The sequence below is a fragment of the Paenibacillus sp. Y930 genome (assembly GCF_056786375.1).
The window spans coordinates 230,687-273,324 of record NZ_JBXCIX010000002.1 but is presented as its reverse complement, the minus strand read 5'-3'; the positions used below and the strand labels follow the sequence as shown (position 1 = coordinate 273,324).

Annotated in this window: 37 protein-coding genes and 1 pseudogene; 14 read left to right on the top strand and 24 right to left on the bottom strand. The window is 38.7% G+C overall.

Annotated features, from left to right (window positions below; all coding sequences use genetic code 11):
* Positions 1–993: pseudogene (locus tag AC1TO5_RS06705) on the top strand (collagen-like protein); the annotation flags it as partial.
* 150 nt (positions 994–1,143) lie between these two features.
* On the opposite strand, the gene cysI reads toward AC1TO5_RS06705, so the two are convergent.
* From cysI to AC1TO5_RS06675, 6 genes are all read right to left on the bottom strand, one after another.
* Positions 1,144–2,883, bottom strand: coding sequence for an assimilatory sulfite reductase (NADPH) hemoprotein subunit (cysI, locus tag AC1TO5_RS06700; protein WP_482062029.1), 1,740 nt, complete (start codon positions 2,881–2,883; stop codon positions 1,144–1,146).
* 78 nt (positions 2,884–2,961) lie between these two features.
* The gene (locus tag AC1TO5_RS06695; protein ID WP_482062028.1) at positions 2,962–4,794 is read right to left on the bottom strand and encodes an assimilatory sulfite reductase (NADPH) flavoprotein subunit; all 1,833 of its coding nucleotides are present in this window, start codon (positions 4,792–4,794) and stop codon (positions 2,962–2,964) included.
* Positions 4,795–5,013: 219 nt separating this feature from the next.
* Positions 5,014–5,277 carry a hypothetical protein gene (locus tag AC1TO5_RS06690; RefSeq protein WP_482062027.1) on the bottom strand — a complete coding sequence of 88 codons (264 nt, stop codon included), beginning with the start codon at positions 5,275–5,277 and terminating at the stop codon, positions 5,014–5,016.
* 414 nt (positions 5,278–5,691) lie between these two features.
* Positions 5,692–6,363 carry an SOS response-associated peptidase gene (locus AC1TO5_RS06685; protein WP_482062026.1) on the bottom strand — a complete coding sequence of 224 codons (672 nt, stop codon included), beginning with the start codon at positions 6,361–6,363 and terminating at the stop codon, positions 5,692–5,694.
* Positions 6,364–6,503: 140 nt separating this feature from the next.
* Positions 6,504–7,232 carry a helix-turn-helix transcriptional regulator gene (locus AC1TO5_RS06680; protein ID WP_482062025.1) on the bottom strand — a complete coding sequence of 243 codons (729 nt, stop codon included), beginning with the start codon at positions 7,230–7,232 and terminating at the stop codon, positions 6,504–6,506.
* 272 nt (positions 7,233–7,504) lie between these two features.
* A complete protein-coding gene (locus AC1TO5_RS06675; protein WP_482062024.1) occupies positions 7,505–8,044 on the bottom strand; it encodes a hypothetical protein in 540 nt (179 codons plus the stop codon).
* Between the two features lie 94 nt (positions 8,045–8,138).
* Between AC1TO5_RS06675 and ilvA the strand changes: the two genes are divergently transcribed.
* The 5 genes from ilvA to AC1TO5_RS06650 all read left to right on the top strand — a co-directional run bounded on the left by ilvA (position 8,139) and on the right by AC1TO5_RS06650 (position 11,994).
* Positions 8,139–9,407, top strand: a complete 1,269-nt coding sequence (ilvA, locus tag AC1TO5_RS06670) for a threonine ammonia-lyase IlvA (RefSeq protein WP_482062023.1) — start codon at positions 8,139–8,141, stop codon at positions 9,405–9,407.
* Between the two features lie 48 nt (positions 9,408–9,455).
* Complete coding sequence (locus AC1TO5_RS06665; RefSeq protein WP_482062022.1) at positions 9,456–10,025, top strand: TVP38/TMEM64 family protein; 570 nt, start codon at positions 9,456–9,458, stop codon at positions 10,023–10,025.
* Between the two features lie 164 nt (positions 10,026–10,189).
* Positions 10,190–10,660, top strand: coding sequence for a large conductance mechanosensitive channel protein MscL (gene mscL, locus AC1TO5_RS06660; RefSeq protein ID WP_482062021.1), 471 nt, complete (start codon positions 10,190–10,192; stop codon positions 10,658–10,660).
* A 380-nt stretch (positions 10,661–11,040) separates the two neighbouring features.
* Positions 11,041–11,679 (top strand): TraX family protein, encoded by a 639-nt coding sequence (locus tag AC1TO5_RS06655; RefSeq protein WP_482062020.1) that lies wholly within the window; start codon positions 11,041–11,043, stop codon positions 11,677–11,679.
* A 96-nt stretch (positions 11,680–11,775) separates the two neighbouring features.
* Positions 11,776–11,994, top strand: coding sequence for a hypothetical protein (locus tag AC1TO5_RS06650; RefSeq protein WP_482062019.1), 219 nt, complete (start codon positions 11,776–11,778; stop codon positions 11,992–11,994).
* Between the two features lie 54 nt (positions 11,995–12,048).
* Here the strand turns inward: AC1TO5_RS06650 and AC1TO5_RS06645 are convergent, their stop codons facing one another.
* From AC1TO5_RS06645 to AC1TO5_RS06635, 3 genes are all read right to left on the bottom strand, one after another.
* A complete protein-coding gene (locus tag AC1TO5_RS06645) occupies positions 12,049–12,753 on the bottom strand; it encodes a response regulator transcription factor (RefSeq protein WP_482062018.1) in 705 nt (234 codons plus the stop codon).
* Positions 12,754–12,877: 124 nt separating this feature from the next.
* Entirely contained in the window at positions 12,878–16,714 is a 3,837-nt protein-coding gene (locus AC1TO5_RS06640) for a response regulator (protein WP_482062017.1), read from the bottom strand.
* 223 nt (positions 16,715–16,937) lie between these two features.
* Positions 16,938–18,374, bottom strand: coding sequence for an HD-GYP domain-containing protein (locus AC1TO5_RS06635; protein WP_482062016.1), 1,437 nt, complete (start codon positions 18,372–18,374; stop codon positions 16,938–16,940).
* A 198-nt stretch (positions 18,375–18,572) separates the two neighbouring features.
* Here AC1TO5_RS06635 and AC1TO5_RS06630 point away from each other — a divergent pair, with 198 nt between their 5' ends.
* The 4 genes from AC1TO5_RS06630 (at position 18,573) to AC1TO5_RS06615 (ending at position 23,473) form a co-directional block, all read left to right on the top strand.
* Positions 18,573–19,613 (top strand): peptidylprolyl isomerase, encoded by a 1,041-nt coding sequence (locus AC1TO5_RS06630; RefSeq protein ID WP_482062015.1) that lies wholly within the window; start codon positions 18,573–18,575, stop codon positions 19,611–19,613.
* 297 nt (positions 19,614–19,910) lie between these two features.
* Positions 19,911–20,894 carry a beta-ketoacyl-ACP synthase 3 gene (locus tag AC1TO5_RS06625; RefSeq protein ID WP_482062483.1) on the top strand — a complete coding sequence of 328 codons (984 nt, stop codon included), beginning with the start codon at positions 19,911–19,913 and terminating at the stop codon, positions 20,892–20,894.
* Between the two features lie 35 nt (positions 20,895–20,929).
* Complete coding sequence (locus tag AC1TO5_RS06620) at positions 20,930–21,961, top strand: peptidylprolyl isomerase (protein ID WP_482062014.1); 1,032 nt, start codon at positions 20,930–20,932, stop codon at positions 21,959–21,961.
* Between the two features lie 117 nt (positions 21,962–22,078).
* Positions 22,079–23,473 (top strand): MATE family efflux transporter, encoded by a 1,395-nt coding sequence (locus AC1TO5_RS06615; RefSeq protein ID WP_482062013.1) that lies wholly within the window; start codon positions 22,079–22,081, stop codon positions 23,471–23,473.
* Positions 23,474–23,806: 333 nt separating this feature from the next.
* On the opposite strand, the gene deoC is transcribed toward AC1TO5_RS06615, so the two are convergent.
* The 9 genes from deoC to AC1TO5_RS06570 form a co-directional block, all read right to left on the bottom strand.
* Positions 23,807–24,487, bottom strand: a complete 681-nt coding sequence (gene deoC / locus AC1TO5_RS06610) for a deoxyribose-phosphate aldolase (protein WP_482062482.1) — start codon at positions 24,485–24,487, stop codon at positions 23,807–23,809.
* 2 nt (positions 24,488–24,489) lie between these two features.
* On the bottom strand, positions 24,490–25,467 hold the full coding sequence (locus tag AC1TO5_RS06605; RefSeq protein WP_482062012.1) for a diaminopimelate dehydrogenase: 978 nt from the start codon (positions 25,465–25,467) through the stop codon (positions 24,490–24,492).
* Positions 25,468–25,817: 350 nt separating this feature from the next.
* The gene (locus AC1TO5_RS06600) at positions 25,818–27,077 is read right to left on the bottom strand and encodes a Glu/Leu/Phe/Val family dehydrogenase (protein WP_482062011.1); all 1,260 of its coding nucleotides are present in this window, start codon (positions 27,075–27,077) and stop codon (positions 25,818–25,820) included.
* A 583-nt stretch (positions 27,078–27,660) separates the two neighbouring features.
* Positions 27,661–28,734, bottom strand: coding sequence for an ABC transporter substrate-binding protein (locus tag AC1TO5_RS06595; protein WP_482062010.1), 1,074 nt, complete (start codon positions 28,732–28,734; stop codon positions 27,661–27,663).
* Entirely contained in the window at positions 28,731–29,534 is an 804-nt protein-coding gene (locus AC1TO5_RS06590) for an ABC transporter permease (RefSeq protein ID WP_482062009.1), read from the bottom strand. Before AC1TO5_RS06590 ends, AC1TO5_RS06595 begins: the two co-directional genes overlap by 4 nt.
* Positions 29,521–30,336, bottom strand: coding sequence for an ABC transporter permease (locus tag AC1TO5_RS06585; protein WP_482062008.1), 816 nt, complete (start codon positions 30,334–30,336; stop codon positions 29,521–29,523). The genes AC1TO5_RS06590 and AC1TO5_RS06585 overlap by 14 nt, the downstream gene beginning before the upstream one ends.
* A complete protein-coding gene (locus AC1TO5_RS06580) occupies positions 30,326–31,474 on the bottom strand; it encodes an ABC transporter ATP-binding protein (protein ID WP_482062007.1) in 1,149 nt (382 codons plus the stop codon). The genes AC1TO5_RS06585 and AC1TO5_RS06580 overlap by 11 nt, the downstream gene beginning before the upstream one ends.
* Positions 31,475–31,703: 229 nt before the next feature.
* Complete coding sequence (locus tag AC1TO5_RS06575) at positions 31,704–33,707, bottom strand: YhgE/Pip family protein (RefSeq protein WP_482062006.1); 2,004 nt, start codon at positions 33,705–33,707, stop codon at positions 31,704–31,706.
* A gap of 120 nt (positions 33,708–33,827) precedes the next feature.
* Entirely contained in the window at positions 33,828–34,403 is a 576-nt protein-coding gene (locus AC1TO5_RS06570) for a TetR/AcrR family transcriptional regulator (RefSeq protein ID WP_482062005.1), read from the bottom strand.
* 267 nt (positions 34,404–34,670) lie between these two features.
* On the opposite strand from AC1TO5_RS06570, the gene ytxJ reads away from it, so the two are divergent.
* Complete coding sequence (ytxJ, locus tag AC1TO5_RS06565; protein WP_482062004.1) at positions 34,671–35,009, top strand: bacillithiol system redox-active protein YtxJ; 339 nt, start codon at positions 34,671–34,673, stop codon at positions 35,007–35,009.
* Positions 35,010–35,095: 86 nt separating this feature from the next.
* On the opposite strand, the gene AC1TO5_RS06560 is transcribed toward ytxJ, so the two are convergent.
* On the bottom strand, positions 35,096–35,887 hold the full coding sequence (locus AC1TO5_RS06560) for a YheC/YheD family protein (RefSeq protein ID WP_482062003.1): 792 nt from the start codon (positions 35,885–35,887) through the stop codon (positions 35,096–35,098).
* A gap of 138 nt (positions 35,888–36,025) precedes the next feature.
* On the opposite strand from AC1TO5_RS06560, the gene AC1TO5_RS06555 reads away from it, so the two are divergent.
* On the top strand, positions 36,026–36,709 hold the full coding sequence (locus tag AC1TO5_RS06555; RefSeq protein ID WP_482062002.1) for a peptidylprolyl isomerase: 684 nt from the start codon (positions 36,026–36,028) through the stop codon (positions 36,707–36,709).
* A gap of 19 nt (positions 36,710–36,728) precedes the next feature.
* Positions 36,729–37,157 (top strand): DUF4395 domain-containing protein, encoded by a 429-nt coding sequence (locus AC1TO5_RS06550; protein WP_482062001.1) that lies wholly within the window; start codon positions 36,729–36,731, stop codon positions 37,155–37,157.
* 193 nt (positions 37,158–37,350) lie between these two features.
* On the opposite strand, the gene AC1TO5_RS06545 is transcribed toward AC1TO5_RS06550, so the two are convergent.
* The 4 genes from AC1TO5_RS06545 to modA form a co-directional block, all read right to left on the bottom strand.
* Positions 37,351–38,160 carry a protein-glutamine gamma-glutamyltransferase gene (locus AC1TO5_RS06545; RefSeq protein WP_482062000.1) on the bottom strand — a complete coding sequence of 270 codons (810 nt, stop codon included), beginning with the start codon at positions 38,158–38,160 and terminating at the stop codon, positions 37,351–37,353.
* 76 nt (positions 38,161–38,236) lie between these two features.
* The gene (locus AC1TO5_RS06540) at positions 38,237–39,016 is read right to left on the bottom strand and encodes a Cof-type HAD-IIB family hydrolase (RefSeq protein ID WP_482061999.1); all 780 of its coding nucleotides are present in this window, start codon (positions 39,014–39,016) and stop codon (positions 38,237–38,239) included.
* A gap of 158 nt (positions 39,017–39,174) precedes the next feature.
* Positions 39,175–39,846 carry a molybdate ABC transporter permease subunit gene (modB, locus tag AC1TO5_RS06535; RefSeq protein ID WP_482061998.1) on the bottom strand — a complete coding sequence of 224 codons (672 nt, stop codon included), beginning with the start codon at positions 39,844–39,846 and terminating at the stop codon, positions 39,175–39,177.
* 2 nt (positions 39,847–39,848) lie between these two features.
* The gene (modA, locus tag AC1TO5_RS06530; RefSeq protein WP_482061997.1) at positions 39,849–40,712 is read right to left on the bottom strand and encodes a molybdate ABC transporter substrate-binding protein; all 864 of its coding nucleotides are present in this window, start codon (positions 40,710–40,712) and stop codon (positions 39,849–39,851) included.
* Positions 40,713–40,874: 162 nt separating this feature from the next.
* Here modA and hflX point away from each other — a divergent pair, with 162 nt between their 5' ends.
* Complete coding sequence (gene hflX / locus AC1TO5_RS06525; protein ID WP_482062481.1) at positions 40,875–42,161, top strand: GTPase HflX; 1,287 nt, start codon at positions 40,875–40,877, stop codon at positions 42,159–42,161.
* A 107-nt stretch (positions 42,162–42,268) separates the two neighbouring features.
* Here hflX and AC1TO5_RS06520 read toward each other — a convergent pair whose 3' ends face one another.
* Positions 42,269–42,637 (bottom strand): iron chaperone, encoded by a 369-nt coding sequence (locus AC1TO5_RS06520; RefSeq protein ID WP_482061996.1) that lies wholly within the window; start codon positions 42,635–42,637, stop codon positions 42,269–42,271.
* Between the last annotated feature and the right edge of the window lies 1 nt (position 42,638).

The following is a 42,638-nucleotide window of genomic DNA, read 5'->3' as shown; positions in this document are numbered from 1 at the left end:
GGCGCGGATGGTGCGACTGGAGCAACTGGTGCGACTGGCGCGGATGGTGCGACTGGAGCAACTGGTGCGACTGGCGCGGATGGTGCGACTGGAGCAACTGGTGCGACTGGCGCGGATGGTGCGACTGGAGCAACTGGTGCGACTGGCGCGGATGGTGCGACTGGCGCTACTGGAGCTGACGGTGCGACTGGTGCGACTGGCGCTACTGGTGATGCTGGACCTACTGGTGCGACTGGCGCTACTGGTGATGCTGGACCTACTGGTGCAACTGGCGCGACTGGTGATGCTGGACCTACTGGTGCGACTGGCGCGACTGGTGATGCTGGACCTACTGGTGATGCTGGACCTACTGGTGCGACTGGCGCTACTGGTGATGCTGGACCTACTGGTGCGACTGGCGCTACTGGTGATGCTGGACCTACTGGTGATGCTGGACCTACTGGTGATGCTGGACCTACTGGTGATGCTGGACCTACTGGTGCGACAGGTGCCACTGGTGCTACTGGCACTGGGTTTATCGAAGGTTTCTCAGCCTTTAATAGTACTCTCGCTGTTGCCGGAACGACTCAAATTGACGACTGGAGTGTAGCTGCACCTTACTTCAACTCAGGAGCTTTTGACGCAACTACCGGAACCTTTACTGTACCTGCCACAGGAAGATACAACTTCGAAGCAACAATAAACTACTCAACAACTGCTGCGCTTACAATTTCTCTAGGTGCGGGCGTAGATCCTTACTTGGTCATTCGTCGAATAGCTCCTACTACTACAGATCTAATCAGTGGATTATTCCCTATATTAAACGTAAACGTCGCATTATTACTAACTTTAAGAGCAGTTCTAGGAAATGGTACTGTAACATTGGCAGGAGAAGTAGAATTAACTGCAGGAGAAACTGTTGGTTTATTCTATGAAGCTGACGGTCTAACAATTGGACTTGATTTGGGTGGAACTGGTAATGGTATTGTATGGTCTGCTCAACGCATAACTTAACTCATTTAGTCACATATAAAAATTAATTCTATGTAATTAATTTTTATAGTCTAGATGAAAATCTTATCTACAAAAAATAAAAAAGGTGTCTTGTAATTGGGGTTGGTTTAGTTTATCCAACTTTATACAAGGCACCTTTTTTCATTTTAATTATGCGCTATGGAAATTAGTTCCGTCTGTAGTAGCTTTAATATATTGTGTACGAATAACAAAGTCACCAAAGTTTTCATTCGGTTCACGATCTTTCGCATAATGCTCAATAATTGGCTTTAAGGTTGAAATAATCTCTTCTTCACCAATATTCTCTTTATACATTTTATTCAATCGTTCACCAGCAAATGCGGCACCCAAATACATATTGTATTTGCCTGCTGCTTTACCAATAAAGGAGATTTCGCCTAGCGCGGGACGTGCGCATCCGTTCGGGCAACCTGTCATACGAATATTGACCTCTTGATCTCGCAAACCATTTTCCTCAAATATCGGATCTAGTTTATCAAGTAATGATGGCAAATAGCGTTCTGCTTCAGCCATAGCTAATCCGCATGTTGGTAAAGATACGCAAGATAACGCATTGCGACGAATACCTGATAGCTCTTCTCCAACCGTAATACGATATTGCTTCAGTAGCTTCGCAATGGTTGCTTTTTGCTTTGCTGGTATATTACCAATCATAATATTCTGGTTGGCAGTTAATCGGAAATCACCCTTCAGTACTTTAGCAATTTCTCTAAGTCCAGTCATTAGCTCGTAATCTTCTGTATCAGCAATACGACCACTACGTACAAATAGAGTCACATTCCACGTTCCATCATAGTTTTTCGACCAACCATAGCGGTCACCACTACTTTCAAATTGGTATTCACGCGCTGGCTGTAAAGACCACCCCAGTCTCTCTTGTAACTCTTCAACAAACCAATCAAGACCATGGCGATCAATTGTATATTTGAAACGAGCATTTTTACGTACAGAACGATTTCCGTAATCACGTTGGATCGTAATAGTTTTCTCGGCAATCTCAAGCACTTGTTCGCGCGTAACAAAACCGATTACTTTACCCAGCTGTGGATACGTATTATTATCACCATGAGACATCCCCATGCCGCCACCGACAGTTACGTTATAACCAACAAGTTTTCCATTTTCAACGATAGCGATGTAGCCCAAATCTTGAGAATATACATCAATATCATTGGATGGCGGAACTGCGATACCAATTTTGAACTTACGTGGTAAATATACATGCCCGTAAATCGGCTCTACCGGATCAACCGGTTCGCTATAAGGCTTATTCGGATTTTCAAGTTTTTCACCATCTAACCAAATTTCATGATAAGCAGGTGTACGTGGAGCAAGATGCGTTGTCAATTTTGTCGACATTTCGAATACTTCCTCATGTACTTCTGACTGATGCGGGTTAGGATTACACATTACGTTACGATTGACATCACCGCATGCCGCTAATGTCGTTAACAACGAATCATTAATTTCTTTAATCGTAGATTTCAAATTCCATTTCAAAATACCGTGCATTTGAAATGCTTGACGCGTTGTAACACGCATCGTATGATTACCGTACTTTTGCGCTAGATCATCAAGCACTAACCATTGCTCAGGAGTAGCTACACCGCCAGGAGTAACAATACGCAGCATGAATTGAAATGCTGGCTCTAGCTTTTGCTTTTCACGTTCATTACGCAAATCACGATCATCCTGCATATAACTGCCGTGGAATTTCAATAGACGATTATCTAGTTCCGTTAAGCCGCCAGTCACACGATTTCTCAACTGTTCCGCTAATGAACCACGCAAATATTTACTTTCTACTTTTAAGTCCTCTACATCACTTGGCTTTCCACCAATTGGTTCAACCTTATTTTTGCTTGTCATTGCGAGAATCCCTCCCGATAGCTTATGCCAACCATACTTTATCACATTAATTTTTAACCCGATTAATTGTTTATATAATTAATATACATCACGAAGATAACGTTCTTCTTCCTGCAATTGTGCTATATATGAAACCGCTTCTTCTTCACTAACGTTACGCTCTTGCTTAACGATTTGAATTAATGCTGCATGTACATCATGCGCCATATATTTTTCATCACCGCAAATATAGATATAAGCGCCTTCTTCGAGCCAAGTATATAATTCTGCAGCATGCTCTAATAATCGATGCTGTACATATACTTTCTCTTTCATATCACGCGAGAATGCTACCTCAAGCTTCGTTAGTACACCGTCAGCAAGCATCCGTTGCCAATCCGTCTGATATAAGAAATCTGTCACATAATGACGATCTCCATAGAATAACCATGTTTTTCCGCCAACGCCAGTCTCTTCTCTTTCTTCTAAGAAAGAGCGGAAAGGCGCCACTCCCGTTCCTGGACCAATCATAATGACTGGTGCATCCGCATTGGTAGGCAACTTGAAGTTTGGATTGGATTGTACGAATACAGAAACTTTATCTCCGACTTCCAAACGCTCAGATACATATACAGAGCATACGCCGTCACGAGCGCGACCATGAGCTTCATATTGTACTTTTCGGATCGTTAGATGAACCTCTTCTGGGTGAGATTTGATACTACTTGCAATCGAATATAGCCTTGCAGGTATTTTTCGTAAAGTTGTTGGAACATCGCTCGGTTGCAATGTTAATGGACCATAATCGCGGACTAGATCGAGTAGATCACGACCCTTTACATATTCCTTCACTGCCGTTGCATCCGCTAGTAACTCGGTAAACTTACTAGTCGTTGCGTATGGGATAAGCTTCTCAAGCAGATTTTTCGATAGAACAGTAATTTCGTATTGCGTCGTTAATGCTTCTTCGATCGTTGAAGTTAACCCTTCTTTATTCGTAATGGGTGCTGTATTAGTCCAGCTAAACGCTGCTAACAACTCTTGTACAAGTTGTGGATTATTGTGAGGTACAATACCTACTGCATCGCCTGGTTCATACGAAATTCCAGATCCTTCTAAAGATATTTCAAGATGGCGTGTTTCTCTATCAGATCCACGACCATTCAAATTAATACTTTCTAGCAATTCAGCTTGATAGGGACGATTACGTGTATATTCAGAATGCTCTGAAGTAGGAGAAGTAATAGAGATCTTATTCTCTGTAGTCGCTACCACCGCATTGGAAGCTTGTATATTGTTCACAACGGCATCGATCCAACCGCTTGCTGCTTCTTCAAAATCAACATCACAATCAACACGTTCTGTAAGTCTCTCCGCACCTAATTGTTGTAATTTCTCATCAAAATCTTGACCTGTTTTACAGAAAAATTCATAGGATGTATCGCCCAGTGCAAGCACTGAATATTTCAAGCTATCTAGCTTAGGCGCTCGCTTGCTATTAAGGAAGTCATAAAATGAAATCGCGTTGTCAGGTGGATCGCCTTCTCCGTGTGTACTAACTAACACGAATAAGTTAACAGCTTTTTTCAAATCATTAGGCTTAAACTTATTCATCGCAGACAATGTTACATCAAAACCAATAGCTTTCAATTTCTCAGAAAGTCTACCCGCAAGACGCTGTGAATTACCCGTCTGAGAACCAAATATAATGGTCGCTTCTTTCGGTATAGTAATTACTGGATGAGCAGCAGGTGCTTCTGGAACGGATGTTGCTACTGCAGAGTTTAGATTGATTGGTGCTATTCCCGTACGATAAAATGCTAAATAACCACTTAACCATTGAATTTGTGCTTCACTTAATGTAGGAAGTAATACATTCAAATGCTGAATCTGATCTTCAGAAAACGGACTGTTCGTGACTAATAATTGCAATCTATACACCTCGCATCGATACTATGAATTAATTCCTAGCATATTACTCTGAATTATTCTCTCATTTCAAATTACCACAGAGTGAAACTAGGGTCAATGAATACTGTAACTTTTTTCCTATAAGAAATATTGAAGCTACTACTACAGTTTCCTTATAGCTCAGTAATGGCGCTAGTTTAATGCGACGAACGAGTGGGTTAAAGGCTACGTTTAAGACCGCTACGGGCGTGCTTCGCTGTTCCATTTGGGGGCGCCACGATAACAAATCACTGTTACAATCGCTGTTGTACTCGGATTTATCGTTATAGCATTAGTAGTATAATTCCAATGAGAAAAACGAACACTATCGCTCTGTAACGCCAATTTTGGCGCTACAGACATAAATTTCTTACTACTATCGCTCTGTAACAACAATTTTGGCGTTACAGACATAAATTTCTTACTACTATCGCCCTGTAACGCCAATTTTGACGCTACAGACATATATTTCTAACTACTATCGCTCTGTAACAACAATTTTGGCGTTACAGACATACATTTCAAGACACTATCGTTCTGTAACAACAATTTTGGCGTTACAGACATATATTTCTAACTACTATCGCTCTGTAACGCCAATTTTGGCGCTACAGACATACATATCGAGATTGAACATAATGAGTATCCAAATTTAGGGGGGCAAACCGTTTTTATAGTCTATCAAGCGAATACGTTGGATTTCTGCGTATTTTCGCCAGATGAGCTCTCAGCGCGGATTACGGAGCAAACAAAAATAGCCTTTAAGTGAGCTGCTCGCGTACAAGTATCTCACTTAAAGGCCTATTGTAGTTTTAATTAACAACACATATCTTGATTTTCCTGTTCACAGTTTTTGTTCGTAATTAAATTTCGAGAAGTTCAAGCAAAATCAATACCAAGCTCACGTATACAATCTGGAGATTCATACTGATCATCATATACAGCATTAGTTACAGGGTACGATCTTAACATGTAACTTTCCAGATGTGGTAAATGCATCTGTAGCAGATCATAGTTACGTGCCTTAGGATCGAGCCACGCTTCGACTCCCTCTTCATCTAATACAATTGGCAAACTAGGCTGCCAACTCGCCATAGTTCCCGTCGTCTCAGAGGTTAGCATCGTGAATACTCGTATCTCTTCTCCTTGTGCATTACGAAAGCGATCAAAAATTCCTGCTACACCGAATAGCGGTTTACCTGGAAGTACAATATGCATAGCTCTTGGATCTCTTTCTAATCCAACTTGCTTCGCACCATAAAAACCTGTACAAGGAACTACACAACGATTACGCATCACTAGTTCAAACAGAAACGACTTTCCGCGCACAGCTTGCTTCGTTGTATTCACTGCATCGCGCGCCCAATAAGGAAATAGTCCCCAACGTGCATCCTGCAGGACGCGCTGCTCATGACGATCATTCATAACAATAGTAACATGTTGAGTAGGGCTTACATTATAGCGCTGTGCCTGAGTTTGTAATACTTTGGTTGCCTTAAATTGTTCAATCACATCGTATATTTCTGCCTGTAGTGAAAATCGTTGAACCATAATAAAACCTCCTGAACTATTCACACTTCGCTATACCATTCGAATAAACCGAATAGCCTCATCAGAAGTGTAAAAGTTGTACAATTCTGAGTTGATGTAGGAAGTATTTGTAGAAAGGAGGTAAATTATTCATGGCAACCCTAATGCGTAAACTTCTTACGATATCTCAGCGGTGATAACCCCACCTGATTGGCAAACAGTCTGGAGAAATGTGCCGTCTGCTTAAAGCCCGATTCGATTGCTATTTGGGCGATTGACCAGTCTGTCTTAATAAGGAGTAGCTTAGCTTGATCGATTCGATAATAGAGTAAATATTGTTGTGGCGTACAATCGAATACATCACTCATACTACGAGTAATATAGTTAATATGTAGTGCTAACGCATCACTTAATGTTTGATTACTAATTGACTGACGATAATGACGTTTCAAATAAGCAGCCGCTTTTTCTGCCACAACTACGGATGCTTTAGCAGTATCACTTCTCCAGCCTTCATCGAGCATTTGTAATAAATGTAGAAAGCGTTGCTGACGATCCCAAAAGGCAGCATGAGAACTATTTCTAGCAGCTTCATGTAAAGCCTCTAGCATTAATCGCATTTCCGTAGTAGCTTGTAGCTTCACATGCTTAGGTACACGAAGTGCATAAGTATAGTAATCCCCTCGTAATGTCCCTTGCTCATAGCTTTCTACTTCTTCCCACGGTCCAGCAGTTTGGAAATGTAGCCAATCAAATGTTGTACGACTTGTACACGGTTCGTACGAATAATGCCAAGCATCTGGACGCAGAATTAATACCTCTCCAGCATGTAGTTCCCATCTATGATCATCTTCTGCAATATACAGACAGCCCTCTCGAACATATAACATATCAAAAATACCAATATTTGCACGATTAGGATGTTCTTCTCCTACCTCGTAAGTATGAGAATTAGATTCAATAAAATATGGAAATGGTGGTGACTTAAACGTGAGTAATAACGATGATTCCAGATCAATCTCTCCTCTTGCATATGCCTTACATTATAGTCTGCCTTACAAATGTTACTGCATGACTAGTTATTTGTCTACTGACTTCCACAACTATGAAAACACGTCAACTTTAGCTGCTCATTCTAGCGTTTGTCATTTTACTTGCTTACCTAATTAAACAGATTTAATTGTAGCTTAATGACGATCTCTCTACCTTCATTAATTAGACTTGAAATGGTAACGATAGAATCCGTTTCATCATAGATCGGTACGACAATAGTTTCTAGCCATGAAGTAGGCAATGAGATATCTTTAACTGAAAGTGATTGTGGTAATAATTGTAGCCCAGAGCCGTCCCATTGTACGTCATATGCAACATAAATTTCAGCATCCAGCTTATTATAAAGCGTCACATTTAATACTGCATATAAAATATTATGCTCAACATAGAAATTTGCACCATTAATATACGTATAAGCATTAAGCTGTTGATCCATACTTTGTTTGATTAATGAATCAATTTCTTGCTCAGATAAGCGAACCTCGTTGTTGAGATTAGTAACCATATTCACTATCTTCTCTTCAACATTAATGGATGTATATTCCATCGTCAGTTGTTGGCTCGGACTTATATACTGCTTCAAAGCAAAGATAGTAGCTACGACTATAACAATGATAACGATAAACGTTATAAAAATTTTCTTCTTCAACTTTTTTCACTCCTCTGTATTGTGTTATACATAATGATATAATAGTACAATCGTATACACTCAAATCAATTAACATAAAGGCAGGTTTTCATAGATGAACTCATGGGATGATTCCAACGTCAAAATACAACTAGAAGAAATTGTACAAGCTCATATGCACTTAAAAGATGTTATTGCACACACACCACTTCAATATAACCGTGTATTATCACAGCGCTATAACTGTGAGGTGTACTTAAAACGTGAAGATCTGCAAATCATTCGTTCATTCAAAATTCGCGGAGCTTACCATCTTATTCGTTCATTAACAGAACAAGAGGGACTAGTTGGAGTAATATGCGCTAGCGCCGGTAATCATGCACAAGGCGTTGCTTACTCCTGCCACGCTCTAGGAATTAAAGGTAAAATTTATATGCCTAGCACTACTCCTAGCCAAAAAGTGAAGCAAGTGCAGTTTTTTGGTGGAAATAATGTAGAAATCATACTAAAAGGTGATACATTTGACGATGCTTATAATGAAGCAATGATTGAATGTGAGCGTAGTGGATACGCCTTTGTTCATCCTTTTGATGATCGTATGATTATTGCAGGTAATGGTACTGTTGGTCAAGAGATATTGAATGATATCGAACATAGTCCTGATTATGTGTTCGTCACCGTTGGTGGTGGCGGTCTTGCAGCAGGCGTAAGCTCTTATGTAAAAAGCATTTCTCCTTCTACGAAAATGGTTGGTGTAGAACCTGAAGGCGCAGCATCGCTACAGCTAGCTTTAGCTCGTAATGAAGTCGTGACATTAGAACAGGTTGATAAATTCGTCGATGGTGCCGCAGTAAAACGAGTGGGTGACCATACTTTTGCAATTTGCAAAGAACTGCTCGATGATGTAATTTCAGTTAATGAAGGCAAAGTATGTACAACTATTATTGATCTATACAACGAAAATGCCATTGTCGCTGAACCAGCTGGTGCACTTACTATTGCTGCGCTTGATCAATATAGTGAACAAATTAAAGGGAAAACCATTGTATGTGTCGTTAGTGGTGGTAATAACGATATCGATCGAATGCAAGAAATTAAGGAGCGTTCGCTTATCTATGAAGGCTACAAACACTATTTCATGCTAAACTTCCCTCAACGAGCAGGGGCGCTGCGTGAATTTCTAGATCAAGTACTTGGACCAAATGATGATATTACAAGATTTGAATATACGAAAAAATCTAATAAAGATAACGGACCTGCACTCGTTGGTATCGAATTAAAGTATCGCGAAGATTACGCCTCATTAATTGAGCGTATGCAGACAAAGGGCTATCAGTTTGTTGATCTCAACAAAGATCCCATCTTATTCAACCTTCTAATCTAAAGTTAAAGAATCAAATTCTAATTGTGTGTGAGAACGGAGAAACTTAGCATGACCTTAGAGCAAATTGAACAATTTTTGAAAAGCTTGTCCAGCCTTGGTCCATTACCAGGAATTCTCGTCCCTTTCTTTGAAGCTTTCTTGCCTTTCCTGCCGTTAATTGTAATTATTGCAGCTAATGTCAATATCTACGGCATTGGTTTCGGGATGCTGTTTTCTTGGATAGGCATTATGGGAGGCGCAATTTGTATATTTCTAATCTGTCGTAAGTATGGCAACAAACTTGGAGATCGCTTGCAACGTCGATTCCCATCTATGAAGAAAATTTTCGGATGGGTAGAACATAAAGGCTTTACACCGTTATTTCTATTATCATGTTTCCCATTTACACCATCTGTATTAATAACGATCGTTGCAGGGCTAAGTAAATTACCATTCCATACTTTTCTCGTATCCTTCGCATTAGGTAAAGCGATGATGATCTTATTTATCGGATTAATTAGCTTCGATATCGCTAATCTCTTCGAAGCTCCTTGGCGTATTGTTGCCTCTATCATTGGTATAATCATTCTTTGGCTGGGTGGAAAAAGATTGGAAAAACGATACAATTCCAAAGCTTAGTATCACCCGCCAAAGTAGCTGGCACACTATATAATTGTTGAAATAGTGGCGTATCAATGCTAGATTGAGGAAATAGATTATAAAAGTTAGGTTTATGCTTTCGATGCTACTTTTTATTCACTGGTAGCACATTAACTAGCTAATAAAAAGTTTTGGGAGGAATTGTGTTGAAGATATTACAAGAGTTTAAAGAGTTTGCAGTAAAGGGGAATGTTATTGATCTAGCTGTCGGTGTCATTATCGGTGGAGCGTTCGGTAAAGTTGTAACTTCTCTCGTTAATGATATTATTATGCCACCAGTAGGTGCACTTATTAATAACGCAGATTTCAAAGATTTGATGATTCCGATTGGAGAAGCGCCATTGCTAGACGATGGATCAGTCGGAGTACAACCAGGAATTTACATCGGTTCATTTATAAATACGATATTAGATTTTCTAATTGTTGCACTATGTATTTTCTTTATGGTTAAAGGGATTAATCATTTACGTCGTATAACGGAAAAAGAGAAGGTAGCGGAAGTTAAAGCTCCTACAGAAAAAGAATGCCCTCATTGCTTATCCCAAGTTCCTATTAAAGCAACGCGTTGTAAGCACTGTACGTCTCATCTTGTCAATTCAACAATTAACGAATAATCATACAATGAAAAGCTGGAAGCTCAACACTTCCAGCTTTTTTTGAGCTACCTCTTCTAATTATAGTGAAACAAAACCCAGCAACGTGTACGGTACGAGTACACGAGCGGATAATGTTTAGCACGAAGCTTCAAATAAAGGTTCAAAAAGCGGGCTTTCGAAAATCGAGAAGATGGAGCGCTACTTGTGGGAGGAGGAAGCGCAAGTGTACGTTATTGGTACACGCGGCCCTACAATGTTTCTGCAAGAAACATACATCGGAAGCTTATGCTATACTTCCCAAGTTCGCTTCATATTCGATGTCGAATAACCTACGTCAGCATAATCATCGTTATCAAAGTCCGCTTTTTGAACTACATCTTACGGAAGGAGATTATACTATGCAATGGCTCGCCATGCTCACCATGCTGATCGATCATATAGGAGCAGTCTTTTTTCCACAAGAGCATACACTAAGAATAATAGGCCGTCTATCGTTCCCGATCTACGTATATCTGATGGTTGTCGGCTATCATCGCACTCGAAGTTTTAAGAAATATGTGCTGCGCATTGGTCTACTCGCTCTTATTTCTCAGATTCCTTATCAACTTACTTTTGATGTATTACGTTTTAATGTCATTGCCACCTTATTAATATGTCTTCTTACGTTAAAAATGTTGGATATGAAGAAGCTACCGCTAACTATTAGAGCACTAGCTACAATTGCTGGCGTTGTATTGCTAGAATTGATTCCGTTTGATTATGGCGCATATGCTTTAGTTCTTATGCTGATTTATCGTTACTTGTCATCAACAGCAATGATAACCATTCATTTTATCGCTGAGATCATATTTATGGTGTACAATTCGTGGCTAGTACAATTCTTTAGTATGATCATCACGTATGTTATAGCGTTCAAACCGAATGTAATTCAAAATTTTAGTCAATGGCGTGCCCCAAGCTGGTTATGGCGTAGCTTCTACCCACTTCATCTCGCTATCTTAGCTTTCATAAATTACTATATTCATTTGTTAGATTAGTATTAGAATAATAAACACTATTTAAACTCTATATTCATGTCCTCTTAAATCTATTTACATATAATAAAGATATAAAGATTTAGGAGGCCATCGTATATGGTTAAAATAATTACTTATAAAAGTCAATCCGTGCCTGTCTTCTGTGCAGCTGAGAAATCACATAACTATCAAAGACTTAACAATAAATTAAATGAACTTGAATTTGATTTTGCATTCCGAAAAAAATGGAAATCTATTAAATCTGTGGAAATGGTTCGTGATGTAGCGATTCTGCAATATAATGACGGTACGAAGCTTTACTTGGAGGTTTCATAGTTTCGATAGAAAATAGCGCTAAGAAGAGAAAATAAACTTCTAGCGCTATTTTCATTATATACTCGGGGAATACTTGTAACCAAATCCCCATACTGTTTTGATAAGCTGTGGTTCTCTTGGATTTTGTTCTATCTTCTTTCGTAAATTAACAATATGCACATCTATGGATCGATCCGTTACAAATGAATCAAAGCCTCTTAATGTACTTATTAACTCTTCTCTACTAAACACCTTTCTAGGTGCCGACAAAAATAATCTCATAATTTCATATTCTGAAAAGGTTGTTTCCACTGGCTCTTCACGTACAATTAATAGACGACGTTCATGATCTAGACGGATCGCATCTGCATATTTTTCGACAGTCACTTCCATATTACTAGCTAGTGTATCGATTGTTTGAATGGAGCGCCGAATGAGTGCTTCTACTCTTGCAGTTAATTCATGCATACTGAACGGCTTGCACAAATAGTCATCTGCTCCAGCCTTTAATGCTTGAACTCGTTCAGAAATCTCACTTTTCATAGATAAAATCATAATAGGCACGTTAGAAGTCAATCGTATTTCCGTACAAATTGAAATACCATCAATATCTGGCAAGATAAGATCTAATAAAATAATATGCGGACTAAAGTGAAATGTCGTATGCAGACCAGTTGTCCCATTGAATGCTTGCTGCACTTCATAACCCTCTTCGGTTAAGTACATCGACAACATGTTATTCATCATAACATCATCTTCAATAATAAGAACCTTATACATTCACGTCACCCTCACCATATGCTGCACAATTTAAAACGTAAATAGGTTAATAGATTATAACTATAATAATACAACATCCTTCACTCGTCCTCAATCTATTTGTTAGAATATTATGAGGAAATTGTTAAATATTATTAGCTTCACTTAACACTTTTCTCACTTGTCCTTCAAAAAGGATGATTTCATAGTCAATCATCTCCAAATTTCGACCAATCTTGTCAATTTTCTTTTCTTTTGTTAGCTGTTCGCCGACCAAGGCAAGATCATATAATGTTGGTGCTGACAAATAACTCGACGCACCTTTCAACGTATGAAATGCCCTACTGATTTCCTCATATTGCTCTAGTGCTAGATAGTTTTGCATGCGAGAGACAAAGTCTGTATATTCTTCGATAAATTGCTTTAACATATGAATATAAATATTAACTTTACCATTCAACCGCTCTATTGCTGTATCAGCTTGTACGACTGTGAGTAATAACAATCGTTGCAATACTCGCTCTTGATCCGGAATACTATGTCCACTTTCATTAGTAGCTGCCGCAAAATTTGGCATCAATGTATAGCTGTTAATAATATACTGAAGTTGTTCCATCGATATCGGTTTCGTAACTACAGTGTTCATACCTATTAACATATACTGCTCATGATCAGAAACGAGCACATTAGCTGTAAGTGCGATAATTGGCAGATTATGATATTTGGGATTACTTCTAATTTGTCGTACAGCCTCCATACCGTCCATTTCAGGCATATGAATATCCATAAATACAAGATCAAAATCTTCTTTTTCTAAGCATGCTATCGCTTCGATACCATTACTCGCGACCGTCACATTACAATTGCAATGCTTCAGCATTTCAACGGCGACAAGTTGATTCACCTTATTGTCTTCTGCAAGTAAAACGTTAGTTTTCGCTGCAATGATAGGTTCATCTTCTTCCGCGATCGCCCGGGCTTTTATGCGCTGCGGTTCTCTTTCTTTCACCAATTTAGGTTGGAAAGCCTCAATAAATCGCATTTCCGTAATCGGCTTCGTCAATATTCGTTCTGGCTGTTGATCTCCAGCCAGCAATAGCAATTCTTCTCGACCAAATGCAGTTGTAATGACAATCATTGAAATTCCTTTGCTTGATGCCTCTTTATGAAAATCAATCCATGTTTCCATACCATACATATCATTCATTTCCATATCAAGCATAATAAAGGTTGGATAAGCGCCCTTACCAGATCGAAGTAATCTGTAATAAGCCTGCTTCCATGTTTTCATTCGAATAGACGGAACCTTCTGAAAGGCTAGCCACTTACTCCAATAATCTGCCATAATATCACTATCTTCAACGATCCAAACTAAGCCATCTAATGGATGAGTAATAAGGGATTCTTCCACCGTCTGTTGATGTTCTACCTTTAGGAACGGTAGTTCAAACGTAAACGTACTACCTTCTCCATATTTACTCTCGACAACTAATTGCCCTCCTAATAATTGAACGAGATCCCGAGATATGACCAAACCTAATCCAGTTCCACCATATTTTCGTGTCGTAGAGGAATCCGCTTGCGTGAATGGCTTGAACAGATATTGTAGTTGCTCGTCACTCATCCCTATCCCCGTATCCTTAACAGAAAATTTCAGTACGATTCGCTCATCCGTTTCCTCGGTAATGACAATATCTAGCTCAACAATTCCTTGTTTTGTGAATTTGATCGCATTAACACAAAGATTAGATAGTATTTGTTCTAATCGTAATGAATCACCTAGCATATGGATTGGAATTTGTGGAGCAAGTTCTATTTTGAATTCAAACTGCTCTTTTCCACCTAGAAATACACTTAATTGATCTGCCAAATGATTCATAATATCTCGTAATTTAAATACAGTAAAGTCAGGTTCGATCATATTCACTTCAAGCTTCGAGAAATCAAGAATACTAGTGATAATATTCAATAGCATATCTGATGAGTCTTTCATACGATTAGCATACTCACTCTGCAGGGCATCTAATTCTGTCTTTTGTAGCAGCTGCGACAACCCAATAATCCCATTCAATGGGGTTCTAATCTCATGACTCATTAGCGCAAGGAAGTTACTTTTCGCTCGACTAGCTTCTTCTGCAGATTTAGTTGCTTGTACCAATTGCTCTTGAATTTCTACTTGCTCTGTAATATCTCGCGAGATACAAGAATACATGAAATCACCATTATACGAATCTCGATGTGCAACAATAACTATTGAGACATTAATATGTTTACCTTTACTGTTATGGAATTGTGCGTCTACTTCAAAAAATCCGTGTTTTTTTGCCTGTATACAACCTCTTACTAATATTCGGTACAAATGACTAGGTAAATACTTCGATATTGCTTGCATTTCCCACTCATTATGTTCAATTCCTAACATTTTTTTGCCTGCTTCATTAATATAGATAAGTTGCCCATGTCGATCTACAGATGCAATCAAATCCATCGCTGCTTCAACAATAAGCTGTAATCTATTTCTTACATTTTCAATTGCTCTTTGTTCTGAAAGATCAGTCATTATTGCAATGATCCCTGTTAATTTCCCTTTTCTATCCGTCAAGCTACTAGAACGATTATAGACTGGAACTCTTTTCCCATCGCGTCTGAATATCGATAGTTCAAAATCATAATTAGAATGCTGTTTGCGCAACTCTATAAATAATTCTACCCCTGGTTGAATTTTCCGGCCAAGCTGCTCAGATAGTTTCTCTGCTCTTAGTTTCACTTCATCCAAATCCATAAAATATAGTGGTGTAATTTTCCCTACTAGCTCTTCACTAGAATAGCCTATAAGATCTTCCCCAGCCTTATTAATATACGTAATATAATATCGTTCATCCATAACGACGACTGGACTTTTATTTTGATTAATAACGGCATCCAGTCGATTAAACATAACTTGTAATCGCCCCATCATACCATTAACAGAGTTAGCTAAATTCCCGATTTCATCATTACTGTTTGCATCGAGATGTTCAGCATCAAATGATCCTTCAGCCGCTAGTTTCGTCACACGTAATATATCTTGTAATCGAGTAATAATAGTTTCAAAATAAATATAGAAAACAAGGGCAATAATGATGACCGCTAAGCCAATGGTGACCATTATTCTCCATAACGTCGGTGCAGCTATCTCTTCTAATTCCGAAGAATCTATTATTTCAATTATGATCCACTTCGTATCTTTAATTTGTTGATAAAATAACATAAAGGATTGACCCTCTATATCGAATTTCATACTTCCTGAAGTATTAGCATTTTGACCAATCGTGATATTTTCCAGTTGCCTATGTAATTGCTCCATAACATGCGGATCTATTGAACCGGAATCATTCGCAAACAAAAGCTCCCCTTTATTGTTATACAAATATAATTCACCTTCGTCAATTTGCAATGATTCTACATAGTTGGCAACCCGGAATTTATAAGATACATACATCGCACCGATAATTTTCTCATTATCAGAATATACAGGCACGGCAAGAAAGCTTTCTAGATCATTAGTGACAGGAGACAAGTACGGATCAGTAATAATAATTTTTCCGTCAAGCACTGGGAGAAAGGCGGATGTATCTTCAAACTTTTCGGGTATTTCGTTAAGAGTTGAAACTTTTCCAGTCATGTCAAAAAAACCAATTTGATCATAATAAAATTGGTTTTTTTGTTGCTCGTTTGCTAAATATTTCATAATTTCATCGACCTGTCCCGATTTCATCGCTGCAGTACGACTCATCACAAGTACTTCAGCAATACGAGTATTAAGCCAAGCATTCGTAACAAAAGAGCGACTTTCTTGCTTCAACAGCACTTTTTCAATTTCTGTCTGAATCATATCTTGCTTGACTGTATAATAATTATATAGACCAGCAATCAGTAACGGAACTAGTGAAATAATAACAACAATAATAATGCCTTTAGTTCGTAAGGATAACCGATTCAATTGCAGCCCTCCTAAAACTTTTTGTAGCTGCCTATGTAACTTCTTAGCTAACAAAAAGTCACTTCGGAAGCATATACTTAAACTTTTTGTAGCTGCCTATGTAACTTCTTAGCTAACAAAAAGTCACTTCGGAAGCGTATACTAAAACTTTTTGTAGCTGCCTATGTAACTTCTTAGCTAACAAAAAGTCACTTCGGAAGCGTATACTTAAACTTTTTGTAACTTAGCTTAAAACTCGTTTCACATCGAGATGATTTGAGAGTATTTGTGTAAAAAAACCTTTCTCATCTTCAACAATTTTTTTCCAAGCTGCAATACATTGTGGATCAAAATGACTTCCGCTATCTTCGATTAAAATATTCATCGCTTTTTCATGTGACATTGCTGTCCGGTAAGAACGAGAAGAGGTCAATGCATCATATACATCTGCTACCGCCGTTACTCTAGCAACTAACGGAATATCTTCTCCAACAAGTCGATCGGGGTACCCCGTTCCATTCCATCTTTCATGGTGAGAACGAATAATCGCTAACTCTTCAATCATAAATCCAACTTGCTTACACATATTATAGCCATCAACCGGGTGTTTCTCGATAAGCTTTCGTTCTGAATCTGTTAGTTTCCCTGGTTTGTTCAATACATAATCAGGAATATGTAATTTGCCTACATCGTGAACGAGTCCACCTTGTGCAATAGATTTCAACTGTGTAGAAGAAAGTCCCAATTCTTCTCCTAGCTTCAAAGCATATACTGTCACTCGATAATTATGACCTGCTGTATAGGCGTCTTTAGTCTCCGTTTTTATTACTAAATCCTTCACGCTTGGTGTCAAATACGTCTGAATCCAACTGTCGGGATCTGCGCGGTACAATCTCTTAATAGATATTGATAATGATTCTCCATGCTTATATTCCCCAATAATCATTAATGTTACAGCGATAACAGACAGGAATAATAAAATATGATAACCCCACCATCCCAAATTACTTGGAGATGTTGTAATCAGTACGATCTGTGCAGTGTTCATCCAACCGGTACTATAGACAAGCGCCAATTGAAGCGAAAATCGAGATGCCATATATGTAATAAGATGCCGATATACCGTCCATGTATTGAACAATAGAATAGATAATGTGAATAGACGTTTTCCAAATTCACTATACATAAAGTCTAGCAAATGATGATCGGGAAACATCCAAATTAATGTACCTAGCACAACTAATACTACGCACCATGTCGGTAATAACAATGTTTTTTTAGTTGTAAGCCAACGAACTAAGCGATGATCAGCCGACAATGAACTAAGCCATAGCCATATCGATGAAAGCACCAAACCTAACTGAGCATAAATATAACTATTTTGCAGATGTTCATTCAGTAATGCCGGTAAAGCAAGACCATGTAATAAGACCATCGCTGCCAAAGATGCATACGCTAGCGACACAAATATTAATTTAATATTTCTCACTTGTTGGGCGACTATTCCGATGGCTACAGATATGACAATAGCTAGTATCGCAACTATTGCTATAACTACTATTAATGAAGAAATAGTAGTTGATGGATTAGCTAACTGCAGTGAACTTATCCAAAAATATAATAGTATAGGAAAAACCATAGTCATTCCTAAGAGTAACAACACGAACTTCCTTGAACGCACGGCATTTCCTCCCACACTCTAGTTATATCTATCTCTAAGTATTAGACCAATTATACATCATATTAATAGTAAGCAATATATCTATCTGAACCCGTCCGTTCCAGCTTTTATTGAATTTAATGTTATATTAATGTTTTTCATTGTAAAATTTGATATAGTAATAGCATATCTTTTATATATTGAGAGGGGCTTTACGTAATGGACAATAAAGAAACGCAATCTTCAGGAGTGTCTAGTAACCAAGAGGTTGCGGGAAAAGAAGCTGTAACATCTAATCAAGCTATGGCTTCAACATCAGAAGTACTAACTTCTGCAGCACCAGTAAAAGGCGGTAGCAATCCGATTTGGATGATCGCAGCAATTGTACTTGCTATCGTACTCGTTGTCGTTATGATTTTCCCATTTGGCGGTAAAAGTACAACTATCGCTTCCGTAAATGGAACGAAAATTACAAAAGAAACTTTCTTCGATAATTTTCAAGAACTCTCTAGTGCAGACGTTAATAGCATTTTAGATAATATGATTACTGAAGAAGTTCTAAATCAAGAAGCTAAAGCAAAAAACATTTCCATGACAGATAAAGATATTACAGATGAAATCGCAGCAATGAAGCTCGACATTGGCACTGACGAGGCATTCAATTCCTTTCTTACTAATTATGGCATGACAGAAGATGATTTGAAAAAACAATTAGAAACTTCTGTTTTATTACGTTTATTACTTCAATCAACTGTAACAGTTACTGACGAACAAGCAGAAGCACACTTCGAAGAAAACAAAGCTACTTTGGGTGGCACTCCAGAGCAAGTTCGTGCATCGCATATCCTTGTAGAGGATAAAGCTACTGCTGATGATATTGTAGCTCAATTGAAAGATGGTGCTGATTTCGCTCAATTTGCAGCAAGCAATCCCGATTCAACATCTCAAACTGGTGGGGACCTAGGATTCTTCTCACGTGAACAAATGCTTCCTGAATTCTCTGAAGCAGCATTTGCACTTGAACTTGATGAGTTAAGTGAACCTGTTCAAAGTGAATATGGTTACCATATTATTAAGAACACAGGTCACAATCCAGAAACTGTAATTACATTTGACATGATCAAAGATTCCATTAAAATTAAACTTATTAACGAAGCTGTTTATCCAAATATCAGCACTTATATTGAAGAATTAAAAACTAAAGCTAAAGTTACAAACAATTTAACTCCGGCTGCAGAAGTAGATACAGCGGTCGAATAAACGATTACCAATTAATTCTTATACATTAAAACTAGCATGATAAGAGAGAAGTCATTACTTCCGTCTTACGCCTGCTAGTTTTTTTTCGCTCCGAATTAACACTTGATACTAGTACTTGGTACTAACATTGTGTTACAATAATTACAACAAAAAAGATAGGTTATGCTTCCGTTGCTACTTTTTGTTATCAGGATGTACTTCAGGAAGCTACAAAAAGTTTTAGCGTATGCTTTCGATGCGACTTTTTGTTGCAGGAAGCACTTCGAGTAGGTAACAAAAATTTTAGGAGGTGTTATGATGCATCAATCGAAAGCTAAAATTACTGCTGTCGGTTCATATGTCCCAGAACAAATAATGTCAAATCAACATTTAGAAAAACTTGTAGATACGAATGATGAATGGATCATTAGTCGTACTGGTATTCGTGAAAGACGAATAGCTAGCAAGCATGAATACACAAGTGATATCGGCTACCAGGCTGTACTAGATCTAATGCAACGATATAATAAAACGATAGACGATGTAGATATGATCATTGCATGTACCTTCACTCCAGATTTCAAGACGCCTAGTTCCGCTAATCTGATTCAAGCAAAGCTAGGTATACAGCAAGCTGGTGCAATCGATCTTAATGCAGCATGTGCTGGATTTACTTATGGACTGCATATGGCGAACGCTTTGATCTCATCTGGACTACACAAGAAAGTTCTTGTTATTGGGGCAGAAACACTATCTAAAGTTACTGATTATACTGACCGCTCAACATGTATCCTGTTCGGAGACGGAGGCGGTGCCATGCTAGTTGAGTATGATGAACATAATCCCAGTTTTATGGCATATCATCTAGATTCAGAAGGCGATAAAAGCCATAATCTATATGTTACTAGTCTCTCTTCCTCGATGAATGAAACGCAATTGCAAGCTACGGAAAAAATTGTGCAAAATGGGCGTGAGGTATATAAATGGGCAGTGACCTCTGTGCCAAAAGGAATAGCTAGCTTACTTCATAATGCCAATATGACTCTCGATCAAATGAATTGGTTTGTTCCTCACAGTGCCAACCTTAGAATGATAGAATCCATCTGTGAGCGTATCGATTTCCCTTTGGAGCATACATTATATAGTCTTGTGCATTATGGCAATACATCGTCAGCTACCATTCCGTTAGCAATTGATCTCGCTGTTAAGGAAAATAAAATTAAGCGAGATGATCTTTTGCTACTTTATGGATTCGGTGGTGGATTAACTCAAGCTGGAATCATCATCAAGTGGACGATATAATAACTCATTATATGCAGTGAAGGGAGTACTGTTCGATGAACCATTATGAACCCTACCATTACGATGGTCAGCCCAATTATCAACCTCCTCCCAAAGCACCAACTTACGGTTGGATCATCTCAACAATTATTTTGAGTTGCTTACTCATTATTGCAATTTTTGCGATTGTATTATTACTTGTTAGATCATGGGTCTCTTCTGAAAATGACTATCCTCCTGTAGCTATCGTTAATGAAGTTGAATTTTCCGAGGGGCAATTGCTTGATTCGTTGATTGATTTCTATCCTGATCTATTAATTGATGAAATCGATCTTCTAATTGAGAACGAGGTGGTTACTCAAGAAGCCGCTAAACAAGGAATTACTCTTACCGATCAAGATTTGCTCGATCAATTAGCTGCTTCGAAAATAGATTATGGTACAGAAGAGGAATTTCAGGATTATCTTGATTATTATGAAATGACAACGGATGACTTCAAAAAAACATTAGTTATTCCAACAATGACACGATTACTTTTACAACAGCATATTTCCGTAACGGATGAAGAGATTTCTACTTACTTTGAACAAAATAAGCAGAAAATCGGACTCTCTCCCGAACGAATTCGCGCCTCACAAATTGTTGTAGATGATCTTGATCTAGCAAATAAAATGATAACAGAACTCCATAACGGTGCTAGTTTTATCCGATTAGCGCAGCAGCACAGCACAGATTACTCTGCTGAAGACGGAGGAGATTTGGGGTACTTCACCTATGATGAGATGGATGATGAAATATCAGAGGTTGCATTTGCACTCGAGATTAATGAATTAAGTGATGTCGTTTCAACCTACTATGGTTATACCATTATTCTAAAAACAGAGCACCAAAAAGCTATTCCTGCTCAATTCAAAAATGTACAGCATGCAATAGAAATTAAGCTAATTAATGATCACATTTATTCAGACTATAGTAATTATGTCGACGATCTTATTTTCCAATCCAATGTGTGGAGTATTATTGAATACGATGAGGGACAGTATGAAGAGGATATAGATCCTTTTACTAATCCCATTATTAACCTCTAAAGTAATTGATCCGTCCCTCTTAAATGATGATGTATACGATTTACAACAGTGCTATAATGAACATAGATCACTTATATAATTATGATCACTTCAGCAAGATCGAAACGAGATGATATTATGTTCAAGATTAATGCCTATGTACAAAGAAATTTCCTATTCCTTATGAATAAATATTTCACAGGAAATTCAATGAACTACAAGCAGATCTTTGGCATTACGATTCCAATATTTGTAGATTCTGCCTTCATCGTATTAATTAGTATATTGAATACAGCAATGATCAGCTCTTCGGGTATCGCCGCCGTTAGTGCTGTTAGTGTTGTCGATTCATTGAATATGTTTATTATTAGTGTATTTATCGCAGTAGCTACAGGCGGTACAGTTATCGTTGCGCAATATAAGGGCAAGCGAGATGCTAAGCAAGCGTCTCGGGCCGCCTCACAAGCGATATCATCAGTTATCGTTATTTCTATTGTAATCAGTCTATTTGCGATTATATTTCATTCACCTATTCTAAATAGTCTTTTCGGTGGTGCAGATGCCGATGTATTAGCCAATGCTAAAATCTTTCTTATTGGAAGCTGTATCTCTTATCCGTTTATCGCCGTATATCAATCGATTGTCGGCGTATTAAGAGGTGTCGGTGATACGAAAGCTTCCTTGGGTCTATCATTAACTCTTAATCTTTCCTACTTTATCTTCAATATCATTCTTATTACATTACTCGATATGGGTGTGCTTGGGCTTGCGATTTCCTTAATTGTCGCTCGTGTATTAGGTGCGGCAGTATCGCTTATCTATTTGATTCGATTTAACCAGACACTACATATTAAGCTTCGAAGCATGTTTAAGATCCATATTTCATTATTGAAAAAAATAATGTATATCGGGTTACCCTTTGCTGCTGAACAACTGTTCTTTAATGGTGGAAAGCTGCTAACACAAACCTTTATTGTCCAGTTTGGTACACTAGCTATTACTGTCAATGCCATTAGTAATTCATTATCTATGCTGTTTCAAATTGGTGGTACCGCCTTAAGTGTAGCGATAGTTACCGTTGTTGGACAATGTATGGGAAGAAAAGAAATTGGCGATGCCAGGAAATTCATCAAGTCGTTTATAGGCTTATCTAGTATTTTCTTCGTGTTTATTACGATCATAATTTTATTGCTGTTCCCGATGCTCGTAAATATTTACACGCCGCCTGAATCAATCATCCCGGATATTTATCAGCTTATTCTACTGTTATCTATCACTCAGCCATTGGTATGGTCAATAAGCTTTATTTTACCATCAGCTTTACGAGCTGCTGGTGATTCTAAATTCACTTCAATTACTGCTCTGCTTTCAATGTGGTTATTCCGAATTATTCTCGGATACATATTAGGCGTTACTCTTAACTATGGATTAATCGGAGTATGGATTGCAATGGTCTCTGAATGGGCCGTGCGCGGGGTTATATTTTGGTGGAGGTTCCGAGGCGACAAGTGGTATAAGCATAAACTTATTTGAGAAGGATAGTTCAAAACCGCGGACTGTGATAACGATGATTATGCTGACGTAGCATAGTCGACATCGAATCTGACAGCCCACTGTTTTGAACCTTTATTTGAAGTTATCTTTCGCACCCACTTTACCCACCAAAGTCTGTAACAACAATTTTGACGCTACAGCTACACTAATTCCTACTACTCGAAGTCTAATAACCTCTTTTGAGTAAGTCGCAACAAAAACATTAAACTTAAAAAGGGAAAGCCTTCGGCTTCCCCTCTAAATTCTTATACTTCTACTATGTTCAAAAATCATTTTCCAATGACTTTTGAGACAGCCTCTTTTGTCATTGCTTTAGTAATCACTAGCTGTTGCTTCTGCTTTGTTAACAATTGCTATACCAGCGCTAGCTCCGATTCGAGTAGCTCCAGCTTGAATCAACGCTACTGCTGTCTCATAATCACGAATACCACCAGAAGCTTTCACCCCAGCATGCTCACCTACAGTATGCCTCATTAGAGCGATATGCTCTGTTGTTGCACCGCCTGAGCTGAATCCGGTAGAAGTCTTCACATATCGAGCTCCTGCTTCTACAGCTAACTGACAAGCAGTAGTGATTTCTTCGTTCGTAAGTAAACTTGTTTCTAGAATAACCTTCACAATTGCCTCATTACCTGTAGCATCTACAACAGCTGCAATATCCGATTTGACTGCACCTAATAACCTACTTTTTAAGTAACCGACATTGAGTACCATATCAATTTCAGTTGCGCCGTCTGCTACAGCCTGCTGTGCTTCTAACGCCTTAATTGATGTTGCATTTGCTCCAAGCGGAAATCCTATTACCGTTGTAATACCTACATCGCTATCAGCCTGTAGTTGCTCTGCTGCAAGCTTTACCCAGCACGGATGAATACATACTGTTGCAAAACGATATTGTTTGGCTTCTGCACATAATTGAATAATCGCTTGCTCAGTGGCATCAGCCTTAAGCAATGTATGATCAATATAAGCTGCTAACTGATTTCCGTTCATCATCACAATAACTCTTTACGTAATTCAGCTGCTGATTTTGGAGACAAGTATCCGAAAGGAATATCAAATACTGTTTTAGCACCCTTTTGTCCTTCTTGCGCCAGCTTGTAAGCTGCACGAGTGTAAGCGACAAGTACACTAGATGTGAACTCAGGATTACTTTCCAATTTCAAACCAAATTCCATAATTTGATTATTATTTTGACCTGTTTTACCGCTACGTAGTACAAGACCACCATGTGGCATAGCAGAGTGATTAGCTTTCAATTCTTCTTCGGTAATAAAATTAACGATAGTTTCGTAATCTGCGAAGTAGTTAGGCATGGAAACAATGTCTGCTTTAATTTGGTCAATATTAGCGCCCTCTTCTGCTACAATGTAGCATTCACGAAGATGCTTCTCACGAGTAGTAAGCTCAGGGTTTTCACCGTTACGCACACGTTGCACTGCTTTATCAGCAGGAATCGTGTACTGAACTCCATTCTTCACTCCTGCAACACGGCGAACCGCATCGGAGTGCCCTTGGCTTACTCCTTTGCCCCAGAACGTATAACCATTACCTTCAGGCAAAATAGATTCAAACAACAATCTGTTCAAAGAGAATAATCCTGGGTCCCACCCCGTTGAAATTACCGCTACTTTTCCACCTTCATTAGCAGAAGCATTTACTTCATCGAAGTAAGCTGGTATTTTGGCATGAGTATCATAGCTGTCAACTACGTTGAACAATTTGGCAAATTGCGGTCCTTGTTCAGGAAGATCTGTTGCAGAGCCTCCACATAGAATCATGACATCAATGTCATTAATAAACTTTGTTGTATCTTCGATCGAATATGCTTTTGTATTCGAAGAAATGGTTGCAGGATCTCTTCGAGTAAAAATTGCATCCAACTGCATATCCGGATTTTGCGCGATGGCTAATTCAACTCCACGGCCAAGATTGCCGTATCCTATAATTCCAACGCGAATCCGCTTAGTCATATTGAAAACTCACCCTTCTAATTATACTACCGAACATTAACATGTAATCACAGGCAATGTAACAAAACCCAGCAACGTGTACAACACAAGTACACGAGCGGTCAGTCGCCCAAAACTTCAGAGCTAATCATCGTTATCAAAGTCCGTTTTTTGAACTTCCTCTTCCAATAACGGTTCAAAAAGCGGGCTTTCAGAACCAAGAAGATGAAACGCTACTTGAGAAAGGCGGAAGCGCAAGTGTACATGTTTGGTACACGCGAACCGTACTTTCCAAGTTCGTTTCATATTCGATGTCGACTAAGCTACAGAGCGAATCATCGTTTTCAAAGTCCGCTTTTTGAATTACCTTATTAGACCCAGCCTCTTGCTTCCATCGCTGCTGATATCCGCTTAATCGCAATCATGTAAGCAGCTTTACGAAGATTTACATTATATTCTTTCGCCAAATCACGAACTGCTTTATAAGAGTTAATCATATTAACTTCTAGTTTTTCTAGTACTTCTTCTTCGCTCCAGTAATAGTTCGCCAAGTTTTGCACCCACTCGAAATAAGAAACCGTTACGCCACCTGCATTGGCAAGTACGTCTGGAATAACAATGATTCCTTTTTCTGTAAGCACACGATCTGCTTCTGGAGTAGTAGGGCCATTAGCTGCTTCAGCAACAATTGTCGCTTTAATCGAATCTGCATTAGCAGCAGTGATTACATTTTCAAGAGCTGCAGGAATAAGAACCGTTACATCAAGCTCAAGCAAATCGCCGTTAGAGATATGGAATTCTTTACCATAGTCAAGAATAGAAGCGGTATCTTTAAGCTCTCCAACTTTAGCAAGATCTAGTCCTTTAGGATCGTAAATACCACCTTTAGAATCACTTACCGCTACTACTTTACAACCAGCTTCATCAAGCAGACGAGCTGCAATACGGCCAGCATTACCGAAACCTTGAACAGCAACTGTAGCTTCACTAGCAGTTTTGCCCATATCTGCAAGCGATGCAAGAATTGTGTATACACAACCTTGAGCAGTCGCTTCATTACGACCCTTTGAACCACCAAGAATTAGCGGTTTACCAGTAATTACACCTGGAGCGTTTGCACCAGTAAGCTTGCTGTACGTATCCATCATCCAACCCATAGTTTGAGCATTAGTGTAAACGTCTGGAGCAGGAATATCTTTGTGCGGACCAACGATAGAAACAATGGCTTCCATGAAACCACGGCTAATTCTTTCTAATTCATTTTTACTATGGTCACGCGGGTTACAAATAACTCCACCTTTACCACCACCGTATGGCAGACCAACTACACCACATTTGAAACTCATCCACATGGAGAGTGCTTTTACTTCGTCCAATGTCACATCTGGATGGAAACGAATTCCACCTTTAGTAGGTCCAATCGCATCATTATGTTGAGCTCGGTATCCTTCAAATACACGAACAGAACCATCATCCATTTTTATAGGAAAGTTTACTGTAAGAACGCGCATTGGGCGCTTCAATACATTCGCAATATGCTCTGGCAAATTAAGTAATGCTGCCGCTGCATCAACTTGTTGTTGTGCTATCTCATAGGGATTTAGAGTTTCTTGAATAACTGATACTGTCATAATAGATCTGCCCCTTTATATTAGAATTCGATCACCTGATTGTGTCGTTTCTTATATCATACTCCTATATTAATGTTTTGGGAAGAAAAATGTGTGCATATAATGCAAACTTTTTCAAAAATATTTCCTTGTTAACTTTTCTTACGGCTTATGTAAATAATTATCATAAAAAACAATAAACTTCCTAGATTTCATCTGTATTTACCTGTTTCTATGGAAAATCCAATGTGGAATTTCTATGTTATATGGTTTCATGTTAGGTTTTTATCGTAATCAATGTCAATTATCGATATTCCCCTCTTCATTAGGTGACCCGTCCCAATAAACCTATCCATCTGCTATATACAACGATGCTCTTTTTATCTCAACTTAAGATCGAACCGTTCACATTATGTTCAAATTCAATAACTCACCAAATTCTTCATGCAAAAAGTGCAAACTTATATCAACTAACTAATCAACATACAAAAAAAGAACACCTTCCCGATTAGTATACAACTAATGTTAGGAGAGTGTTCTCTTCAGTTTGCATTTTGCTACGTATCATCAAGTCCAAAACAGCTGCCGTTTTGAACTTCCTCGCTTATTTGCGATGCATCTTGAACTCTAGAAACAGCTCATTATAATGACTCAACATCCTCGGTCCCAGATTTTTATAGACTTCTAACCGAGCAGTCAGCTCTTCATCTGGGTAAAAACGCTCATCGCCTGAAATCTCCTCATCCAATAGCTCAAGTGCCGCAAAGTTTGGCGTAGAGTATCCTACATATTCGGTATTTTGCGCCGCTACCTCTGGATCAAGCATAAAGTTAATAAATTGATGTGCGCCGTCAATATTCCGAGCAGTCGAAGGAATAACGATATTATCGAACCAGAGATTTGATCCCTCATGAGGTACAATATAATCAAGTTCTTCATTGTCATCCATAATCTCACTAGCATCTCCAGACCATACTAACGCAACAGCAGCCTCTTCACCAGCCATCAACATCTTGATTTCATCGCCGACGATTGCTTTTACATTTGGCGTAAGTTGAGATAACTTCTTAAGCGCTTCTTGTAAATGAGCTTCATTCGTGTCATTCAAGGAATACCCCAATGAGTTCAACCCCATACCAATCACTTCGCGTGCACCGTCAAGTAGAAACACATTATTGCTTAACTCTTCAGCCCACAGATCGTCCCAGCTTTCAAACGTAATATCGCCTACGAGATTAGGATTAAAAATAATCCCAACAGTACCCCAGAAATAGGGAATCGAATATTCGTTATCAGGATCGAATGAAAGACCAAGAAAACGCGGGTCGATATATTGCAGATTAGGCAACTTACTATGATCGATCGGTTGTATCAAACCTTCAGCCTTCATCTTATCGATAGCGTATTCCGATGGAATACTAATATCATAAGTCGTGCCACCTTGCTTAATCTTGGTCATCATCGCTTCATTCGAATCGAAGGTTTGATAGATCACTTTGATACCTGTTTCTGATTCAAAGCGTGTAATTAGTTCTGGATCGATGTAATCTCCCCAGTTATAAACCGTTAATGTATTATCTCCTGAGTATCCTGCACTCTTATTCATATAATTAACGAGATAGATTAAGCCGAAGCAGACAATAAAAACGACTAGAAACATTCGTGCTATTTGTTTCATTGTTTTGCCCCCTTATCTTCTAATCGATTATTACGTTGGTTAATGAAGTAATATCCAATGACCAGTAATACGGTAAATAAGAATATAAGAGTGGACAGTGCATTAATCGAAAGCGATACCCCTTGTCTCGCACGAGAATAGATTTCTACCGCTAATGTAGAATAACCGTTACCCGTTACGAAAAATGTTACCGCGAAGTCATCCATTGAATAGGTTAACGCCATAAAGAATCCTGCAAAAATACCCGACTTAATAAACGGCATAATAACACGCGCAATCACATGCCAAGTACTTGCCCCTAAGTCACGCGCAGCATCAATTAAGGAGTCATTCATTTCTTGCAGCTTAGGCAGTACCATAATGACTACGATTGGAATACTGAAGGCAATATGAGATAACAATACGGAAACAAATCCAAGCTTCACACCTACAATAGTAAACAAAATTAAAAACGATGCCCCGATAATAACGTCAGGACTAACGATCAACACATTGTTAAGTGTAAGCAGCGTTTGCTTCGACTTACTCCGCATAAAATGAATCGCGATCGCACCAAATACGCCGATAATCGTGGAAATTGCTGCTGATAACAACGCAATAATGAATGTATTCAGCACAATGATTAACAGACGTGTATCTTGCATGACCTCTTTGTAAAATTCTAATGTAAAGCCTTCAAATTCTGTCATCGTACCGCCAACATTAAAGGAATATACCATTAGATATACAATCGGAGCATACAGCACGATAAAGACAGCAATGAGATATATTCGAGAAAATTTCAATTTATCGTTTAACAAGATCTAGCCCCCGCTTTCTAAGGCCCATAAGCAACATGACAGCGACCATAATAATAATTAAAAATACTGCAATGGTTGCCCCCATGCCCCAATCCTGCGTCACTAGGAAATGCTGTTCAATAGCGGTACCAAGTGTAATTACTCGATTTCCCGCGATCAAACGAGTTAGCATGAACAGTGACAATGCTGGAATAAATACTGCAATGCAACCAGCTTTAACTCCATCTATTGTCAGCGGGAAAATTACCTTACGGAATGTCCCCATCGAAGAGGCGCCTAAATCTCGCGCTGCATAAATAAGCGATGGATTCATTTTTTCTAGTGCATTGAAGATCGGCAAAATCATAAACGGAATAAAGATATATACTGAGACAAATACAAAGCTGAAATCCGTAAATAGTATTTGACGATTACCTATACCAACCGTCTCGAGAAAAGCATTAACAACGCCGTACGTACCAAATATCCCGATAAATGCGTACGCTTTAAGCAATAAATTAATCCAGCTAGGTAATATGATTAACAATAACCATAATGACTTATGCTTCGTTTTCGTCAATAAATATGCCGTAGGATACGCTATCGCTAATGAAAAAATTGTAATGAGCAAGGCGTACCAAAATGAGCTTAATGTCATTTTCATATAGACTGGTGTGAAAAACTTCTTATAGTTATCGAATGTGAATGCCCCTTCAACATTGAAGAAAGAGTAATACACAATAAGCACAATCGGTGCTATTACAAATAAAACGATCCATAGCATGTACGGAACTAGATATATATTACGTGTTTTAGTTTCCATGATTCATCTCCTTACTCGGAGATGCTAACTCCTTATGATCAACTTCACTATCTTCATAAGATTCCAGTCGTTTATCAAATTCTTCCTCTGTCTCACCAAGTCGCATTACATGAATCGCTTCCGGCTCGAAGTACAGACCAATACGTTCCCCTACTGTTGCTTTTCGAGTACTATGTACTAGCCATTCATTATTGTTGTCGTCATAACAACAAATTTCATAATGAACACCTCGGAACAACTGAGAATCTACACGAGCATGTAACTGACTACGATCCAAGCCGACAATCTCAACGTCTTCAGGACGGATAACAATATCGACTGTTTCATTGACGCTCAACCCTTGGTCCACACATGAATGTACTTTACCAGATATTTCGACTTCGAAATCTTTGATCATTTTCCCCTTAACAATATTCGATTCCCCGATAAAATCAGCAACAAAACGATTGATCGGTTCATCGTAAATATCGATAGGTGTGCCTGATTGTTGAATAATCCCTTCGTTGAGCACGAAAATTTCATCCGACATCGCTAACGCTTCTTCTTGGTCATGCGTAACAAAGATGAAGGTAATACCTAATCTTCTTTGTAGCTCTCTTAACTCATATTGCATTTCTGTTCTAAGCTTAAGATCTAATGCAGATAATGGTTCGTCTAACAACAAAATCTGTGGTTCGTTTACTATGGCACGAGCAATCGCAACACGTTGACGTTGACCACCAGACATTTCTGTAATTTCACGATTTTCATAGCCTACCAAGTTAACAAATTTCAAAGCTTCTGCCACTTTTTCTTTGATAACTGCTTCCTTCATTTTTTTGATCCGTAGACCAAATGCCACATTTTCAAACACATTTAGATGAGGAAATAAAGCGTAATCCTGAAATACTGTATTCACTTGACGCTCATTGGCTGGCAAGTTATTAATTACTTTTCCATTGAAATAAATATTTCCTTGAGTAGGAGCTGTGAACCCCGCAATTAAGCGAAGAATAGTCGTTTTACCACAGCCCGAAGGACCTAGCAACGTATAAAACTTACCACGCTCAATTTCAAAGCTGACATTTTTCAGAACGGCTGGATCACGTTCAGCATATTGTTTTGAAACACCTTCAAAACGAATAATCGTTTGTTCCATTTCTTTGACTCCTTTAACTTTGCAATTAAGGTGATTATACATGATAATGAACTTCTTGTGTTCATTATTAGACAGCTACGTTCTTTATTTACTTAATTTATACATAATTCATCAAAACCATGTATCGAATCAACAAACTCTTATCCATTTATTATATTAAAAGTACAAATTCATAAAAAAAACTCACCCCGAGCAGTAAGTACTGCCCGAGATGAGGATCTGCTAGAATCTATTCCGTTATTGTTTGAAATTTCTTTTTGAAGCTTACCTTCATATAAATGTAGCTTAATGATGAACAACCAATCATTAATGCTAATAACGGCCACACACTACTCCAGAATATGCCCATATCGCCACTTGAAATAGCTTGTTTGAATCCCGTTACCGTATATGTCATTGGTAAGAATGGATTAATCGCTTGTAACCAATTCGGTACAAGTTCAATCGGGAATGTACCAGCTGAACTAGTTAATTGAAGTATGAGCAAGACGATTGCAATAAATCTTCCGACATTATCCATCGTCACACATAATAATTGAATTAACATCATATAAGTCAAACTTGTAATAATCGTGAATAAGAAGAATGCTCCAAGATTTACTACCTCTAAATTAAGAATCGGTAAAATAGATAGCCCAAGAATAATAGCTTGAACAATCGCTATTAACCCAACAACAGTTGTTTTACCCGCATACCAGCTTCTAGCGCTATACGGTTTCAATGATGGCTCTCTCATAGAATATACGACAGTAAGCAACATACATCCAACATATAAGCCAAGTGAGATAAAGTAAGGAGCAAATCCTGTACCATAGTTAGGTACATTAGAATAACTACTTGTCGTTAATACGACAGGCTCAACGAATTGATCCTTCATCTGCTCAGTTAATGTAAGATTAAGTGACTCTCCATTAGCATCACCTAATTTTGTTGCAAGTTCATTCGCTCCTTCATCGAGCGTAGTTAAACCAGTAACTAATTCCTTATTACCTGTAACCAATTCCTTACTACCAGATACAAATTTATCACTAGAACCTTTAAGTGACTGCAAACCTTTTGCTAATTCGGAAGATCCTTCTGATGCAGAAGTGATTCCTGCAGCCAATTGATTGGCCCCTTGCTTAGCATCAGTAAATTTCGTAACCAATTGATTTGACCCAGCGGACAAGCTATTCAATCCATTAACAACTTGCGAGGATCCAGTTATTAATTGACTTTCACCTTCCTCTTGTGCCAACAAACCATTAACCAATTGTTCACTACCCGCAATTAATTGTTGGAATGACTCGCTAGCTGCTAATTCACTATTTTCGCTTGCTAACTGCTGTAAACCAGCTTGTAATTGCATTGCGCCTTGCTTCAGCGACGTTGTTCCTTCGCTAATATTATTAAGTCCCGTATCTAAGCTTGCATATTGATTGGCTAGCTGAGAAATACCACCATCCAAGTCTTTTGCACCTTCAGCTAATTGAGACATGCCGCTATTAAGATTCGTACCACCAGCTTGTAAAGTAGCAAGGCCACCTGATAATTGCGTTCCAGCAGTATTTAATTGAGCAGCACCAGTCTGTAATTCAATCAAACCATCCGCTAAAGTCTGTTGACCATCAAGCAATTTAGTAGCACCAGTCTTAGCAGAATCTGTACCGTCCGCTATTTTATGTGCTCCTTCACTTGCTGCTTGCATACCTTCAAGCGATTCTCCAATTTGATCGTAGATAGAAGAAACATAAGTTTTGGATATTTGTTGATTAAGCAATGTTGTCATCTGAGCTGCGGCTGTACCGCCAATCTGACCTGCTAAAAAGTTATATCCTTCATTCGGTGTATAGATCAATTGTGCCTGTTCAGGATTATCACCTGCTAGTGATACCGCTTGTTCTGAAAACTTTTGAGGAATTTCAATCATAATATAGTAGTAATTATCTTTCAGTCCTGTAACTGCTTCTTGCTTACTTACAAACTCATAATTAAAATCTCCCGACTCTTTCAATTGATCGACAAACTCGTCACCAATTGTCATTTGCTCTCCATTATATTCTACTCCAGCATCTTCATTCACAATCGCTACTGGAATTTTGTCTAGCTTAACATAAGGGTCCCAAAATGCTCCTAAAAATAGTGCGGAATATAATAATGGGATCAACATTACCGCTATTACTGGTATGACAACTTTTTTGTTCCGAACAATACTATTTAGCTCTGAACCGATTTGACTTCCTCTTGACATCATTCGTCCACCTCTACCTTTTTCGTCTGTGTTGCTCTTGCTGTACATACTGCTCTATACTCTCTTTCGTCCGAATGACCACTTCCCTCAATTGGTCATTTTGTTTCAAAAGAAAAGGCTTCTCTATGAGATAGCCAAGCCCTTCTCCAAGTAAAACCGTAAATGTTGAGCAATTTCCTGCTTTTGCAATTTCTCATGTTTTGCACTCCACTCGACAGCAAGGGCGGTATATAAGCGAAGCATAACAAATGCGGTCATTTGCGTATCGCAAGCTTTAATTTCTTGACGCTCGATCGCGCGCTCGATTTTCGCTGCAATATGCTCAATGATAACCTGCTCCATCTGTGCTAACGCTTCATTGGCCATTGGCGTACCAATTTCTCTTACTTCCTGTGTTAATTTCAATGCCAATTCATGATCTTTGCGGAATTCCAATAATTCATTCAATGCCTCTGTTAAATTATCAAAAAATGAACGTTCTTTACTAATTACTTTTTCAGCAACAAATTTCATTTCTAACAATAATTTATTCATTACCTCTTGAAATAATTGCTCCTTATTAGCAAAAAACGTATAGATCGTACCTTTACCAACATTAGCAATTTTGGCTACTTGTTCCATTGTCGTTCCTTTGTAGCCAAATAAAGAAAATGACTTTGAAGCGGCATCTACAATTAATGATCGCCTATCAATGGACAAGTTATCACCTCCGAATTAATGAGTTACAATAACGTAATATGCTGTCTATTTGTTAACCTAGTAGACTAATGACTGAATGACCACTAGACCGAATGACCGAATAACCATAACGGTCAACTGGTATTATTATATATTGTATTTCATTTTTTTTCAATGCTTTTCATAATCTTTGTTCATTTTTTTCTAACAGCAGTTGCACATTGGCACTTATGCATGAATAACGATATAATGTACATATACTATTTCACATCAAAGGAGAGAATATTAATGACATATAATGAAATTACATCACAACAACAATGGGAAGAAGCTTTCGAACGCTCCAACGACCACCCCGTCGTTATCCTTAAACATAGTACAACTTGTCCTGTTAGCGCTAATGCTCATGATGAATTCAACAAATATTTATCTGACAAGCCTCGTGAGGACGTTGAATATCTAATGGTAAAAGTTATCGAATCTCGTCCAATTTCTTTGCAAATCGCTGAGGATACAGGTATCAAACATGAATCTCCACAAATTATGATGCTCGATAAGAAAGAGAAAGTATGGAGCACTACACATTGGTCAGTAACAAAAGCACATATCGCCGCTGTACTTGACTAATTACGATAACTATTGAACATACAATACGCCAACTGATAGAGAGGATAACCGTCCTCCATACCAGTTGGCGTATTTATCTTATTCCATCAAAAAATGTTTAATCGATATCTCTTACCATACCTAGCCCCATAATGAATAATCCTCGCTAACATAACTCGATCGCGCATAATAACAAACATCCGATGGTCTGGATGAGTATTAAACTCTACAATCCACGGACGCAGATGATGATCAATCGCTATATCAATCCCAATCTCATTTTGTCCTTTGAAATGTTTGCGAACTTGATGCATAACGGCTAGACTTAACTTTTCAATTTGCGGAATAACAATTCTCTGTTGTCTTGGAGACAGTAGACTATCTATAGTTCCTACCGCCCCACCGCTTCCACCATTACTTACAACACGTCCACGTTGCGAGATACGTCCCGCTATTCCAGTAACTTCAAATCCGCCAAATGGACTACGCTGAACGACTACACGAAAATCGAATAATCTTCCTTGATATCGAAGGGAATAGATTCCTTTCTGAACAATATAGGTTTCACCATTTATATGAAGTGCTAACGCCCGTATTAAGCTTTCAAAATTAGTATATGTTACTATTTCTTTATCAATATGACTACTATATACACCGTTTCTTTTCGTGACCCGAATGACCCCTCTACCTAGTGAGCCATTTTTCGGCTTAATATATACCATGCCATACTTTGCTAGCATTAATTGTAGCGTTGAATGAGAATATGTCTTCGTCACAGGAATATGTGACTTAATATAGCTATTACCTAATAAAATATTAGTTTTAATCATTTTGTCAGATTTCCGTCTCTTTCTCTTAGCTGTTATTCGTACTTGCCTTCCCCAATTCATCATAAACATTTTGTCCCCTCCCCAGATAGCTTCATAATAAGATATGAAATTGGAACAAGTTTCGCCATGGTCATATAACTGCATTAGGAATCAGATACTCATTTGTGTTAAAATACTAGTTAGCATATACATAAAGGAGAATACTCAATGCATTTGAAAAAATTAACCGTATTAATTGTAATGCTGCTTGTACTTAGTGCATGCGGTGAAAAACCTGCTCCAAGCAACAATAACACAGGAACTACTGGCTCTAACTCAGCAACTGCAGCACCTACTCCAACTCCTGAGCCAGAACTTGAATTACTTGATTCGAGTCAGCATCCTGAAGTTACAATAGAGATGAGCAATGGTGGAATTATTAAGCTGGAACTATATCCTGAAATTGCTCCTAACACTGTGAACAGCTTTGTGTCACTAGTTCAGCAAGGTTTTTATGATGGTCTAATCTTCCATCGTGTCATTCCTGGCTTTATGATTCAAGGTGGCGATCCCGAAGGAACTGGCGGAGGTGGTCCTGGCTACAGTATTAAAGGTGAATTTACTGCCAATGGTTTTGAAAATCTATTGCCGCATACACGCGGTGTTATTTCTATGGCACGTAGCAAAAGCATGGATAGCGCGGGCTCACAGTTTTTCATCATGCATGCTGTATCACCCCATCTTGATCAACAATATGCTGGATTCGGCATGGTAACTGAAGGATTAGATGTTGTTGATGAGATCGTAGCGCAAGAACGCGGTGCTCAGGATAGACCGATTGAACCACTAATAATGACTAAAGTAACCGTTGATACGAAAGGTCTTGAGCTAGCAGAACCAGAGAAAATGTAGATGAGGGGAGAATACCGGTATGAATGAAATTCCTATTGCAAAAGTAAGAAGCAATCAGATCGGCATTGTCATCACATTATTAATTGCGATTATTGCACAAATGCCTTGGCTAATTGCCATTGTATGGCTTATTCAAGTTATGACCCGTTTACTTGGTGCTGGTGCGAATACATTTGTCATTATATTAGAACCGATTGCACAAAAGATTTATGGTAAGAAAGAAACCGAAGCTGAAGAACTGCAGAAATTCAATCTTTCATTAGGAATTACATTTCTATCAATATCACTAATATGTCTTTCTCTAAATTGGGCAACAGCTGCTTATATTGTGGCAGGCGCAATGGCATTAGCGGCACTTAGCGCATTATTAGGCTATTGTATTGGATGTACAATCTATTACCAGTACAAGAAATATCAAGCACTGCGTAAAACGACAAAATCACAATAATATAGGTAGTTATATTCTGAAACTTTCTACCTTAGTAACTACGATCACTTGACAGTCACTACAATGATCTCCAAGCCACAATGTGCTGTCAGCATAAAAAAGCACCTCTCCATTATCCATTTGCTACGCTTATCGCATGCAAATGTCTATTGTAAGAGGTGCTTTTCAATTTATCATTAATCATGAATCATTACTACTGAGCAGATTGCAGTTCTCTTTCGTCCACCAGTACTAATTGCCCCATCGCTATTGCGATACGCTGCTCATGAATAATGAGATCACGCAGCATTTCAAAATCAGGCCGAACAATAAGATTTTCTTGATATGCCGAGCGACGTGCAAATGGACGACGTGCCCGATTCAAGTTTTCAATAATGCCTTGGCTAGTTTGAATGCCTACTCCATGACCAAAAAATAAATTTTTGTCAAGCATCACTGCGTTTTCACCTTGCCATTCAGGATGACGAGGGTGATGGTCTGGATTACGGAAATAGCACACATCCCCTGGATATACATCATTAAGATCATAGCTTGCTACTAGACGAAGATCATAATCCTTCTGCCATTCCCGCAAAAATAAATCTTGGAAATAATAATTGAAGGTAGGATCACCTATCGTCTCCAGCACAGCTTTATAATATAAAATAATGATAGCTCCTGAGCATTCGAACGCATATAGCTCTCCATTTTCAAATATATCGCGAATAGCATCCGCCGGCGTTACATCACTCCGTAATAAAAAACCTCCGTTGGGTGTTCTATTCCAGTAACGTGGATTACATCTCGAATTTGAAAATACGGCAAATTGAACGCCACTCTCATACATTGCATATGATGCTTCAACCGTATGTCTTCTCATCGTTAACTCGAATAATAAAGCATCCAATGAGGAGTATTGATAAACGTTTCTACTCGCCAGCTTCCAGCGAACAATATTTTGCTCAATCAAAGGCAACTTCTCAATATCAAGCTCATCAATCGAGCCTTTTTTAAGTACGATCACATTCATAACCTCCTACGCCTAAGCATCGTTAGGTTATTGTACGCCCGCACCCACTGATTGGTGAACGTTTGCCTAATTATTTATCTAAGATACCTGCTTTAATAAGTCCATTGCGGATACCCTTCTCATCTACATGCGTCGTTACAAAGTCGGCATATGGAATAACATCGGGATGTGAATTGCCCATTGCAACACCGAAGCCAACGTATTCAAGCATTTCTTTATCATTCAAATTATCGCCAAATGCAATCGCTTCTTCCTTGCTCAAGTTGAGCTGATTCAACATTGCTTCAATTCCTTTAGCTTTGGAACCTCCGATTGGCAATACATCTAATGCTTTTTCATGCCAGCGAATAAATGTAACGGAATCTTCTAACGCTGCATACAAATGCTCGTCCTCTGCAAGAGTGTGTAAAAACATTTGATAGATTGGCTCTTCTTTCCAGAAGTTCGCATTAACTTTCGGCAATGCTACTTTCAACGAATTGACCGATTCTAGCATATATTCATGTTCATCTTGATCTGTATAATATTGTGACTCTCCTTCAAAACATAGAGCATGTCCGTGAACAGTAGATTGCTCAACTAATTTCGCTAATGTTGTCGGTGAGATTGGATTACGATAAATAACTTCGCCTTTATATACAGCAAGAGCTCCATTCAAGCAAACATAAGATTCAATACCTACAATCTCTAGTAAATCTTGCAAGAAATATGGTGCACGTCCTGTCGCAATAACAGGCTCGATTCCTTTTTCTTTCATTTCGACAATGGCATCAATCGTATCCTGTGGAATAACCTTTTCTTCATTTACCAAAGTTCCATCAATATCAAAGAAAGCAATTTTGTAGCTCATCTCGTCTCCCCATTTCTCATGAATGTTCTCTCAACTTCTTGTCTATTTCCAATGCTAGCTTTTGGAACATCCTCGGTGAAGTTAATAGTTAAGTATAATATGGCCTACCTAATGAAGCAATAACAACTCTTTCCGTTCCGGACACTCTCTACATCGTGCTATCCCTTAGACGGCTGACGTACAATATACATCATTATGAACGAGAACACGATCATAATGACAACCCACGCTATCGCAAGTGCTATTCGGTCTGCATCAATCGCTACATAGATCGCAGTCGCAATCGTCTGCGTGCGACCAGGTATATTCCCCGCAAGCATAAGCGTTGCCCCAAATTCACCTAACGCGCGCGCAAAACCTAAAATAAAAGCAACAACCAACATCCGCTGATTGAGCGGTAGTGCGACATAGCGAAATACTTGCCATTCCGTAGCTCCTTGTGAACGTGCAACATCCTCTAGATCAGCATCAATAGAATCAAAACCAGCCTTGATCGTCTGATATACGAGCGGAAATGCAACAACTATAGCAGCAACAACGCCTGCCCACCACGTAAATACAAGTGATTGACCGAAAATAATTTCCGTCAATTGACCAAGCAAGCCTTTTTTGCCAAAGGCAAATAGTAAAATGAATCCAACTACTGTTGGAGGTAATATTAACGGAATCATAAATAAAGTATCTAGCAGTACTTTACCACGAAATTTCGCTCTACTCATATAACGTGACACAATAATAGCCAATATAAAAACAATAATACTAGCTATTATCGTTATTTTAAGTGAGGTGACAATCGGTGCAATAAATGCTCCCCAATCAAATTCATTCATCACTATTCAGCTCGCTTAAAGCCATGTTGCTCATAAAGAACTGCTCGATCTTCATGTAACAAATAATCGAAAAATAGCTGGGCAGCATCCATTTGCTTACTACTTTTCAAGATGGCTATAGGATAAGTAATCGGATCATGTGTTGCAGAATCAATATGGTGAATGATATTAACTTTATTAGAAGAAATCGCATCGGATAAGTAAACAAAGCCAAGTTCAGCATTACCTTGCTCAACGTAAGTAAGCACCTGTCTAACATCCTTCGCATACACATAGTGCTTCGTCCATACATCCCATAATTGTTCCTGCTGTAACACTTGCTTCGCGTACTGCCCCGCAGGAACCGTATCTGGCTCACCTATTGCAATAAATGTTGGGTTGACCTGCTTCAGCAAGTGCACAATCGTCGCTGATTCGGCAAGCGCTACATTACTTAGCTCTCTATTGCCGATAATAACGATTTCATTGTTCAATAGCGGCATAGTCGCTTCAAGCAGTCCTTGCTCCTCTAATGCATTCATCTGTTTCATTGCTGCAGATACGAATAGATCAACTGGTGCACCTTGCTCAATCTGCTTCTGCAATGTGCCTGAAGAGCCATAATTGACTTCAACTGCAATATCGGCATGCTCAGCTTCGAATTGAGCAATAATATCATCCATAATTACACTTAAGCTTGCAGCCGCAGACACAACAATTTCCTTCTTTTGAGATGTAGCTTGCTTAGATATTACAGCTTCATTCCCTGCATTAACGGGATTAACATCATTCACTTGATTATTGCTAACCGAGCAACCTGATAACATAATTATTAGCAGCATCGCGCATACTATAATTAACTTATTTTCCCCTAATGTTTTTTTCATGTTGTTATTCTAGCTCCAATCATACTGGATTTATCACCTTTAAGAATAGCATGAGTTGCTATATTTTCATAGCTCAGGCAGCGTAGATTAAAGGTAATTTCTTGAAAGACTACGTGCCATATGCTACACTGTTCCCAACTCAGTTGGAGGTTAATAATTATGATGGAACAACCTTTAGAACGTGCAATTATTGTCGGTTTGCACCTTAGTCAACGCCAAGAGGCAGACTTTAATTATTCAATGCAAGAACTTGCCTCACTTGCAGATGCTTGTCATATTACAGTTGTAGATCAACTTACACAAAAAGCACAACGTCCCACATCTTCTCATTACCTTGGAACAGGGAAAGTCGAAGAATTACGTCTACTTGCAGAAGCTCATGAAGCAGAAACGGTTATTTTCAACGATGAACTGTCACCTTCCCAGATTCGCAATCTCGAAGCTGAGCTTGATCGCAAAGTTATCGATCGTACTATTCTCATTCTGGATATTTTTGCAGAACGTGCTCAGACTAGAGAAGCACAACTTCAAGTTGAAGTTGCTCGTCTGCAATATATGCTTCCGCGCTTAGTTGGCTTACGTGCATCACTTGGTCGTCAAGGCGGTGGTGGTGGTGCGGGATTACGTAACAAAGGTACAGGAGAAACAAAGTTGGAGCTTGATCGTCGTCGGATTGAAGATCGCATCGCCATGCTACAGCAAGAACTAGAAAAACTTGTAGCTACTCGTCAAATTCAGCGTATGAAGCGTAAGAAGAATGAAGTTCCAGTAGTATGTCTAGTCGGATATACGAATACAGGGAAATCTAGTCTTATGAATGCTTTACTACGACATACCGATCCTGAAACAAGCAAAGAAGTTTTCGTGAAAGACATGCTTTTTGCAACACTTGAAACATCAGTAAGACAAATTGAGCTGAGTGATCACAAGAGCTTCCTGTTAACTGATACAGTCGGCTTCGTTAGCCAGCTCCCCCATCATCTAGTTAAAGCATTCCGTTCTACACTGGAAGAGGTGGCCGAAGCAGATCTTCTCATTCATGTCGTTGATTACGCACATGAAGATTATCAGAAGCTAATTGATGTAACCAATGCAACACTTGAAGATCTAGGTACGAAAGACATCGAAATGATCTATGCCTATAATAAATGTGATCTAACCGATCATCCGTATCCCGAAGTTCATGGCAAAAACATTTATATGTCCGTTCGTGAAGCCAAAGGAATCGATGACCTTGTCGGATCCATTCGTCAGCAGCTATTCAGCCATTATGTGAAATGCTCTGTTCTTATTCCATATGATCAAGGGCGCATCGTGTCCTACTTTAATGAACACGCCCAAATCTTTGCGACAGAATATGAAGAACAAGGCACTCGCATAGAAATGGAATGTAGTGTCGCTGATTACGATCGCTATAAAGAGTTTTACTTAGAGGAAGCTCAGCTGTAACAAAAAAGTCATCCCTAGTAGTAGCACTTTTGAGTGCGTAGCTGCTGGGGATGACTTTTTATTATTTCAAAAGTTCAGGTCTAGGTTCGAAGAGATCTTCCGATTTTTTACCGCCAAAAAGTGGAACAGTCGGCCTTATCAACAATATTAAATTCAATCATTTTCTCGAGTAATGAGAAATCAACTGGACTATTCCACTTAATACGCAACAACTGCTTCGTATGATCATAACCAGACTGCACAATTTCATCAGAAAAACGATTAATTCCTGCAATTTCAGGAGCAACAGCCAAATGCTGTTTGGATATGCTAAAGCCAATAATATAGGTGTCATGATCGGTAAACATAGGCTGATTCCAAGCAATCTTGGGCATTAAATGGGGAAATGTTTTCGCTACCCAAGTCAAAACTTCTTCAGTTCGTTCCCTATGTTGTGGATTATCAATCTTTTCTAAATACTCTTTAAAAACTTCCATG

Bases quoted from the DNA above. Each gene is read 5' to 3' on its own strand.
- cysI (WP_482062029.1), bottom strand. From the start codon at position 2,883: ATGACAAGCAAAAATAAGGTTGAACCAATTGGTGGAAAGCCAAGTGAT.
- AC1TO5_RS06690 (WP_482062027.1), bottom strand. From the start codon at position 5,277: ATGTCTGTAGCGTCAAAATTGGCGTTACAGGGCGATAGTAGTAAGAAA.
- AC1TO5_RS06685 (WP_482062026.1), bottom strand. From the start codon at position 6,363: ATGGTTCAACGATTTTCACTACAGGCAGAAATATACGATGTGATTGAA.
- AC1TO5_RS06680 (WP_482062025.1), bottom strand. From the start codon at position 7,232: ATGTTATATGTTCGAGAGGGCTGTCTGTATATTGCAGAAGATGATCAT.
- ilvA (WP_482062023.1), top strand. From the start codon at position 8,139: ATGAACTCATGGGATGATTCCAACGTCAAAATACAACTAGAAGAAATT.
- AC1TO5_RS06665 (WP_482062022.1), top strand. From the start codon at position 9,456: ATGACCTTAGAGCAAATTGAACAATTTTTGAAAAGCTTGTCCAGCCTT.
- AC1TO5_RS06655 (WP_482062020.1), top strand. From the start codon at position 11,041: ATGCAATGGCTCGCCATGCTCACCATGCTGATCGATCATATAGGAGCA.
- AC1TO5_RS06650 (WP_482062019.1), top strand. From the start codon at position 11,776: ATGGTTAAAATAATTACTTATAAAAGTCAATCCGTGCCTGTCTTCTGT.
- AC1TO5_RS06645 (WP_482062018.1), bottom strand. From the start codon at position 12,753: ATGTATAAGGTTCTTATTATTGAAGATGATGTTATGATGAATAACATG.
- AC1TO5_RS06630 (WP_482062015.1), top strand. From the start codon at position 18,573: ATGGACAATAAAGAAACGCAATCTTCAGGAGTGTCTAGTAACCAAGAG.
- AC1TO5_RS06625 (WP_482062483.1), top strand. From the start codon at position 19,911: ATGCATCAATCGAAAGCTAAAATTACTGCTGTCGGTTCATATGTCCCA.
- AC1TO5_RS06620 (WP_482062014.1), top strand. From the start codon at position 20,930: ATGAACCATTATGAACCCTACCATTACGATGGTCAGCCCAATTATCAA.
- AC1TO5_RS06615 (WP_482062013.1), top strand. From the start codon at position 22,079: ATGTTCAAGATTAATGCCTATGTACAAAGAAATTTCCTATTCCTTATG.
- deoC (WP_482062482.1), bottom strand. From the start codon at position 24,487: ATGAACGGAAATCAGTTAGCAGCTTATATTGATCATACATTGCTTAAG.
- AC1TO5_RS06605 (WP_482062012.1), bottom strand. From the start codon at position 25,467: ATGACTAAGCGGATTCGCGTTGGAATTATAGGATACGGCAATCTTGGC.
- AC1TO5_RS06600 (WP_482062011.1), bottom strand. From the start codon at position 27,077: ATGACAGTATCAGTTATTCAAGAAACTCTAAATCCCTATGAGATAGCA.
- AC1TO5_RS06595 (WP_482062010.1), bottom strand. From the start codon at position 28,734: ATGAAACAAATAGCACGAATGTTTCTAGTCGTTTTTATTGTCTGCTTC.
- AC1TO5_RS06585 (WP_482062008.1), bottom strand. From the start codon at position 30,336: ATGGAAACTAAAACACGTAATATATATCTAGTTCCGTACATGCTATGG.
- AC1TO5_RS06580 (WP_482062007.1), bottom strand. From the start codon at position 31,474: ATGGAACAAACGATTATTCGTTTTGAAGGTGTTTCAAAACAATATGCT.
- AC1TO5_RS06575 (WP_482062006.1), bottom strand. From the start codon at position 33,707: ATGATGTCAAGAGGAAGTCAAATCGGTTCAGAGCTAAATAGTATTGTT.
- ytxJ (WP_482062004.1), top strand. From the start codon at position 34,671: ATGACATATAATGAAATTACATCACAACAACAATGGGAAGAAGCTTTC.
- AC1TO5_RS06560 (WP_482062003.1), bottom strand. From the start codon at position 35,887: ATGTTTATGATGAATTGGGGAAGGCAAGTACGAATAACAGCTAAGAGA.
- AC1TO5_RS06555 (WP_482062002.1), top strand. From the start codon at position 36,026: ATGCATTTGAAAAAATTAACCGTATTAATTGTAATGCTGCTTGTACTT.
- AC1TO5_RS06550 (WP_482062001.1), top strand. From the start codon at position 36,729: ATGAATGAAATTCCTATTGCAAAAGTAAGAAGCAATCAGATCGGCATT.
- AC1TO5_RS06540 (WP_482061999.1), bottom strand. From the start codon at position 39,016: ATGAGCTACAAAATTGCTTTCTTTGATATTGATGGAACTTTGGTAAAT.
- modB (WP_482061998.1), bottom strand. From the start codon at position 39,846: ATGAATGAATTTGATTGGGGAGCATTTATTGCACCGATTGTCACCTCA.
- modA (WP_482061997.1), bottom strand. From the start codon at position 40,712: ATGAAAAAAACATTAGGGGAAAATAAGTTAATTATAGTATGCGCGATG.
- hflX (WP_482062481.1), top strand. From the start codon at position 40,875: ATGGAACAACCTTTAGAACGTGCAATTATTGTCGGTTTGCACCTTAGT.
- AC1TO5_RS06520 (WP_482061996.1), bottom strand. From the start codon at position 42,637: ATGGAAGTTTTTAAAGAGTATTTAGAAAAGATTGATAATCCACAACAT.